This window comes from uncultured Psychromonas sp. (genome assembly GCF_947489755.1).
Lineage (GTDB): Bacteria > Pseudomonadota > Gammaproteobacteria > Enterobacterales > Psychromonadaceae > Psychromonas.
Genome location: NZ_CANLFB010000006.1, coordinates 1 through 57671, shown reverse-complemented (window position 1 = coordinate 57671; position 57671 = coordinate 1). Strand labels below are relative to the sequence as shown.

The 57671-nt window shown below is 36.7% G+C and carries 50 protein-coding genes, 1 tRNA gene and 2 pseudogenes (1 of these 53 running past the window's edge); 23 read left to right on the top strand and 30 right to left on the bottom strand.

The features are described from left to right. A protein-coding gene (locus tag Q0794_RS04945; RefSeq protein WP_298940608.1) for a DUF3943 domain-containing protein crosses the window boundary here: on the bottom strand, positions 1-1190 show its 5' portion. Its footprint begins 382 nt before the window's first position; 1190 of the gene's 1572 nt are visible here — the first part of the coding sequence; it begins with the start codon at positions 1188-1190; its stop codon lies beyond the left edge, outside the window. Positions 1191-1701: 511 nt separating this feature from the next. Between Q0794_RS04945 and Q0794_RS04940 the strand changes: the two genes are divergently transcribed. The 4 genes from Q0794_RS04940 (at position 1702) to Q0794_RS04925 (ending at position 7139) form a co-directional block, all read left to right on the top strand. Continuing rightward, complete coding sequence (locus Q0794_RS04940) at positions 1702-2742, top strand: acyltransferase family protein (RefSeq protein WP_298940606.1); 1041 nt, start codon at positions 1702-1704, stop codon at positions 2740-2742. 453 nt (positions 2743-3195) lie between these two features. Beyond that, the gene (locus Q0794_RS04935) at positions 3196-4224 is read left to right on the top strand and encodes a hypothetical protein (protein ID WP_298940605.1); all 1029 of its coding nucleotides are present in this window, start codon (positions 3196-3198) and stop codon (positions 4222-4224) included. A gap of 23 nt (positions 4225-4247) precedes the next feature. Continuing rightward, on the top strand, positions 4248-4865 hold the full coding sequence (locus tag Q0794_RS04930; protein WP_298940604.1) for a hypothetical protein: 618 nt from the start codon (positions 4248-4250) through the stop codon (positions 4863-4865). Positions 4866-5114: 249 nt separating this feature from the next. After that, positions 5115-7139 carry an EAL domain-containing protein gene (locus tag Q0794_RS04925; protein ID WP_298940603.1) on the top strand — a complete coding sequence of 675 codons (2025 nt, stop codon included), beginning with the start codon at positions 5115-5117 and terminating at the stop codon, positions 7137-7139. A 745-nt stretch (positions 7140-7884) separates the two neighbouring features. Here Q0794_RS04925 and Q0794_RS04920 read toward each other — a convergent pair. The 4 genes and pseudogenes from Q0794_RS04920 to cmoA all read right to left on the bottom strand — a co-directional run. Beyond that, positions 7885-9798, bottom strand: a pseudogene (locus tag Q0794_RS04920) (sodium:proton antiporter); the annotation flags it as partial. Between the two features lie 397 nt (positions 9799-10195). Next, positions 10196-10789 carry a CoA pyrophosphatase gene (locus tag Q0794_RS04915; RefSeq protein WP_298940602.1) on the bottom strand — a complete coding sequence of 198 codons (594 nt, stop codon included), beginning with the start codon at positions 10787-10789 and terminating at the stop codon, positions 10196-10198. A gap of 289 nt (positions 10790-11078) precedes the next feature. Continuing rightward, on the bottom strand, positions 11079-12065 hold the full coding sequence (cmoB, locus tag Q0794_RS04910; protein ID WP_298940601.1) for a tRNA 5-methoxyuridine(34)/uridine 5-oxyacetic acid(34) synthase CmoB: 987 nt from the start codon (positions 12063-12065) through the stop codon (positions 11079-11081). Positions 12066-12115: 50 nt separating this feature from the next. After that, positions 12116-12847, bottom strand: coding sequence for a carboxy-S-adenosyl-L-methionine synthase CmoA (cmoA, locus tag Q0794_RS04905; RefSeq protein WP_298940600.1), 732 nt, complete (start codon positions 12845-12847; stop codon positions 12116-12118). Between the two features lie 170 nt (positions 12848-13017). On the opposite strand from cmoA, the gene aspS reads away from it, so the two are divergent. Then, positions 13018-14808 (top strand): aspartate--tRNA ligase, encoded by a 1791-nt coding sequence (gene aspS / locus Q0794_RS04900; RefSeq protein WP_298940599.1) that lies wholly within the window; start codon positions 13018-13020, stop codon positions 14806-14808. Positions 14809-14973: 165 nt separating this feature from the next. Here the strand turns inward: aspS and Q0794_RS04895 are convergent, their stop codons facing one another. Both Q0794_RS04895 and Q0794_RS04890 read right to left on the bottom strand, forming a co-directional pair. Continuing rightward, positions 14974-15105 carry a hypothetical protein gene (locus Q0794_RS04895; RefSeq protein WP_298940598.1) on the bottom strand — a complete coding sequence of 44 codons (132 nt, stop codon included), beginning with the start codon at positions 15103-15105 and terminating at the stop codon, positions 14974-14976. Positions 15106-15689: 584 nt separating this feature from the next. Continuing rightward, on the bottom strand, positions 15690-16175 hold the full coding sequence (locus Q0794_RS04890; protein ID WP_298940597.1) for an Hsp20 family protein: 486 nt from the start codon (positions 16173-16175) through the stop codon (positions 15690-15692). 678 nt (positions 16176-16853) lie between these two features. On the opposite strand from Q0794_RS04890, the gene Q0794_RS04885 reads away from it, so the two are divergent. From Q0794_RS04885 to Q0794_RS04875, 3 genes are all read left to right on the top strand, one after another. Next, positions 16854-17204, top strand: coding sequence for a hypothetical protein (locus tag Q0794_RS04885; protein WP_298940596.1), 351 nt, complete (start codon positions 16854-16856; stop codon positions 17202-17204). 85 nt (positions 17205-17289) lie between these two features. After that, positions 17290-17412, top strand: a complete 123-nt coding sequence (locus Q0794_RS04880) for a hypothetical protein (protein ID WP_298940595.1) — start codon at positions 17290-17292, stop codon at positions 17410-17412. After that, entirely contained in the window at positions 17408-18346 is a 939-nt protein-coding gene (locus Q0794_RS04875; RefSeq protein WP_366522512.1) for an IS110 family transposase, read from the top strand. The genes Q0794_RS04880 and Q0794_RS04875 overlap by 5 nt, the downstream gene beginning before the upstream one ends. Before the next feature lie 528 nt (positions 18347-18874). Here Q0794_RS04875 and Q0794_RS04870 read toward each other — a convergent pair. Together Q0794_RS04870 and Q0794_RS04865 are read right to left on the bottom strand one after the other, a co-directional pair. Next, positions 18875-19924: a transposase gene (locus Q0794_RS04870; RefSeq protein WP_298940594.1), complete on the bottom strand. Its 1050-nt coding sequence runs from the start codon at positions 19922-19924 to the stop codon at positions 18875-18877. After that, complete coding sequence (locus Q0794_RS04865; protein WP_298940593.1) at positions 19921-20808, bottom strand: site-specific integrase; 888 nt, start codon at positions 20806-20808, stop codon at positions 19921-19923. The genes Q0794_RS04870 and Q0794_RS04865 overlap by 4 nt, the downstream gene beginning before the upstream one ends. 304 nt (positions 20809-21112) lie before the next feature. Between Q0794_RS04865 and Q0794_RS04860 the strand changes: the two genes are divergently transcribed. The 4 genes from Q0794_RS04860 to Q0794_RS04845 all read left to right on the top strand — a co-directional run bounded on the left by Q0794_RS04860 (position 21113) and on the right by Q0794_RS04845 (position 25505). Further along, complete coding sequence (locus tag Q0794_RS04860; RefSeq protein ID WP_298940592.1) at positions 21113-22648, top strand: transposase; 1536 nt, start codon at positions 21113-21115, stop codon at positions 22646-22648. 213 nt (positions 22649-22861) lie between these two features. Then, positions 22862-23029 carry a hypothetical protein gene (locus tag Q0794_RS04855; protein ID WP_298940591.1) on the top strand — a complete coding sequence of 56 codons (168 nt, stop codon included), beginning with the start codon at positions 22862-22864 and terminating at the stop codon, positions 23027-23029. Beyond that, positions 23001-23327 carry an ASCH domain-containing protein gene (locus Q0794_RS04850; protein ID WP_298940590.1) on the top strand — a complete coding sequence of 109 codons (327 nt, stop codon included), beginning with the start codon at positions 23001-23003 and terminating at the stop codon, positions 23325-23327. Before Q0794_RS04855 ends, Q0794_RS04850 begins: the two co-directional genes overlap by 29 nt. Positions 23328-23855: 528 nt before the next feature. Continuing rightward, positions 23856-25505, top strand: coding sequence for a lipoprotein (locus Q0794_RS04845; RefSeq protein ID WP_298940589.1), 1650 nt, complete (start codon positions 23856-23858; stop codon positions 25503-25505). A 495-nt stretch (positions 25506-26000) separates the two neighbouring features. Here the strand turns inward: Q0794_RS04845 and Q0794_RS04840 are convergent, their stop codons facing one another. Continuing rightward, positions 26001-27026 carry an IS110 family transposase gene (locus Q0794_RS04840; RefSeq protein WP_298940588.1) on the bottom strand — a complete coding sequence of 342 codons (1026 nt, stop codon included), beginning with the start codon at positions 27024-27026 and terminating at the stop codon, positions 26001-26003. 494 nt (positions 27027-27520) lie between these two features. Here Q0794_RS04840 and Q0794_RS04835 point away from each other — a divergent pair, with 494 nt between their 5' ends. The 3 genes from Q0794_RS04835 to Q0794_RS04825 all read left to right on the top strand — a co-directional run bounded on the left by Q0794_RS04835 (position 27521) and on the right by Q0794_RS04825 (position 29195). Continuing rightward, the gene (locus Q0794_RS04835) at positions 27521-28126 is read left to right on the top strand and encodes a hypothetical protein (protein ID WP_298940587.1); all 606 of its coding nucleotides are present in this window, start codon (positions 27521-27523) and stop codon (positions 28124-28126) included. 125 nt (positions 28127-28251) lie between these two features. Beyond that, complete coding sequence (locus tag Q0794_RS04830) at positions 28252-28431, top strand: hypothetical protein (protein ID WP_298940586.1); 180 nt, start codon at positions 28252-28254, stop codon at positions 28429-28431. Next, positions 28428-29195: a hypothetical protein gene (locus Q0794_RS04825; protein ID WP_298940585.1), complete on the top strand. Its 768-nt coding sequence runs from the start codon at positions 28428-28430 to the stop codon at positions 29193-29195. The genes Q0794_RS04830 and Q0794_RS04825 overlap by 4 nt, the downstream gene beginning before the upstream one ends. Positions 29196-29373: 178 nt before the next feature. On the opposite strand, the gene Q0794_RS04820 is transcribed toward Q0794_RS04825, so the two are convergent. The 3 genes from Q0794_RS04820 to Q0794_RS04810 all read right to left on the bottom strand — a co-directional run bounded on the left by Q0794_RS04820 (position 29374) and on the right by Q0794_RS04810 (position 33443). After that, a complete protein-coding gene (locus Q0794_RS04820; protein WP_298940584.1) occupies positions 29374-29985 on the bottom strand; it encodes a DUF1043 family protein in 612 nt (203 codons plus the stop codon). A gap of 732 nt (positions 29986-30717) precedes the next feature. Next, positions 30718-31956: a hypothetical protein gene (locus tag Q0794_RS04815; RefSeq protein WP_298940583.1), complete on the bottom strand. Its 1239-nt coding sequence runs from the start codon at positions 31954-31956 to the stop codon at positions 30718-30720. 587 nt (positions 31957-32543) lie between these two features. Beyond that, positions 32544-33443 (bottom strand): LysR family transcriptional regulator, encoded by a 900-nt coding sequence (locus Q0794_RS04810; RefSeq protein ID WP_298940582.1) that lies wholly within the window; start codon positions 33441-33443, stop codon positions 32544-32546. A 126-nt stretch (positions 33444-33569) separates the two neighbouring features. Here Q0794_RS04810 and Q0794_RS04805 point away from each other — a divergent pair, with 126 nt between their 5' ends. After that, positions 33570-34724, top strand: a complete 1155-nt coding sequence (locus Q0794_RS04805) for an alpha-hydroxy acid oxidase (RefSeq protein ID WP_298940581.1) — start codon at positions 33570-33572, stop codon at positions 34722-34724. Between the two features lie 390 nt (positions 34725-35114). On the opposite strand, the gene Q0794_RS04800 is transcribed toward Q0794_RS04805, so the two are convergent. Next, complete coding sequence (locus Q0794_RS04800; protein WP_298940580.1) at positions 35115-35819, bottom strand: heavy metal response regulator transcription factor; 705 nt, start codon at positions 35817-35819, stop codon at positions 35115-35117. A gap of 235 nt (positions 35820-36054) precedes the next feature. Here Q0794_RS04800 and Q0794_RS04795 point away from each other — a divergent pair, with 235 nt between their 5' ends. Further along, positions 36055-37518 carry a heavy metal sensor histidine kinase gene (locus Q0794_RS04795; RefSeq protein ID WP_298940579.1) on the top strand — a complete coding sequence of 488 codons (1464 nt, stop codon included), beginning with the start codon at positions 36055-36057 and terminating at the stop codon, positions 37516-37518. A 223-nt stretch (positions 37519-37741) separates the two neighbouring features. Here Q0794_RS04795 and Q0794_RS04790 read toward each other — a convergent pair whose 3' ends face one another. The 8 genes from Q0794_RS04790 to queC all read right to left on the bottom strand — a co-directional run bounded on the left by Q0794_RS04790 (position 37742) and on the right by queC (position 44005). Further along, positions 37742-38095, bottom strand: coding sequence for a DUF3316 domain-containing protein (locus tag Q0794_RS04790; protein WP_298940578.1), 354 nt, complete (start codon positions 38093-38095; stop codon positions 37742-37744). 592 nt (positions 38096-38687) lie between these two features. Next, positions 38688-39041 carry a DUF3316 domain-containing protein gene (locus Q0794_RS04785; protein ID WP_298940577.1) on the bottom strand — a complete coding sequence of 118 codons (354 nt, stop codon included), beginning with the start codon at positions 39039-39041 and terminating at the stop codon, positions 38688-38690. Between the two features lie 473 nt (positions 39042-39514). Continuing rightward, complete coding sequence (locus Q0794_RS04780; RefSeq protein WP_298940575.1) at positions 39515-39868, bottom strand: DUF3316 domain-containing protein; 354 nt, start codon at positions 39866-39868, stop codon at positions 39515-39517. A gap of 406 nt (positions 39869-40274) precedes the next feature. Then, complete coding sequence (locus Q0794_RS04775; RefSeq protein ID WP_298940576.1) at positions 40275-40628, bottom strand: DUF3316 domain-containing protein; 354 nt, start codon at positions 40626-40628, stop codon at positions 40275-40277. Between the two features lie 431 nt (positions 40629-41059). After that, positions 41060-41413, bottom strand: a complete 354-nt coding sequence (locus Q0794_RS04770) for a DUF3316 domain-containing protein (protein WP_298940575.1) — start codon at positions 41411-41413, stop codon at positions 41060-41062. Between the two features lie 315 nt (positions 41414-41728). Beyond that, positions 41729-42433, bottom strand: coding sequence for a DUF3581 domain-containing protein (locus Q0794_RS04765; protein ID WP_298940574.1), 705 nt, complete (start codon positions 42431-42433; stop codon positions 41729-41731). Between the two features lie 161 nt (positions 42434-42594). Next, the gene (locus Q0794_RS04760) at positions 42595-43251 is read right to left on the bottom strand and encodes a cupin domain-containing protein (protein ID WP_298940573.1); all 657 of its coding nucleotides are present in this window, start codon (positions 43249-43251) and stop codon (positions 42595-42597) included. A 61-nt stretch (positions 43252-43312) separates the two neighbouring features. Further along, on the bottom strand, positions 43313-44005 hold the full coding sequence (gene queC / locus Q0794_RS04755; protein ID WP_298940708.1) for a 7-cyano-7-deazaguanine synthase QueC: 693 nt from the start codon (positions 44003-44005) through the stop codon (positions 43313-43315). Positions 44006-44155: 150 nt separating this feature from the next. Here queC and queE point away from each other — a divergent pair, with 150 nt between their 5' ends. Next, positions 44156-44833, top strand: a complete 678-nt coding sequence (gene queE / locus Q0794_RS04750) for a 7-carboxy-7-deazaguanine synthase QueE (protein WP_298940572.1) — start codon at positions 44156-44158, stop codon at positions 44831-44833. 198 nt (positions 44834-45031) lie between these two features. Here queE and Q0794_RS04745 read toward each other — a convergent pair whose 3' ends face one another. Together Q0794_RS04745 and Q0794_RS04740 are read right to left on the bottom strand one after the other, a co-directional pair. Next, positions 45032-45892: a polysaccharide lyase family 7 protein gene (locus Q0794_RS04745; RefSeq protein ID WP_298940571.1), complete on the bottom strand. Its 861-nt coding sequence runs from the start codon at positions 45890-45892 to the stop codon at positions 45032-45034. A gap of 200 nt (positions 45893-46092) precedes the next feature. Next, positions 46093-46464, bottom strand: coding sequence for a GFA family protein (locus Q0794_RS04740; RefSeq protein WP_298940570.1), 372 nt, complete (start codon positions 46462-46464; stop codon positions 46093-46095). Positions 46465-46816: 352 nt separating this feature from the next. Here Q0794_RS04740 and Q0794_RS04735 point away from each other — a divergent pair, with 352 nt between their 5' ends. After that, a complete protein-coding gene (locus Q0794_RS04735; RefSeq protein WP_298940568.1) occupies positions 46817-47944 on the top strand; it encodes a M14-type cytosolic carboxypeptidase in 1128 nt (375 codons plus the stop codon). Between the two features lie 136 nt (positions 47945-48080). On the opposite strand, the gene Q0794_RS04730 is transcribed toward Q0794_RS04735, so the two are convergent. The 3 genes from Q0794_RS04730 to Q0794_RS04720 all read right to left on the bottom strand — a co-directional run bounded on the left by Q0794_RS04730 (position 48081) and on the right by Q0794_RS04720 (position 50958). Then, complete coding sequence (locus Q0794_RS04730) at positions 48081-49331, bottom strand: leucine-rich repeat-containing protein kinase family protein (RefSeq protein WP_298940567.1); 1251 nt, start codon at positions 49329-49331, stop codon at positions 48081-48083. A gap of 194 nt (positions 49332-49525) precedes the next feature. Further along, positions 49526-50236: a heparan-alpha-glucosaminide N-acetyltransferase gene (locus tag Q0794_RS04725; RefSeq protein WP_298940566.1), complete on the bottom strand. Its 711-nt coding sequence runs from the start codon at positions 50234-50236 to the stop codon at positions 49526-49528. A gap of 107 nt (positions 50237-50343) precedes the next feature. Further along, the gene (locus Q0794_RS04720) at positions 50344-50958 is read right to left on the bottom strand and encodes a LysE/ArgO family amino acid transporter (RefSeq protein ID WP_298940565.1); all 615 of its coding nucleotides are present in this window, start codon (positions 50956-50958) and stop codon (positions 50344-50346) included. Positions 50959-51181: 223 nt separating this feature from the next. On the opposite strand from Q0794_RS04720, the gene Q0794_RS04715 reads away from it, so the two are divergent. Further along, positions 51182-52078 (top strand): LysR family transcriptional regulator ArgP, encoded by an 897-nt coding sequence (locus Q0794_RS04715; protein ID WP_298940564.1) that lies wholly within the window; start codon positions 51182-51184, stop codon positions 52076-52078. Between the two features lie 51 nt (positions 52079-52129). Here Q0794_RS04715 and Q0794_RS04710 read toward each other — a convergent pair whose 3' ends face one another. After that, positions 52130-52576: an Rrf2 family transcriptional regulator gene (locus tag Q0794_RS04710; RefSeq protein WP_298940563.1), complete on the bottom strand. Its 447-nt coding sequence runs from the start codon at positions 52574-52576 to the stop codon at positions 52130-52132. A 241-nt stretch (positions 52577-52817) separates the two neighbouring features. Here Q0794_RS04710 and hmpA point away from each other — a divergent pair, with 241 nt between their 5' ends. Further along, a complete protein-coding gene (gene hmpA, locus Q0794_RS04705) occupies positions 52818-54011 on the top strand; it encodes an NO-inducible flavohemoprotein (RefSeq protein ID WP_366522507.1) in 1194 nt (397 codons plus the stop codon). A gap of 130 nt (positions 54012-54141) precedes the next feature. Here the strand turns inward: hmpA and Q0794_RS04700 are convergent, their stop codons facing one another. Next, positions 54142-55776 (bottom strand): response regulator, encoded by a 1635-nt coding sequence (locus tag Q0794_RS04700; RefSeq protein WP_298940561.1) that lies wholly within the window; start codon positions 55774-55776, stop codon positions 54142-54144. Between the two features lie 543 nt (positions 55777-56319). Then, positions 56320-56403: transfer RNA gene (locus Q0794_RS04695), tRNA-Tyr, on the bottom strand. Between the two features lie 136 nt (positions 56404-56539). Here Q0794_RS04695 and Q0794_RS04690 point away from each other — a divergent pair. Both Q0794_RS04690 and Q0794_RS04685 read left to right on the top strand, forming a co-directional pair. Next, positions 56540-57088: a VC2046/SO_2500 family protein gene (locus Q0794_RS04690; RefSeq protein WP_298940560.1), complete on the top strand. Its 549-nt coding sequence runs from the start codon at positions 56540-56542 to the stop codon at positions 57086-57088. Positions 57089-57351: 263 nt separating this feature from the next. Continuing rightward, positions 57352-57671: pseudogene (locus Q0794_RS04685) on the top strand (IS4 family transposase); the annotation flags it as partial.

Sequence of the window (57671 nt, the reverse complement as noted above, 5' to 3'; positions counted from 1 at the left end):
TGTGCATATTGTTCATTGATGAGGTTACGTTTATTATCGTAGTTAAGGTAACCCGACCCTAAACTTAACCCAACAATACCGAAGTTAACCGGATCACTTGAATTGGCAAATGAGTAGCCAGAGCCTAGTTTACGTTTACCACTAATACCTGATTGAGCTGCGCTATTATCTTCGCCAAACAAATAATTAATTTTAAACATGACCTGTTTGTCATTAGGTCTTCTTGCATCATCGCCTTGATCTGAGAGTGTAATATAACCTGTACCGGCTTTTATTAAATCTCTACCAAATAAACGGTTAAAGTTACGCCCAATCGAATCGATAGGGTCTAATAAAAATAGGGCGGTATTACCTAAATATTCATTTCCCCATACCGTGCCGCCGCCAGCCCAAATTTCGCGTTCAGTGTTAAAAGCCCATTCACCATAAACCCAACCTAATACAGGCGTAACCACTAAATCTTGTATCGATGGTTTTTCTGCAAAGGCTTCAACGCCATATTCCCAAAATGCGCTAGACATAAGCGCTGAGTATAAAAATGAATCCCATTGACGATAGCCTGATTTACGTGCTGCTTGGTAGTAAACACCACCAAAGTAAGGGTGCATAATATAGTTTAATACGGCATCATCTCGGTCCCATACTGGGCCTTCTGATACATGATCAACCCACTTCTGAGCTAAGCTTACATCGTCGTCGTCATTCCAATTGGTGATAGATTCAGGCATAACGGCAAGTACTGAAATAACCCCTAAACCATAATAAAAAATAGACGTTGTTTGTGATAATAATCGTTCGCTATCTTCTCCATTCTTAGGGCTGAATAAAGACACTTTATAAGGATTGTCATAAAAGCTTTCTGGCACATCAAACTGTTCCCAAGCTGAGTTTGTGAATGCCGTTTTGTACTCTGCTTCTTCTGTTTCGATATCCTTTGTTTCTGCCTTAACCTCTATCGTAAGTGTTTCTGGTAGTGGCTCGAGGAGTTGTTGATTTGTCCCTTGATATTCAGGTGTTTTTTGTAACTCATTATTTTCAGCAATAGGTAATTTAGTTGACGTATTACTAATATCATCTGATGCTGATTGAGGGAGATCACTTATCATCTCTTCTGCTGCAAATAATACCGTGTGTGTTGATATCGATAATAAGAAAAAAAGAGAACGTGTAATGTACTTTGTGATAATCACAGATAAATCCTTGAGGCAGGTTAAAGCCTATTAATTAATAGCCTCATATATACACTTAATTGAATAACATAAGCTTAATAGCAGTGACTTGTTAGGGGGTAGTTGCGCCCATTATCGTGTTTTTTCATCTTTCTGCAATACTTCATTTTTTGATGTGTTGCAGATATATGAATGCGATAAATTATTTTACTGCGGTAAGATTATTTTAAGGAATGAACTGCAAGTAGGTTATATTGTCTTAACTAACCTCAATTCTGGTTAACGTAAGCGAAAGGTTTTTTTAAATCATATAGTTATAAAAATTAATTATACAGTACTGCTAGTTGTGCGTAGTTCAAGGCAAATTGTTGAAGTAATAACTGGTTATTGGGAAATAATTTAACGACGAAATTCGCTCAAATAGTTGTGTTGTATCGCTTTTCTTATCCGGAACTGAGGTTAACCACTTATCATTGCAAGCCTAGGAGCAAGTAGGTACTCTATTTTTAATTAAGTTAATTGGATTATTAGTATGTCAACAAAGCGCACATCGATATTTTATATAGATTTTTTACGCTTTATCGCCGCGATAGCAGTGATTACTATTCATGTATTGGGACCATTTCGTTTTTTATATGGGGAAATACCAGAAGGGGAGTGGCTTGCCGCCGCTGGTTTGAACAGTTTAACGCGCTGGGCGGTGCCTGTTTTTATGTTAATTAGTGGGGCATTATTGCTTTCTACAGAAAGAGCTTTTCAGTGCGAGCATTACCTCACTAAACGTTTAAGTAAAGTGGTGATCCCTTTTATCGGCTGGACTATTATTTACGGGCTAGTGGCCGGTTTTATGGTTGATGATGTGTTTACTGGGCAATGGGTGAGCGGTACTGCTATTGATGTCTTAAAAAATGCGCCTGTGGATCCTGTTTGGTACCATTTATGGTTTTTCTATGACTTTATTCCCTTATATTTTGTTATTCCATTTCTAATTCCATTATTAAAAAAAGCATCACCTGATCATATTAAATTAGCCTTATTTAGTTGGGCCATCTTATTTATTATGCATTGGTTAAAAGTGGGCAGCTTTTTACAGCAAAATTTAGTGTTATACAGCGGTTATCTCGTTTTGGGGTGGTACTTATTTAACCGAGACAATCGACCACAATTAAATCTATGGCTGATGGCTGGTGTTGGTATGTTGCTACTTAATTTCTTTGGGACTTGGTCTTTGGCACATAAAACAGAGGAATATAGTTCATTCTTTATGGGATATAAAACCTTAAATACTGCCGTTATTGGCGGAATGTTATTTGTATTAGCGCAAGCTTATGCAGAAAAAATAAAAGGCAAATTGCGTACGCTGATCACACTTATTTCCACATATAGTTTGGGCATTTATTTAATTCATCCACTTTTATTAATTCCTGTACGCGAATTAAATAATGGGTTTTATACATTGTTTGGAAGTAATTGGATTGCTATTCCTATGATCACCTCGATCACATTGATCGTGTCATTAATATTAACTATCGCTTTAGTTAAAGTGCCTTTTGTTAGGCGTCTAGTGCCATAATTAATGACTTTAAATACGTTAGGTTTACCATATTAAATGTAAACCTAACGAGGAAAGGAAGAGTCAACACCTTATTCAATCATCTCTTTTTTGTATAAGCAAAACGATGTAACAGCACTATTTCGGGAGACTTCTGCATTAAATTATCTTTCATCGTTCGTTATTGCTTCCATCATTTTCCATGGATTACATAACATTAACTATGCGGCCTATTAAGTATTTATAACGGTTTGATGTTAAGTGTCATTACGCTTCCCATAATCAAAATAAAGATTTAAAAATAGTAATGCTCTATGAGATTTATCTCTCCATTTTTAATGAATATCTCTTTATGGGTAATTTTTTTGTACTATAATAAAGATTCGCAAGGCATTGTCGCCAGTGAAGCTTTAGAAATAACCTTGTTTATCCTTCTGAATCTTTAAATGTTAGTTTGAGTAAGGGTTATCTGTTATGAAGAAAAGTGACTTAAAGTGCTTAACTATTAGTCTAGTCTGTAGCTTTCTTTTTTCTCCTTTCGCATTCTCAAGTTCAGTTGATTGGGCGTTTTTAGGTGAAAATAGCCGCGGAACCATTGATCTTTCCTCAAGGACTAGCAGTAACCTTGATACTGGTGAGTTTTCTTTTTTACATGTCTTAGGGCTAGATATACATAAAGTATTTAGCAGTAGTTCCGCTGATATTGGCACCTTAATGTTCCAACCTTACCTCCTTAAATTAAATAACGTTAATAACCCTTCCTTTATATTTGATGATGGTAACGATACAAAGCTAACGTGGCGTATTGCAAACTTCAATTATACGGCGTTAAATCAAGGTAAATTCAATATTAGAGTAGGGCATTTTGAAGTCCCCTTTGGATTAGAGTATCAAATAGACACCAATGGGACACTGCGTCAACTAACGGCAGCACAACGAGGTATAAAAACCGATTGGGGACTTTCTGTTAACGGCATTCTACCTCGTTTTGAATATGAGGTTGCCCTCACTCGTGGGTCTGGTGTCGAACTAAGGAAAAAAGGCAATCCACATTTGTTTTCTGGTCGAGTCGGAACGCTTAGCAACAAAAATACAGTGTTAGGCATATCATGGTTAACCGGTGATGTTTTAGCGGCTAATGGCGTGATTGAACGGAAAAATATTGGTCTAGATGCTTCCTATTATTATTATCAATGGCAGTTTATGGCTGAATCATCTATCGGAAAAGTGGCAGGTAATAATACATTAAATGGTTTTGTAGAGTTACTTTGGCGTAACGCGAAAGAAGATTTATCAGTCTATACTCAGCTTGAATACCAACGTGCTGAAATTGATTATGCAGTGAGTAGTAAAAGTGATTCAACAAGTTATTGGGCCACAGGTGTACAGTGGGTCAACGATGATGGGTTTGATATTAGTGCACAGTATAAACAAAAATTAAAAGAAGCAGAGGGGGTCAATATTGATCCTACTTTGAGTGTGCAATTGAGATATAGAATGTAATGGTAGACGTTATGGTAGGTGCTATGAAACGAAATAAACTGTATGGATTAATTATATTACTAACAGTAGAGATCTTTACACTTTCTTCTGCTCATGCTGCATTTTGTTCGTTAAGAGACCCTGTTTCTGCTATTCAAATATTGTATCAAGGTGATTACCAATTTCGTTCATTAATCGCCACTGTGACGGAGCAAGATAGATTAGCGGTTAAAGAGAAACTGCCTTTTACTCTGCATAAAAGTGAAGTGAGTAAACATACTTTATACTTACTGTATAAAAACGGAGAGCATGCTGGTTTTTTGCAAGCTCGTTCAGAGTGGGCTAAATGGGGATTAATAGAAATTGCATGGGCTATCAATTTAGATAGAAGTTTAAAAGGGTTTTATTTTCAACGCTGCCGAAGTCCTGAGTGCAACGATACTGTTATGAATAATATTAATAAACACCTCCATAATAAAAGTATTGAACAACTGATGTTATTTCTTTCTGCTGACGGAGAAGCTTTGTCTGAATCAGGGGAAAGTGCATTTTCAACCTCACCAATAATTGCATTATTAGTACTACGTTCAGCATTAAAAACATTAGCAATTACAGATATTAGTTGGGCTAAAGATATCGAGAAAATTGAAGCGGGTTATTGATTAATTTATATAACCTCCATGTTGGTTAATAGAAGCATCATTTTTCCTAACTTAAATATATTTTTATCGTCAGTACCGTTCGTTCTGTGTGATTAAAGGTAAATTATTGAAGCAAGAACGGATTATTAGGAAATAGTTTAAGACAGAAGTTGGCTCAAATAACGGTGCGATAACGCTTTGCTTATTGGAACTAAGATTACATATAAAAACGATAGATAATTGAATGCACATATACATTAAAGGTATTGAATGAGAATAAGAAGCTATTTAGCCATACTTGTTTTAGCCTGTTTACTTGGTGCTTATTTATTAGAGCAAGTAATAGGGCATCACTTCAATCATGTTCAAATATTAGCGAGTAAACACAATGAAAGTCTTTTACGAGCAAAAGATTTCGAACGTATTGAAAGTAGCACCTCGCAATTTTTAGTCTCTACCGATCTAGTGATCGCGTCAGGTAATACCTATTTGATTTTGGGTACAAAAAATATGGGGGATTACATTAATGCTGAGTTATCAAAAATAAAAAGTGTAAACCTTTCTTCTGAACTTAATGCTGAAATTAACAAAGCGATTATTAATGTAAACAAAATTAATGCTTACCTTGATATTATCGCAGATGTACCTGAACAAGAACTCATTGCCTATTTAAGTCAGTTATTACCTGATTATGATGCAGTCAGTTTACCTTTAGTAAATTGTATTCAATTTATGATGCTTGAAACAAAGAATACTATTAACCAAGACGCACTTGTTTTAGAAGATGAACTCAATTTTATTGTCGTTTTTGCTTGGGTTTCTCGTGGCTTTTTCTTTATATTAATTATTGCGGTTTGGTGGTGGGCAAATAGAAAAATTTGCAATCCATTAAATGGTTTGATTGATTCGTCACATAAAGCATTGGCTGGGTATGATTTTCAATCTACGGAAAAGGCACCCACCGAGATTATCGCATTAAGTAATGACTTTAAATTATTAACACAAACATTATCCCATCAAGCCTCCCACGATCCGTTAACAGAGCTTTATAATCGTCGTGCTTTCGAGCGTAATTTAAATGAAGTGATGAAACATAATGAAGTCAATTTCATGCCTGAACAACAAAATTGGTTTTTATGTTTTATCGATCTAGATTATTTTAAAACGATTAATGATACCTGTGGGCACGCAATAGGTGATCAGGTATTAGTGAATGTAGCCCGTATCCTTAAACAAAAAGTACGCAGCTACGATACAGTCGCCAGGTTAGGCGGGGATGAGTTTGCTATTTTAATTCACCGCTGTACAGAACAAAAAGCGCTAGAAATCGCGAATCAAATAAAACAAAGTATTAACCAATTAACTTATCACTGGAATGGAGAAGATTTTCAATTAAGTGCCAGTATCGGCATTGCATCGAGAGTCTGTGAAAGTAGCGTTACAGAGTTACTAAATTCAGCTGATATCGCTTGTGGAATGGCAAAAAGTTCAGGTAGAAATACAGTGTGCCTTTTTGAAAATACTCAACAAGATTGCACGAATAACAAACAAACTTTATTGTCAGTACACCATTTAAATAATGCATTGAACAATGATTTATTTGTTCTCTACAAACAAGATATAGTGCCTCTTCAGCGACAAAAAGTAGGTAAAAGCTTTGAAATATTATTAAGAATATTAGGCAACGATGGACAATTGATTGGCCCTGCTGACTTTTTACCTGTCGCCGAACGCTATTTATTAACGAGTAAAATAGATCGTTGGGTGATTAATGCTGTTTGTGAACATTTTAAGTCTCATTGTGATCAGCTTGAGTCCATTGAAACAATTGCCATTAATTTATCTGGTCATTCATTGACAGACAATGATCTAGAAGCGTTTATTATCGATAAGCTTACTCACTGTGTAGTACCTGCGAATAAAATATGTTTTGAAATCACAGAAACAGCGGCCATTAAAAATATAAACCGTGCACGGTTGTTTATGAAAAATATAAAAGCATTAGGTTGTCAGTTTGCGCTTGATGATTTCGGTAGTGGGCATTCTTCATATGCTTATATTAAGCAATTACCAACGGATAAAATTAAAATAGACGGGGCGATTGTCGCTAATATGATGACTAATCAAATAGACTTTACCGCAGTTAAGTCTATTTGTGATATAGGTAAAGCAGCGAAACAAGAAATCATTGCAGAGTTTGTGGAAGACAGTCGCTTAGTTGAGGTGTTGACCGCACTGGGTGTCGACTATGCACAAGGTTATTACTTTGCTAAGCCCGTGCCTCTTGCACCGTAATCGCGCCTGTTGTGATGTCGTGATGCTTTGATATAGTGTTGCACTGATGAAGTCGAGATTGTAATAAAAGCGATGTAAGAGACTGTAATAAAAACTATCTAATCGTTTATTTCTATTTCTATTTCTATTTGTGTTCTGGTGCCTGTATCTATCTCTTAATTAATAATGCGACGAAGCGCTCTATTAACCTTTTTAGGTCTGTCTCTTTCTTGTGAGTTAACAAAAAGGCCTATATAAAAATCAATTTATATAGGCCTTTATTCTACGATATTTTAACGTATTTTAGTGGTTACTCATCTTTCTTTTTATCGTCACTAATGTTTTTATTTTTACTTCTAACATCATGCTCAACATTTACCATTGTATCGCTAGTTTCAGTTTGTTCAGTGGTTTTTACTTTCTCAGTCAACGCTTCTGCTTCAATACGTACTTTTTCAATCGCCTGTTTCTCAGTTAATGCTTCAGCTTCAATACGTGCTTTTTCAATGGCCTGTTTCTCAGCTAGTGCTTCAGCTTCAATACGTGCTTTTTCAATCGCTTTTTGCTCTGCTATTACTTCAGCTTCTAGACGCGCTTTTTCAATGACTTGTTTCTCAGCTAGTGCTTCAGCTTCAATACGTGCTTTTTCAATCGCTTTTTGTTCGGCTAATGCTTCTGCTTCGAGGCGCGCTTTTTCAAGGGCTTGTTGTTTGGCTAGTGCTTCTTCTTCACGACGCACTTTTTCGATTGCACGTTGCGCAGCTTCTTCAGCCTCTTTAACGGCTCGAGCTTCAGCAGCTGCTTGTGCCGCCGCTTTAGCTTCTGCCTTGGCTATTGCTTTCGCTTTACGCTCTGCTTCTTCGTCTATTGCGCGTTGAATAACCGCTTCGTCTTGCGCTTCTTGCGGCAATAAACTAATCAATTCAATGCCTACAGGGAAATTCATTTTCCCTTCCCCTGAAACAACCGTCACTTTGTCTTCTTTTGTTATATACAGCAATGGCATAGCCGTTTCACCATAACGTCTTTTAAAGCGTTCAAAGGTAAAGTTTTCGGTAATATTAGTGACTTTTAATATGGCGCCTTTAGCCATCAAATTCACTATTTTGGCATAAGAAATATTTTCACCAAATAAGCTTAAACGTTTCAAATAAGATTCAGATAACTGATGACGTGCGCTTGCAATATCTGCGTTATTTAAACCATAGACACTATCGATGCCTAATACATCTTGAAAATGGAATGTCACCAATGGGTTTAATTGGCGGTAAGGCGACATCACTAACACACGTCCAATACCACTTAAATCCATGTAGTTTGTTGCATGTTCTGAAGCAGGGTTACCAAAGTAAACAGGGATATTTTGCATACGTGCTTTACGAATACTGTCCCAGTTATTGTCCGTTAGGATCACTTTAATATCTCTTGATATTAATAGTGTTGCTAATTCTCGAGAGAACTTAGAAGCGCCAAACATCAATAACCCTTCGTTAGAGCCTTCTTTAACACCTAAAAACTTAGCCCAAGGCCCTGCAGTTAAACTTTGCACGACCACTGTACCGATAATAATTAAAAACACTAAAGGTACAATTGAGCTTGCGCCTTCTAAGCCAACTGATTCCAGTTTGATAGCGAATAATGATGAAATAGCGGCTGCGACAATACCGCGAGGTGCAACCCAACTCAAAAACCATTTCTCTTTCGAGGTGACGTTAGTACCAATCCCTGAAATCCAGATGCTTAATGGACGCGCGATAAACATGACAACAAGCAGAACACCTAAGCCTCCCCAGCCTAGATCTAACATCGCACTCGAATCCAGACGTGCCGCAAGCAAAATGAATAATGCTGAAATAAGCAATACGGTTAAGGTTTCTTTGAACTCCAAAATATCAGCAATATCGACGCCGCGCATATTCGCCAACCAAATTCCCATGACTGTTACTGTTAGTAAGCCTGACTCTTCTTGTAAAATATTCGATGCAACAAAAATACCGAGCATAATTGTTAATACTGCGGTATTGCGTAAATAATGCGGAAATAAATTCTTTCTGATTGATAAGCCAGTTAAATAACCTGTAATAATACCTAAGCCAAACCCAATTAATAACGTTAAACCCAATGCATATAAAACATGTGATGTGGGATCTGCTGTCACGGCAATATATTCGAAAACCAATACGGCCAGTAAAGCACCGATCGGGTCAATAACAATTCCTTCCCAGCGTAAAATGCTCGCTAAATTAGATTTTGGCTGCACGGTACGCAGCATAGGTACAATTACGGTGGGGCCGGTTACAACGACTAATGCACCAAATAACATCGCTATTAGCCAATCAAACCCTAAAATATAATGTGCGGCAGGGGCAATACAAGCCCACGTAATAAAAGCACCAATCGTCACAAGATGCGACACCATACGACCATGCTCTTTAATCTCTTTAAAGTTCAGGGTCAATGCACCTTCAAATAGAATAACGGCTACACCTAGGGAGATAATTGGGAATAATAAGTCGCCAAAAATAGCATCGGGATCTAATACGCCAAAGCCCGGGCCCAGTATTAAACCGCATAATAAAAGAGGTAATATCGCTGGTAAACGTAGCTTCCAACCTACCCATTGACACAAAAGCGACAGCACACCGATTAATGCCAGCATACCTGTGATGTGTTCAACCATGTTTCTTTCCTTTTCCAATCATTGCTAAAACAATGTTTATTATTATTTAATGCAGCTAGGGTAATACGTAATATGTGCCTGACTGTACTTTTGAATTATATTTTGTCATGTTACTGACTACGTAAATCACCCTAAAGTAGGGGGATTAATTTTGAAACTATTATTTTAGATGTCTGATTACGCTATCATTTCTTTATTAAGTTTTTATTTTATAGCGTTGGGTTAATATTATTCACGAGCATCACAGAGAGTATAGTGATGCTTTCAATTATTTATTAAATTAACTTTGATGGTTAATGACAAAAATGACTACCCCTATATACGTATAATAATATAGAAAGATCTTATATGGGTGTTTTAAAAAAATAACTTACATCAAGTGATGAAAGTCATGGGTTTAACGATGTAAGTGTCGTTGTAAGTTAATCAACATTTGCGCAGTCGCCCCCCAAATTAAATGATCCTGATAAGCGCAACAATAAGTAAAATGACGCCTTTTATTTGCAACCAAATGCTGCTTGGTAAAATTTTTCCTGTTTAATAAAAATGAAAAGGGCACTTCAAAACACTCTTTGACTTCATGACGATCGATAATTACTTGCTCACTATTCCCTACAAAGCCAATAAAAGGGGTGACGTGATATCCCGTTGTGGTTGTTAACGGCGATAAATGACCAATGAGTTGTATGCTGTTTTGCGCAATACCTATCTCTTCATGCGTTTCACGTAATGCTGTATCTGCTAAAGAACCATCACTTAACTCATGTCGCCCACCGGGGAAGCTAACTTGTCCTGCATGGTGCCTTAAATGCAATGCACGTTGCGTTAATATCATGTGTAAACCATTATCTCTTTGTATTAGCGGCATTAATATCGCCGCTTTTTTTAATGGTTTTTGTTGTGTTAACTGTAATTGTGCAAGGTGAGTAGAAGGGGCGGTTGAGTTTGCTTGTTGTAACATGAATCGGTTAAGAAAGTGTTGTTTGTTCATACGTTGTATCACCTCCTTTATAAATTGCTTAACTATTGTTTATTTATAGCCGTTATTTCATTACGTTATGTTCATGTCTGTTTATTAAAGTAAGCCATATTTTGCTTTAATACAATTTTATTAACAGCTATTTTATAAAGTAGCTTTATGAAATGATCTTATGAAAGTAACCTGCCCATTATGATGAGATGCAATAACGCGAGGTTAACTAGTAGAGGTTTAAAGCATAAATAGGATTGAAATAAAGCCTGAAAGGTTAGTTACAAGCTAATTTATTATAGATAATTATCTAATTTAGCGGTTTAACTGCCTTTTTAGCAATTAACAAAGCACGTTTTGGCGCAGGGTGGCCTTCAACGGTTTTTGTTGGATCGTTTGGATCTAAATAATCTTCTAAAGATTCATTGGTCATCCAAGCCGTACTGCGTTGTTCGCCCGTTAACGTGTCGTTAATATCGACGATACGCACATCTTCAAAACCACATTTTTCTACCCAGAGTTTCAATGCCTCTGCACTTGGTAAAAACCAAATGTTGCGCATTTTTGCATAGCGATCTTGCGGCACTAATACATCGTCTTTATCACCTGCAATAACCAAAGTTTCAAGCACTAATTCACCACCTTCAACCAATTGATCTTGAAGTTGTGTAATATGGTCCATCGGCGATTTTCGGTGATATAACACACCCATTGAAAATACCGTATCAAAGGCTTCCAATTTAGGCAGCTCTTGAATACCTAATGGTAATAGGTGGACGTTTTGATCTTTATTCGCAAAGTGACGCACTGCTTCAAACTGACATAAAAATAATTCGCTCGGGTCGATACCGACTACAAACTCAGCACCTTCACCACGCATACGCCACATGTGGTAACCACTGCCGCAACCTACATCTAATACATAACGATATTTAAGCGGGCTGATATGCGGTAAAACACGATCCCATTTCCAATCACTGCGCCATTCAGTATCGATATGTAGGCCATGAATATGAAAAGGGCCTTTGCGCCACGGATGAAATTTTTGTAATAGATTTTCTAATTTCTTCGTTTCGCCTGTTGATAGTTCAGACCCGTTACCGATGCGCACTTCATCTTTGAGTTCGATATGGTCGGTTTTAATGTTTGGAAATTTATTTAACACACGTATCCAACTTTCTAAGGTGCCGTGAACATGAATATTTTCCCATTCATGTAACTGCGCTGGTAACGTACGTAACCAATGACTTAAGCGGTTTTTAGCAATGATGCTGTAGAAGTTATTAAAATCAATCATGTTAATGCCTTGCTGCTAATAATGTAGTTAACATTTAATAGTTTATTTGGTTATTTAATACTAAGAATCGAGCCAAAATTAAAACATTGATACCAAAGATCGTTATGTTTAAATCCAGCTTGTTGTAAGCGTTGGTAATGTTGCTCAACGGTATCGGAAATTAATACATTATCGAGAGAAGAACGTTTTTGGCTTATCTCTAATTCGCTATATCCTTGGCTACGTTTAAAGTCTAAATGTAAATCAATTAATAGCTGGTGGCTTTTCGGATCATCAAATATAAATTTTTCAGACACGACCAATACACCGCCAGGTAATAAACCATTATAAATGGTTGTTAATAAAGAAAGGCGTTTTTCCGGCGTTAAAAACTGCAAAGTAAAGTTCAATACCACGACAGATGCATTTTCAATCTTAATATTACAAATGTCATCCTGCAAAACCGTCACGGGAATATCTGATTTATAAGCTTGAATATGTTGCTTACAGGATTCAACCATTGCCGATGAATTATCGACAGAGATAATTTGGCAACCGTTCTTTTCGACCAACCCTCGACGCATCGACAAAGTAGCTGCACCCAATGAACAACCCAAGTCATACAGGTTAGAGTTATCAACCGCGCAACGTTGTGTGATCATGCCAATACTATTAATAATGTTTTCATAACCAGGGACAGAGCGTTTGATCATGTCTGGAAACACTTGCACAACTTGCTGATCAAAACTAAAGCTGTCTATTTTATCTAATGGTTGGCTGAAAATATTGTCGGTTTGGCTCATAAGGCTGCCTAATTATTAAGGTTAAACGATATTATTGATGACGTATTGCCGCGCATTTTACTCAAATTGTGTTGCTTGGTCATTTTTTTATTTAAGCGTATGACTCGCAGTGGTTTTCTTCTATAATACGTGCAATTATTTTGTAACGTATTTAAAAACAGGAATCGATGATGCGCACTATGTATTGTGGTGAAGTGACCGAAGCGAATATTGGTCAAGAAGTTGAATTAGTAGGTTGGATAAACAAACAGCGCGATTTAGGCGGTGTAACGTTTTTAGATATACGTGATCGCGAAGGAATCGTTCAAGTATTTTTTGACGGTGATACGCCAGAAGCAACAGCGGTTGCTGCCACTGTTCGTAATGAATTTTGTATCAAAATGAAAGGGCTTGTTCGTGCTCGTCCAGAAGGTCAAGTGAACAAGAATATGACAACAGGTGGTATTGAAATCTGTGGTCTTGAACTTGAAATTTTAAACCGTGCTAAACCATCGCCATTAGATAGCAACCAAACAAACTCAGAAGAGCAGCGTTTGCGTTACCGTTACTTAGACTTACGTCGTCCAGAAATGGCTGAGCGTATGGTATTCCGTTCTAAAGTCAGTAGCTTTGTACGTCGTTTCTTAGACGACAACGGCTTCTTAGACGTTGAAACACCTATCTTAACTAAAGCAACACCAGAAGGTGCGCGTGATTACTTAGTACCAAGTCGTACGCATAAAGGTCAGTTTTTTGCTTTACCACAATCTCCACAGTTATTTAAACAACTGTTAATGATGTCTGGTTTAGACAAATACTACCAAATTGTAAAATGTTTCCGTGATGAAGATTTACGTGCTGACCGTCAGCCTGAATTTACACAAATAGATATCGAAACATCATTCATGACCGGTGATCAGGTCATGGAAAAAACAGAAGAGATGGTCGTTAAACTTTTCAAAGAGATGCTAGATGTAGACCTAGGTTCATTCCCTAAAATGACTTACGCAGATGCAATGCGTCGTTTTGGTAGTGACAAACCAGACTTACGTATTGATTTTGAATTAGTTGACGTCGCTGACTTATTAAAAGAAGTTGAGTTCAACGTATTCTCAGGCCCTGCTAATGATGCAGATAGCCGTGTTGCGGTTATCTGTGTACCAGGTGGCGCAAAACTGTCTCGTAAAAACATCGATGAATACGGTAAATTCGTCACTATCTACGGTGCTAAAGGCTTAGCATGGATGAAAGTGAATGAAGTTGCTAAAGGACTTGAAGGTGTTCAATCACCTATCGCTAAATTCTTAAATGAAGAGATTGTTGCAGAGCTACTTAAACGTACTAACGCACAAGATGGCGATATCATTATGTTCGGCGCAGACAAAGCGAATGTAGTGGCTGAAGCAATTGGTGCATTACGTCTGAAAGTATCTGAAGATCTTGGTTTAATTAAAGACGAATGGAAACCACTTTGGGTAATCGAATTCCCAATGTTTGAACCATTAGAAGATGGCGCATTAACGCCGATTCATCATCCATTTACAGCACCATTAAACATGACACCAGCAGAACTAGAAGCAAGCCCAGTAGGCGCACTTTCTGATGCTTACGACATGGTATTAAACGGCTGTGAGTTAGGCGGTGGTTCTGTACGTATTCATAAACAAGATATGCAAGCAGCGATTTTCCGCATCTTAAACATCTCTGATGAAGAAGCGTTAGATAAATTTGGTTTCTTATTAGAAGCATTACAATACGGCGCTCCACCACATGCAGGTTTGGCATTTGGTTTAGACCGTATCGTGATGTTGATGACAGGTTCAAGTTCAATTCGTGAAGTGATTGCGTTCCCGAAAACAGCATCAGCGGCATGTCCGTTAACCAATGCACCAGGTTTTGCTAATCCTGCAGCGCTTGCAGAGTTGAATATTGCTGTTGTTAAAGAAGCTAAAGCTGAGAAAGAAGAATCTAAAGAAGATTAATCTTCTTTGATTTAGTTTTCTCTTTATAGAAAGGGAGGTGATGTTACTAGTGATAGTGATGTTATCTCCCTTTTTTGTTTGTGTCGTTTGTGGGTTGTGGATTGTGTGTTGGTTCGTCTACGCTCATCGGGGCTGTTTGGTGTTCATTGATTCTGTGGTGAGTGTTTATTCGTCTTCGCTCATTGGGGCTATTTGGTATTTATTGGCAGTGGTTTCACCTTGACGGCGACCAAACTTTCTTTTATCAGAAAAGAAAGTTGGCAAAGAAACTGACCACCGAATCGCTTTCTTATCCAAATAATAAATTGCTTTTATAACGCATCGGCTCTTGCTGGCCATCCATGGCCAGAACGAGCCTAAGCCAAACATCCTGTTTGGATTTGCTAAAAGCAATTAATGATTTGGGAAAGCTCAACGGTGGCCGGAGTTGTAGCCATGTTGAGTACGGTTTCATTATTAACTTAAAAGCAAAGTGTGAGTGCTGATCTGTTTTAACGCATCTGCGCTCATTTGGTCAGTATAGTGTTTACTGGCAGTGGTTTCGCTCTGTCGGCGACTTTACTTTTTCTTGGTCAGAAGAGACCTATACCTTCAAAGAACTCAAAGAAACTGACTATCAAATCGCTTTCATATCCAAATAATAAATTGCTTTTATAACGCTCCGTCTCTTGCTGGCCATCTTGAGTATGGTTTTATTGGAACTGTTTGATATTGCCTATTTCACTGATTGGGTGTCGAGCACTTTTGTAAGGTTTGATTTATGTGTGGTGTTAGCGTGGAATTCCGATTAGATTAATATTAAAGAGGCAGTCTTTACTGCCTCTTTTTCAGCATAATAACGTATATTTTATTCGTTTGTTCTTGATAAAAGCCAGTTATGTTTACGCAGCTTCATCTTTATTATTAATCACTTTTTCTTCTTTACGATGTCCTAACGCTTTATCTACCTGATTAATTGAAATCTTTTTAGGTTTCATCCTTTCAGGCACTTCTTTTACAAGGTAAATATTTAATAACCCATTAGAAAGATCTGCTCCAGTAACTTCAACATAATCTGCTAGGTTAAATTTACGTTCAAAGGTTTGATTTGGAATGCCTTGGTGAAGATATTTACGTTCCTTTTTAACCTTCTCTTTGTGACCAGATACACTCAATACGCCTTTTTCTACTTGAATATCAAGCTCATCTTGTGAAAAACCGACCACAGCCAAGGAAATCGTATAGCTATTTTCACCGAGCACTTCGATATTATATGGCGGATATGTGTTCGTTTTTGTGTCGCTGGTTAACGCATTATCAATCAATGAAGCTAAGCGATCAAAACCAACGCTGTTACGATAAAGAGGAGTTAAGTCAATTGTGTTCATAATAAGTCTCCTTAGAGTAAATAAAATAAAACAGTAGTTGCTCAGCAATATTTAATTGGCCATCGCACTACGTAAATATACTTATGGTTTTTAATATTATTTTTCAATGCTCAAATCGAAATTTTTTTATTTTTTTAAAAGGCATATTAAATTGAGCAATAAAGTTAACGTTAAAGCTTATCAATTTGGCCGTTACAGACTGGAGGAAACAGAAGATTACTTTGAATGACACTATTCACTGATGAGTCGAATACTTGCACGTTCCCACGTTCTACCGCATAGTGACTTATTGTCTACAGCCATAAGTTTTATTTGTCACTTATTAGCTGTATTTTCGTTATGTTGTCGAGAGACTTTGTTTTTCTGCATAATTTTTCATCCGCATATTTTCAGCAACAGCCATTAAAAATGGTGATTTCATAAAATACCTCTATAAATAAAATGCATGTTTATTTATGCAGTTCAGAGTGTTTGCCATCTTTCCGCCGTAAATATTGCATTTTGTCGCCTTTCTACATGACTTATATTTCATATCTTGTTTTAAATTATTGATTAAATTAACAATTGCAGTAGTCTAAGTCTATTATTAATCATTAGATATTTGTCATCTTTCCGCTGGAAAGGTGACATTTTGTTATCTAATAAGATGTTAGCATTACTTATAATAAGGAGATAAAAATGAGTGATTTGGTATGTGATGCATGTGGAGTAAAAGTTGGTTCATGGTCTGCTAGGTTTGGTGATAAAGATACTACATTTTGTAAAAAATGTTATGAGACCGATGAAGCCGATAGCGTAATCGCTAATAAGGTTGTAGAACCAAAAGGTGACGTACCTAAAAATATTGAATTAGCAACCATGAATAATACTCCATCTAATAATGAAGTTATTGTTACAGATATTAAAATGCCATTCGGCTCTATGATCGTCTTTATGGTTAAATGGGCGGTTGCATCAATTCCAGCAATGATAATCCTGTTCATTGCTTTTGGTTTTGTATCCTCAATTTTTGCAGGCTTGCTTACGTAATGCTAACAAACAAGATGTATGGACTCCCTAACCTTATCTACTAAGATTTAAGTGATCTGATTTGTAGCAATTAAAGGAGTCTTATATGAATAACTATGGTGTTCTCGCGATCGATTTAGCTAAAACAGTTTTTCAAGTTTGTAAAACAGATCATTTTGGAAATGTTATTTACAATAAAGCTGTTAATCGTAAAAGATTAAAAGATTAAAAGATTAAAAGAGATTTTAATTCTAGAAAAAAAATCTCTTGTTGCAATGGAGTCATGTGGTGGTACACATTACTGGGCACGTTTTGCGAAAGCTCAGGGGCATGAAGTAAAGGCAATACCAGCAAGGCTTGTAAAATCTTTTTTACAAGGTCAGAAAACAGATGCTAATGATGCGATTGCAATATCAGTTGCTGCTTTACAGCCAAATATAAAATCCTCTCGTTTAATTACAGCTGAAGATCAAAGCTTAAATTGTATGGATGGTGCCAGGGCTTCATTAGTTTCAGCGAAAAGAGCACAAGCAAACCAAATAAGAGCATATTTGTTAGAGTTTGGCATCCCAATTGCTAAATCAGATAAGGTTCTGAAAGTAGAAATCCCAACAATACTTGGTGATGCTGAAAATGATCTAACACTGAATTTTAGATTTACCTTAAACCTTTTGTGGCAACACTTTTTATGCATAGACACTGCGTTAACTGAGTTGGAAAAAGAATATAACAAAATAATAAGCAATGATGAAGAGTGTAAAAGGTTACAAAAATTAGAAGGGGTTGGTCCAGTTGGTGCTTTAGGGTTGAAAGTGTTTTTAGGTCAAACAGGTCATTTTAATAATGGACGTCAAGCTTCAGCATGCCTTGGGGCAACACCTGTACAACATAGCTCTGGGGGTAAGGTGTTTATTGGCGGAATATCTAAAACATCGAGCAATAAAAGGTTGCGATCCATTTTATTCCAGGGGGCATTTGCAGCTGTTTGCGCAGCAGAAAAACGAGAGGCAAGAACTCAAAAAGATTTTTGGATAAAAGATTTACTCAGTAGGAGGTGCCGAAAAGTAGTTGTCATAGCACTTGTAAATAAAACAATCAGAACAGCCTATGCGATTTTAAAAAACAAAACTGATTATCAATTTTTCTCAATTACTAATAATTAACCGTAAGTAGCGTAACCATTTGTAAAAAATATTTATAACCCATTTGTCATAAAGATCGAAGTAATAAACAGGTAAGACCAACCTTTAGAAATGCTGTAACTATCCATGGTGATTAATATTATTAATATACCGTAAACAAGAGTAGCTCTAAAGGTGCGAAAACATCTGAGGCCGAGAGGTAGCTCCTCATTATGAGCCCGTATATAAGAACGCATCTAACTTTTTATTATTAAGCTTTATTGACATTAACAGGGAGTCCATATAAGGATAGGTGTCGCGAAGCCGACACCTTATCTGGGTGTTGGACAAGCCCGACGAGACTCTTTGCTTTATATAGTAAATAGTGGAATGGGTTTTGGGCTGGCTCAATAATTCAACTTTCTTTAAGGCGAGTCTCGCTAATATACAATTGATACCTCAATTATATCAGTATGTTATATTTTAGTTGTTGAATGCCATCTCACCTCTCTGGCTTGTTAATCTTTCATTTGTGTCAATGATCTGTTTAAGACCGTACGTTTTCACGCATTAGTTTCTCAGTCGACTTAAGCCCATAAAATGCATTTCATGGTGACAGCATGGGCAAAGACAGATAGCACGCTTGCGTTTTACTGGTGTCGCTATTGTGCTTATATCGCTCCCCAGTATCAGCAATATTTGCAGTCGCAGTTGTTTAGCATTGCCTCTTAAAAACCCGTAATCCCTCACCCGCTGCAGACCTTTTGGTAACACGTGTTGTAATATTAACCATAAGAATTCGAGCACAGGTAAAGTACGTTCTTTAGTCATATTAGTGCTGCTTTCTTTATACTTAAATGTGACCATTTCCTCGGAGAGGTTAATAATGTCTTTATCGGGTAACACGCCACGATACAGATAACGTGATAAGTATTTAAAAGCAGAGGCACCAAATCCAACCTTACGGCAATCGACCACCCATTTTTTAGGTGTGTCAGCGGGCATGGTTAACTCAGTGCTGTGATTAATCGCATCAATGACTCTTGCTCGCCATACTTTAGCGAGTGCAAACTCATTAAACAGATATTTTGCATCACTTTTACACCACTGTTTTTTCGCTGCATTATATCGTCCGCAGGGCACAGTAATATGCACATGAGGATGACATTCACGTCGCCGATTGTGCGTGTGTAATACGCTAGTAAAGCCTAAACTGCCTTTATTATCTCGCTTGGCAAAGTCTTTTAATATGCCCGCCGTCACTTGTAACATCAATTGATACAGTGCTTTGGGATGTTGACGAGCCAGCACTCTCAATTGATAGGGTAGCGTAAAGGTGACCATAAAATAGTGTACGGGTAATAGTTTATCGGTCTGTTTAGCTAACCAATTTGAGGTGGTTTGATGCAAACATTGTGGGCAACTTCGATTCCCACAGGACGCAAGGAGTTGTTGGTCATGCTGACAATGGCCACAATGCCATTGGGTCGTTCGATTTACATCGTTTTTACAGTGCAGCATATCAGTGATAGCGCGACGAATATCTTGATTCAACAATCCACCATATTGTTTCTCCAGTTGTGCTTGATAGCGCTCAAGTAGTGCAATAAATTGGCTCATGATGCCTCCCATTGAATTGATAACCTGTCGGTTAACTGGTTCAAGGCGGTGACATTATATTTTTGTTTGAGTGGGGTAAGTTGGGTGTATTTCGCTGTCGTATTCAAGCTGTGATGTCCCAATAGTATTTGTAGAGAGCGTAGGTCAATACCTTGCTCTAAGAGGTGAGTTGCAAAGCAATGTCGTAATGAATGTGGACTAATAGATTTATTAATACCCAATTCAGTTATCACTTTTTTCAATGCTTTCTGCACACTGCCTTTATCCATTGGTACCTGTGTGTTTTTACCTATACTTGGAAATAACAACAGAGGATGACGATGCGTTGACCAATAGCCACGTAATGCAGAGAGTGTTCCTTTGGGTAAAGGGAGTAAACGGTCTTTGCCTCCTTTACCTTCGCGAATATGCACTTGCATGGTGTCACTATCAATGTCGTTCACGGTCAAATCAAGGGCTTCACTTAAGCGTAATCCCATGCTGTACAAAACCAGAAAAAACACCTGATAACGCAATGCACGAGTGTGACTAATCATCAGTCCAATTTGTTGTGATGTGAGGATGTCGGGAATGCGTTTTACTTGTGGTGGTTTGACAATATTGAGCCATTCCCACTGTCTATCGAGGGTATGCTTATAAAAAAATTGTAATCCATTTCGGTCTAATTTAATGGTGCTCCATGAGTGAGTTTGAATGAGTTGTGCAAAGTAACACTTTAAATCGGCTTTGGTTAATGTATCAGGTGTGCGGTCAAAAAAAATTGTTATTCTGCGTACTGCACGAGAGTAGGCATCAATCGTAGCAGGTCTCATGCCTTGCAGTGTTAGGTTGGTCAAATGCTGTTGATATAAAAGGTTAAAGTGTTGTTGCTCTGAAGTGTTCATGGCTTATACTCCTATTAGATATCACCGAAAAGTGATATAAATATAAGTATGGATGTTGTTTGTCTTTTTGTTTTTCTGCCGCATAGCGGCTTCGTTCAACAAGGGTTTATAGTTGGCTTTTTGTTCGTGCCTCACTTATTTTAGCCAACTGAAATTTGCCGCTTAAAACAACGTTGAGGCTGTAGAATTTCTCCAAAAAGAACGTTTTCACATTCTTTTTTTATAATATCTCATTGTACAAAAAACAACCTTGATTGAGCTGGTCGTCTGTGATCTAATAGTTATTATTCGCTCAGAGATAAACATGATGGCTAACTACAAACCTGACTTATCTTGCCAAAGTAAATTCATTCCGATTGATTTCGCACAGCAAATTATCCCCGGCACATTTGAATACGCACTTTCCCACATTGTCGATAAACATCTTGATTTAAGCGCTTTTGATAAATGGTATGACAACGATAAAGGTGGTGCCGCAGCTTATCCTCCATCGGTGATGTTAAAGATAGTTCTGTTTGGTTATTCACGTGGGTTAGTCAGTAGCCGACGTATTGCGAATGCGTGTGAAACCAATATTACCTTCATGAGTTTATCTGGTGATGAGCAACCTCATTACACTTCTATTGCTAGTTTTGTCGCTAAAATGAAAGACCAAATTGAACCGTTATTTACACAAGTATTAATGATATGCGACCGTGAAGGATTGATTGGTCGAAACATGTTTGCCATCGATGGATGTAAAATAAGATCAAACGCTAGTAAAGAATGGAGCGGCACATTCAATGAACTCGAACGTAAACAAGCGAAACTACATAGAGCAAGTCAACGCATATTAGCTCGTCATCAAGCACAAGATAATTCAAACGAAGATGATTTATCACATGACTTAAAACAGAAAGCGAAACTCGACAAAAGTGCTGATAAAATTAGTGCATTCCTTGCCGCGAATACCGAGAAACTAGGCAGTAGAAACAAACCAGTTAAAAGTAATATTACCGACCCTGACAGTGCCAAGATGACCACCAGTAAAGGCACTATCCAAGGCTATAACGGCATTGCCATCAACGATGATAAGCATCAAGTGATCATGCAAGCGCAAGTGTGGGGAAGTGTTGGGGAACAGCAAACCTTACAACCCGCGATCGAAGATCTACAAAAGCAACTGACTCAACTTGGTACGCCCGATACTTTCAGCGAAGCAAAGTTTACTGCCGACAGTGGTTTTCATAGCGAAGTTAATCTTGAATTTATGGCAACCACATGTCTGGATGCTTACATGGCAGACACTGCCTTTAGAAGTCGTAATCCATTATTTAAAGAAAGCGAAACGTATCATACAGAGCAAGAAAAACGACGATTGAAACGGAGTAAAGGTCGGGCGAGATTATTTAATAGTAACGACTTTTACTTTAATAAAAAGAAAAGTGAATGTCATTGTCCCGCAGGTAAAGAGATGTGGTTAAGCGTTAAAAACGTTGAAACAGCGGGGCGACAATACGTTCGGTTCTCTGGTTATTTGAAAGATTGCCGAATTTGTCCATTACAAAAGCAATGTATGCGAAAAGCCCCTACCAAACAAGGACGGCAAGTCCAGTTTGAAACAAACAGCAAAGGTCAAACTATTTCATATACCGATAAAATGCGGGTCAAAATAGACAGTAGTCCAGGCAGGCGAGAATATAGCAAACGACTCGGTGCTATTGAACCTGTTTTTGGCAATATCACCGTGAATAAAGGCATGAATAAATTTACGCTGCGCGGCCAAGAGAAAGTGAATACCCAGTGGCAAATGTATTGCCTTGTTCATAATATAGAGAAGTTAAGGAATAGTTTACATTAACCCAAGGGTTAAGCCCTTAAACCGCAATAATCCAACCTAATTAGCCTCATAAACACCTTTACAACCCAATTTAATCAATCATTTATTGAAAAGTGAATAATCTATTTGAATCTCAAGTAAATATAAAATACTGTGTTTTTATATTTAAAATTCGGGCTGAGAATGAGAAATTCTACAGCCTCGTTATATTGCAAGCATAATCAAGTGAGTACCATGGAAACTAAATCAAAAGAATATTTAGATAATTACCTTGATTCATTAATAGAATCTGAACGGAGCAAGTATCATTCATTTAGCGCAGATTACTTCTGCGCGGATGAAATAAATGCAAATTTATGTGCTGAATTAATTAGTGTTGGTCAAAAAAACAGCGACCTGTAGCTTAAAATGTTGGTATGAATCTGATGATGAACCAATGCCTGCTATTGGTCATTTGATGGTTGTCACAAATTGGGATGGTACACCTATTTGTATAGTTGAGATCATTTCAGTTGAAGAATGTAAGTATTCAGATGTGACTGCTGAATTCGCATTTCAAGAAGGCGAAGGAGATCGCTCATTAGAGTGGTGGAGAAAAGCCCACTGGAATTTCTTTGCAAAAGAATGTGAAGAACTGCATATCCAACCATGTGAAGAAATGATGCTTGTTTTAGAGAAATTTCACGTGGTTTATCAATAAGCAATATCACAAGAGTTTTCAAGTTGAAAAATTACAGCGGGCCATCGCTTCGCGATTATATCCCACCGTACTTTTCAACTTAAAATGGCGTTAGTTTGTATTCAGTAATTTTGTTATTTATAAAATTCCATCGCCATTTCCCTTGTTGTTTTTTGCGCTGCTCGACTCTTCTTTGAATTTACAAGTTTGTTCCCTGCTTCATTGTTTGAAACGGGGCAATATTTTGGAATCTATGGTGTTAAAATTGGTTAGTTAATTTACATTTAGTTGGTAATTTTCTGCTTTTAAATATATTGTTGGCAATTGGGCAGTTTCATTGAATTTTAATGTTAAGAATCTGATGGAATGGTTTCTAAGTAAAAACAAAAATTGAAGTTGGTTTGATGTCGTTTCGGTTTTGTAAACCAAAGCCGTTCATACCAAACTAACAAGAGTTTTCAAGTTGAAAAATTACAGTGGGCCATCGCTTCGCGATTATATCCCACCGTACTTTTCAACTTAAAACGGCGTTAGCTTTAGAACGTGCATATGCAGAAACAAAAAGGAGAAGAAATGAAGAGGATGTTTTTGGGATTCGGAATCCTAGCAATTTTGGCTGGTTGTGCTTCCAATCCACTTGAAAATCCAACTGCTCAATCTTGTGCAGAATATTACAAGGCTGGTGATAAACAAACCGCAGAGGCTGTATGCGGTAAAATTTCAGGCTGGGGTAATTCTGATGGCTATTATTATCTGTCAAAGATTGAGCACGATAAGGGTAATGAATTAAAACGCTTAGGGCTACTTTATAAAGCTCGCAGAGCCTATGGCTCGGAATACAAAGAGGCCGAAAAAGAGTATCTAGAAAGGGCGCTCTCTGAAAAGAAAAATAAAAACTATGGTCAGGCAAAAGAGATTTTTGAGATACTGGCCAGTCATAATAATGTCAGATCACAGAGAGAGCTGGGAAATATCTATTACTACGGGCTAGGTGTGGCCGCTAGCACAGATAAAGCCGTTTCTTGGTTTAAAAAAGCCTCAACAGCCGGTGATCAATATAGCAAAAATTCTTTAAACACAATCTTTGCTGATGATTACAAAAGAGGCCTTAAGCTTTATGAAAGTAAAAATTATTCTGAAGCACTTAAAGTTTGGTTGCCAATTGCCAAAGAAGGGCATTACGACGCCCAAGGTTATCTGGGTGATTTATATAGGCTAGGAAAACTTGGAGCGCCTGATTATTCTGAGGCTGCAAAATGGTACAGCCTAGCAGCAGATCAAGATGGCGCTTATGAGTCCTATCGGTTAGCTCTTTTATTGAATGATGGACAGGGGGTATCAAAGAATACTCGTGAAGCATATAAATACTTCAAGAAAGCAGCTGATAAAGGTTATGGCAGTGCATATTTTTATGTGGCTTATTTCTTATCGAAGGGGGAGGGGGTAACCAAAGATTTAATTGCGGCTAGGAAATGGTATGAAAAAGCATTGATTAAAGATCCTGAAGAAAGTGTTGTAAAGAACAATTTAGCTCTTATGTATCAGCGCGGTGAGGGTGGTGATCGGGACCTGAAAAGGGCCAAGGAGCTTTTTAAGTTGGCGGCTGATGCAGGTAATGAGCTAGCTGCTAACAATCTAAAAAGCCTAGAAAAAATGTTGGCTATTCAGAAAAAATACCCAAATTCTCCAAAGCTTTTTGGTATCCATACTTATGGAGCAACCAGAGATGAAATGCGGTCAGCGATCAAAAGTGCTGGAGCAACTGTAATTAGGGAAAAGTACAGTTACTTTGCTGATACATATAACTCTAGGCAAGTAATGCCAGGCTCATACGAAATGCTAGCTTTTTATTCTCAAGAGTCAGATGGGAACGATTACGGGTCATCAGGTGATTACTTAGCGCAAATCCAATACAAATTTCGTTCCTCTAGCAAATGGTACATAGATGAAATTAGGGATATTTTGTCTCAAAAGTACGGCTATCCCGATAGCTCATATGGCTCTGCCCACCTTGGTGAAGTGACTCACTATTGGTATAAAAATGGCGTCACCATTAAATTGGAAAGAGGCTGGCCTAATCTGGATTTGCTCTTATCGTATAATGTAAGTGATTTCAAATCCAAAATGGACTCTGAGATTGAAGCAGTTAAAAAGCGAGAGAAACTAAAGAAATATGAGGGTTCAAGTTCTGCATTTTGATCTAGCCAAAGCTAACAAACTGCTCAAACGGACTCCGTGTAACTATTGGATGTATCGGATGTAACTATTGGACATATATGGTCACTCTTTGTAAATCAAGATTAGATTGATTTTTATTTTCTGTTTAATAATTGATTACGTACAAAAGACTCGTCACCCTTATTAATAAAGGGGTGTTTTCCTGGTTAAACTTGTCTTTTGTACAGGATCGTTTTAGCCGATAAATCACCTTTGTCTAAACTGCTCTTTACATCATAGAGATAACGGTTTCTTGACATATATCCGGCGTCTTAATGGCTACTTTATGGGAAGCCGCGCCCTCCTGAATTCCAGAAGAAGTCTTACTCGCCTTTGCACCCATTATGCCTTAAAAGGCAGAAGTCCAGCTGAGGTTCCGAATAAGACAAACCGTTTTAAATCATCAATGCTTATTACCGTTTAGGGTGGTGGATTAATTAAATCATTTTTCATATTCTATCTGTTCATTGTGCTTTATCATGCACAAGCTTTAGTCACATCAAAGGGCTGTTTAGTCGTTAATACCGACCAAATTATTCTGGCTAACTTATTCGCCAAAGCAACCACTGCTTTACACCCATGCATTCGCTCTTTTAGCGTTTTCAGCCAACAACTCAATACATCGTCTTTTTTCTCACACCAGTTCAGTACCGTGCGCGCACCATGAATTAGATACTTTCTAAGCGAACTATTACCCCGCTTACTTATTTTGCCCATTCGATTCATTTCACCACTGGCATATTGTGTGGGTGTTAGGCCAATCCAAGCGGCTAACTGCCTACCATTTTTAAAGGCCCCCGCATCACCGACTGATGCCATTAAAGCAGCTGAAATAATAGGCCCGATACCGGGTATGCTTTGTAACAATGCATATTCATCTTTGTCTTTAATTAGGTCAATCAACTCTGTTTTTACTACTTCAATTTGAACACTTATTCGTTGTATATTACGATAAATACGTAGGATAAAACTGCGTGCTATCGACGTTAATTCATTCTTCGCATCTTCAACGATATCAGGTACTGCCTTCATCAAAGTCGTGATACCCGTTCCAACCACTACCCCGTATTCAGACAATAAACCCCTTAACTGATTCACGTCACCGGTTCTTGTTTTTACTAATCGTTCAGCAATCCGTTGTAGTGATTGAATGTCTTGTTGCTCAGTAGATTTAACCGCAACAAAACGAACTGTTGGTCTTAATGAGGCTTCAGCAATAGCGAGAGCGTCATTGGCATCATTTTTATTGCCAATCACAAAAGGTTTAACGACAAAAGGCGGAATTAATCTGACGGTATGCCCTAGCTTTTCAATTCTTCTTCCCCATGGATTTGAGCTATAACAAGCTTCCATCACGACTAACGTAGGTTCAAATTGCCTTAGTTCGTGTAACAGTTCAGAGCGTTTTACTTTTTTGTTAAACAGCACTTTTCTATTTTCATCTAATACACATATTTGAAAAATATTCTTTGCTAGGTCGATACTAATTACGCTACATTTCATTTTGGTCACTCCATGGTTAGATTGATTTGCTGAACACTTATCCAATCTTGGCACATTGTGATGCCTTCGTGGAGTGACCATCTCAGCATCCATAAAATTTATTTAAAAAATAAATATATTATTAGCAGTGGCTAAAATAAGCCATACCTAAAAAAGCCATTATTTACGTAAAACCTTTCTTAATTTATGACTTTCTACTATCAAAAAATTTTATGTTACTGTTTTGATAATAGAAATAAGATTATTTTTAATGGTTTAAATCGGTGGATGTCCGCACTTTTCCGTTAAGCCAAGGGCAAAGCCCTTTAGCCTCAATAATATAGTTTAATTACCCTCATAAACGTCTTTACAACTCAATTTAATCAATCATTTATTGAAAATCCAATAATCTATTTGAATCTCAAGTAAATATAAAATAGTGTGTTTTTATAATTAAAATTCGGGCTGAGAATGAGAAATTCTACAGCCTCGTTAGCTATTTACATGGTGCATGTATGAATACGTTTCCAGATACAGAAAAGAAATTGAAAGCTAGAATATCTAGCTATAAATCATCTCTTAATCAAGAAAAGAAAGAATATGGAGTTGTAAGCGATGGAAGTGGAAAAAGGTACTTATTATTTTGGCTTTATTTTTTATTAAACGACTTAGCTAAATCCAATTTATATTTTGAGTGGTATAAAAGTGAATGCTCAGATGATTCTGGAGAACCGATTCAGAAGCTTTGCTGGGCTTTAAGCTTATATCGAATGGGTAAAAGTGATGAAGCAAAGTTTATGCTTGCAGAATTAATGCTTGATAATATTTACATGATTCCAAAATTACTCAAATTGCATATAGAAAAACAAGATATATGGCATTCATCTAATTATGCCGGCATTTCTTATGCCGAAGATCTTCCTGACGAAATTAGAAATGCAGTTACAGAATTAGATTTAGCTTGGATTCAAGAATTATATTCATCTTTTGAGTTTCAAAGAATGAAAAAAAGACACATAGAAATATACAATCACCTTCAAAGCACTGATGATTTTGATAAACGAAGAAGCTTACTGCAGGAATCTTGCTCTTTGCTTGGTTATCTAACTAAAAATAGCTAATAAAAAAATTCAACAATAATTAAAAAATGAGCATTGCTTCTCAATTTTAGTCCGTGATTTTTGTCTGCTTAAGTGGACGTTCTAAGGCAATTTAGATTTCGATACACATGAAAGGACGCAATATAATGAAAGTTTGTCTGAATAAAGCACTTTTTCTTCCGCTTATATCGAGTCTGCTCGTTGCGATGCCTACTGCTGCGGATAGTTCTGGGCCTCGGCTTGCTGCCTATTATGATCGCTTTCTAGCGTTAGCGGTGATAGCGTATTTGAATGGGAAGGCGTTGATACTCCAATTAAACGCATGACTGGCATAAAGCAAGTGGGTGTTGGGAGAAGCAATAGTTATGCTTTAACGGAAAAAGGTGAGCTTTTAGCATGGAGTGACAATCCAGATAAGCCAACAGTTGTAACTGATCAAGTAAGCTCTTTCTATGCGGGTCGTTCAGGTTTGTTTGCAATACGACATGACAGTACGTTATGGCAGTTTGATACGAAAACCCTTTTCGGATTTGGTGAAAACATCACTGAAGACTCAAGAAAAGTTGCTAACAACATTCTCACTGCGTCAGTTGGTGATAGTGCCAACTATTATGTCACCCGTGACGGAAAACTTTTTGTCTATGGTCTTGCTCATCGCGGGCAATATGGTGACGGCAAACTCACTTCAACCGAGGGTTATGTACAAACTGCTACAGAGGTAACACAGGTTGTTGCGCATACTGGCCATGCGTTAATACTTAAACAGGATGGAACTGTGTGGGGAACGGGTGGCAATATATACGGTCCGTTAGGCAGCCATGGTATCGGTGACAAAGCAGTTGAGTGGGGACTAATAGTTGATGATATAAAGGCAATTGCGACTGGCAGTAGTCACACTTTTGCTATTAAGCGCAACGGAAGTTTGTGGGGCTGGGGAAGGCATGCGGGACTTGAACCAAAGCAGATAATGAACAGTGCTAGTGTTGTCGCAGCTGGAAGTCGTGACACCATTGCTCTGAGTAATGAAACCTTGTGGCAATGGCGTGCTGGATCTCAACCTAAGGCGGTCATGAAATGCACAACCCCATAGGAACGCTAAGAGTTTTATAACAAGGTGTTTCTTCGAGTAAAAAGACAAGACATCCAAACCTTTCGACTAGACTTAAATACGCTATAAACAGTTTTTATTGCAGTCTCAGAATAATTTACAAAGGCGATGTAGTCGTAATTTCAATTACGACTACATGTTTACAAGTTTTATATTAACTTTATTTTGTTTCTTCTTTTTTGCTGTTTTCTTCTGATTTGACTTCAGTTTCAGTTGCTTCAGCCATGTCAGTTTCTTCAGGTTTAACTCCAGTTACAATGATTTCATCTTCTTCTGGTTTTACTTCAGTTTCAGTTATTTTAGCTTCTTCTGGTTCAACTTCAGTTTCAGTTGTTTTAACTTCTTCTGGTTCAACTTCGGTTTCGGTTGTTTCAGCTTTTTCTGGTTCAACTTCGGTTTCGATTGTTTCAGCTTCTTCCGATTTAACTTCAGTTTCAGCTATTTCAATTTCTTCATCAGCGTTATCTGCTTCTTTTAATAATGGAAATTGAGTTGCTGCGGTTTCACCTAATAGAGATTGTGATTGGTCTGCCATGTGATTGTAAAGCGCTTGATAGCTACTTGCCACTTGTCCCATTAGTTCTGCGCTACTGTTAAAATGATCATTTACTTGTGCTTTGTATTTTTCTAATTCTACTTTGTTCTTATCAAGCTCTTCTTGTTGTTTAGATGATTTACTTTTGCCGAGTGTTAAATGATAAATAAGAAAGCCAATGAGGCCGCCGGCAATAAGCGCTAAGAGTAAAGGTATCAATTCATTTGATTCGTTCATATTTATTTCCCTATATTAATATTGTTGTGGATTGTAAGCATCAAGATTATTTAATATTCAAAATTATTCTGTAATGGGCTAATAGTTGTTTAATTATACTATAAATAATTTTCAAAACAGGTGTTCAAAAGAGAAAGTGTGCAGCACCTAATAACTTAAGTGTGATATTTTTAATTCTATCTTTTTATCATGTTGTTATTACATGCCAATAAATAGTTGGTACCCACACTTTAAAAGTATCATTCATCCATAAACATTGCTGTATTTAGCCATTATTAATCGTTCATTCGGCTTCGATTTGTTCACATAGTTTTTGTTGAAAGTAATGGAATAGGGAGGTTAAACCAAAGAAATTATTGCTATGTATTAACATGAGCAGATAAGGCAGGGTATCAAAATATTTGAGCAATATTTAAAGTAATCTACTTTTTAGTGATGACGTTTTTGTTGCTAGGAGGTAGGTTATTATTGTGCCATCTAGACGAACCCAATTATCGTTGTCAGAAACACCTTATTACCATTGTATTTTTCGTCGTATTTATTTGTTGTGCCTTTTTATGTGGTGAAGATAACGACTCAGGTTAATAATTTAAGCACCGCTTTACATTCGCTATTTTCTTGCTGTTATTTTTAGCTATATTGCATTTTTATTTATGGATACTTGCCAGTTATATATGTCTGGTAAGTATCCATTATTTTTTAGTATTACGAACGTATCTTACATAGTTATTTTTATTCTATTTCACCAACCAAATAGGTGCCTTCTGGTCTTTCATAAGCTTCGTAATCTGGTTTAGGGTCTTGTGTCATTCTGTTGTTAATTTCAACCATGATATCCATTTCATCTGCTGTCATATAGCCCTTTTTTTGAGTGGTTGACCATGTCATTGCTGCACCACCATCAGTAATAGTGCGAACAAATCGATAAGCTTGTTCAACTTCAAACATAAGCTCTGCACCTGAACCGCTCCAAGAGTCCCTGATAGGAAACCATCCGTGTTTAAGCGTATAGTTACTTCCGTCATAACTTTCCCAAGGTGTTTCTGCCATATTGGGAAGGGTATATTCATCATATCCCCAAGAATTAGGGGGAGCTCCTTGACCTAATGGTGTCACATGACCCGCTGTAAAGTCGCCATATTCATTTACTGGAACATGTTTTATAATTTTATAATCTGTTTCATCTTCATCATCTAAACCATCACTATCAACATATAGATAATTACCATCGTCATCGGTGAAATAGGCTTTTGATTTATTGACGCCAATAACTAAAGTTGGATCAACACTGCGTAGCATTGCGACAAAGTCAGAGACTTGTCCAGGTAGGTTAGATACATTATCTAGCCAGTAACCATCAACTAAACCATCAAATCGTTCTGCATATCCCAGTACTAAATTACGCCAAGCAGCTGCTTCATCCCCATCCCATTGATCGTTATAGTATGTTTCCCATGCTTCTTGAATTTCAGGATCGCCGCGCTCTTCTGCCATCGAAGGGCCTGCTGCATTTAAATAAAGAATGACTTTTTTTCCTGCTGCGCGATAAATATTAATAACATCAAGAATGATTTGTTCATTTTCTAGCGTTGGTACCATATCCGGGTGAATCGTGGATACATCGACATTATTATTGGTTCGTAATGTAAATAGATAAGCATGAGCAGGGTGAGTAAATGATGTGATGACATAATCAGCAGCGGGTATGTTAGCTACAATTTCTTCTGCGCCAGCTACCCAGTCATATTTTCCAGTTTCTATAGAAGCATCGAGTTTTTTACCGCCATCTACGCGCTGAGTTATGCCCCAAGAACCGGCCATCCAATTAGCGGTATATTCACTCTCTAGGATCACTGTTTCAGATGAGTCAATAGCGCTGGTAGACTCAGTTTCATCAGCACTGCTACTACCACAGCCCATCAACATGGTCATTCCAACCAACGTTAGTAATTTTAAATTTGTTTTTGTCATTATCAAACCCTAATTTGATTAAATAAGTAATCATTCATATGTGTATTTTTAGGTAAATAACCAAGTAATACAAAAAATAATTAATTTAAAAAGAACTCATTTAAAAAGAACTTTGTAGATTCATTATATGTCATAAATACATATTAAAATTAATCATAAATGTATATTTTTATTTCATGCCAAAACGAACTAAGGCAAGGAAAAGACAGGGTATCTACACCTATGGGCAAATATTTAAAAGCAATCTACTTTTTAGTGGTCCCGTTTTTTTATTGGCAGGAGGCTGGTTATTATAGCTCAATCTAAACGAACCAAAGTATCGCTGTCAGAGACACTTTATTACTATTGAATTTCTCGTTGCGTCTTTTTATGTGTTAATTGGTTTTGTCGTTATTGTAGTATCGTTAGTATTGGCTATTTCACCTTTGCTTAGCTAAACAATGTTAGGTGACGCTAAGCGTTAGGATACAATCAGTGAGTGATGTTCATTCGCTAATTGAATTTGAACAATCCTTTAAGAAAGTGTCCTGCTATGTTTAAACCAGAATAGCTGACCCAAAAACTCATTACTTAATGTTGTAAGTACTTTAAAAGTATTCTTTTTTATCGGTATAAGCTTGTTTAAGATGTTGAATTAAAAGCTTTAACTTTTCAGGTAAATGTTTAGTAAAAGGGTAGATGGCATAAACACCGAGTTGCCTTGGCGTATAATCAGTTAACATACTGATTAACTTTCCTTTTTGTAGATCCTCATAAACACAACAACGTGGCACATAAACAATACCAAAACCGGCTAAGGCTGCTTTACGTAATGCTTGTGCATTATTGGTGGCTAAACTACCACTGATACGAACCGTTTCTTCTATTCCATTTTTCGTGAACCGCCAATCAAATGATCCCTGCGCCTGATAAGTATAAGCAAGACAATTATGTGTTTTGAGCGCTTCAATGGTCGTCACTTCACCATATTTATCTCTATAACTTGGCGAACAACATACGACCCAGTTAGATTGAATTAATGGCTTTGCTATTAAACTAGAGTCTTCCAATATGCCTGTTCGTATTGCTAAATCGAGACCTTCTTCAACAAGATTAACGAAGTTGTTTTCAAGGCGCATGTCGACACTAATATTAGGATATTGTTGACAAAAATCAGCAATCGCCTCGGATAGTAATAGCTCGCCAGAGATAGTCGGCACGGATAATTTAATGTGCCCGCTTAAACCTTGGCTAAAGGCTGAGACAGAAGCAATCGCATCGCTGACTTGGCCTTCTATATTTTTAGCATGAACATAAAGGTTTTCGCCTGCTTCGGTCAAGCTGAGACGACGCGTCGTACGGTGAATAAGTTGTACGCCAAGAGAGCGCTCTAGTTTAGTAATTCTTTTGCTGAGCGCGGGCGTTGATAAATCAGCTTGTAGTGCGGCTTTACTGAAAGAGCCAGTATCCGCGACGTAAGCAAATAAAGTGAGATCTGCTGAGTTCAATTTTATTAGGCCGTTTTAGGAAATAGTTTATTATTTTATGTCGTATTTATTGTAAATCAATCAAAGACTATAGTAAGTCATAAGATCCCACTCACAGATAAGTAAAAGATAAGGAATATTACAGTGATGCTAATGAGATTAAAGGATTGTCATAATTTTCAAGATTTTCGTACCTTGGCTAAAAAGCGTTTACCTGGTCCTATTTTTAATTATATCGATGGTGGATCTGATGATGAAACTACTTACAGACGCAATACCACCGCTTTTGAAACCTGTGATTTAATACCAAGCGTATTAACGGGCGTGAAGGATGTGGATTTATCGGTCACTGTGATGGGACAAAAACTAGATATGCCCGTGTATTGTTCACCGACTGCATTACAGCGTTTATTTCATCACCAAGGTGAAAGGGCGGTCGCTGGAGCGGCTGAAAAATATGGCACAATGTTTGGCGTATCATCTTTGGGTACCGTGAGTATGGAAGACATTGCGAAACAAACCAATACACCTCAGGTTTATCAATTTTACTTTCATAAAGACCGTGAATTAAACAAAGCGATGATGGAACGGGCAAAAGCGGCTGGCGTGCAAGTGATGATGTTAACGGTTGATTCAATCACGGGCGGTAATCGTGAGCGTGACTTGCGTACGGGCTTCTCCATCCCATTTCGTTTAAACCTCAGCGGTATGTTGCAATTTGTACTTAAACCGATGTGGGGTATTAACTATATTACTCATGAGCCTTTTAGTTTACCGCAACTTGAACAGCATGTAGATATGGGAAAAGGCGCTACGTCGATCGGTGATTATTTTACTAATATGTTAGACCCTTCAATGAATTGGGATGATGTAGCGGAGATGGTTAAATTTTGGAATGGGCAATTTTGTTTAAAAGGAATTATGAGCCGAGAAGACGCTAGAAAAGCCGTTGAAATTGGTTGTACGGGTATCATTATCTCTAATCATGGTGGGCGTCAATTGGATGGTTCCCGCAGTTCTTTTGATCAATTAGCTGAAATAGTAGCTGAAGTCGGTGATGAAATAGATGTTATTTTTGATAGCGGCATACAGCGTGGTACACATGTATTAAAAGCATTATCGCTAGGCGCTAAAGCAGTTGGTATTGGCAGAATGTATTTGTATCCTCTTGCCGCAGCTGGGCAACCAGGCGTTGAAAGAGCCTTAGGATTAATGCGTGCTGAGCTAGAGCGAGATATGAAGTTAATGGGGAAGACGTCTATCGACCAGCTATCGAGTGATAATTTACGTTTTCGCACTTAAGTTGGCATTTCTCTTTTTTGAGTTCACTGCATAAGTGTATTGCTTAATTTATTTAGCCTTTCTATTTAATCTTAATCTGAGTTAATGGAAAGGTAATTTAACTTATGCTCATTGGTGAACATCGATAAAAATTCATGAGGTATGATGTTATTCGCGGTAGGCTAATCATTATTTCTTAATGAAGATGCGAGTATCCTGGTAAGCAACAGCTAAGAACCGAACCTTACCAGTGACTTGGGTTCAAGAATGATATGTTATCAAAAGCCGAAGCAAGGCATTATTACCTCGCTAATTAATTCGACATTCTAGCCAATCGATGCCTTATCGTCTGTGTATTGAGCACTATGAGAAATAGAGTCGATTATTTGTCAATAACACTGCTTATCAAGTTCACTCACTTTCGTTGTCATCAATAGTATCCATGACATCTAGTACATAACCCATACCACGAATAGTGTGAATCAATTTGGGTTCAAAAGGTTTGTCTATTTTATTACGTAACCGTCTAATGGCAACATCAATGACATTAGTATCACTATCAAAATTCATATCCCATACTTGAGAGGCAATTAACGAACGGCTTAATACTTCACCTCTTCGTTGCATCAGTAACTCTAATAGTGAAAATTCTTTTGCTGTTAAGTTAATGGATTCATTGTCTCGATAAACACGTCGGCCGAGCAGATCTAATTGTAAGTTTTCAACTTGCATGCTTGTGTCATTTTGTACTGAAGTATTGTTTCTTTTGAGAATATTACGAATACGAGCGAGTAGTTCAACAAAAGCAAAGGGTTTTACCAAGTAATCATCGGCTCCTAGTTCCAGTCCTTTTACGCGATCTTCTACTTGATCTCTCGCTGTTAGCATTAATACTGGGATATCAATATCGCTACTGCGTAATGTTTGTAAAATTTGCCAACCATTGAGTTTAGGTAGCATGACATCAAGAAGAATAAGGTCATATTCTTCACTCATTGCTTGATGCAAACCATCAAGGCCATTGTCAGCTAAATCTACGGTAAAGCTAGATTCAGTTAATCCTTTTTTAAGGTACTCACCGGTTTTTTTCTCATCTTCGACAATTAATAATCTCATTGCTTTCTCGTTATTATTGAAAAGTAGTGATAAATATTAGGCTGATTTATTCGTTGAAAAGTAAATCAGGAAAGGTGCCATACTGAGTTTAAGAAAGAAATTTCTTAGATACAACGTAAAATTTACCTCAAAATGGTATTTATGTCATCTAGGAAAGTAACACTGCCTTGTCTAATTTGATAAGGTTATACTAACCTAATCAATCCGTGACATTCTTTTATTTATGGAAAAAAACATGATATTGCAACATTCATTAACTTTACGACTAACTTGCTTTTTTTCGGTTGCTGCAATTACTGGGCTTGTTTGTTTTTCTCTATTTTTAAAGAATGAAATGTACAATTATTTTCTAGCAGAAGATACGCATGAATTGCAAAACAAAGCGTATATTATGAGAGACGTTATATCCCAAAATAATTTTAATAATCAGTTTTCTTCCATTGTTAAAACACTCGAAGAACTTGAAGGAGTGGTTATTAGAGTACGTGATCCGAGCGATAAAGTGATTTTTTATGCCTCTGATAACATTCGCTTTCCAGACAGTGTAATTAACGAGGAAAACAATAAATTTATTGGTTATGACGTAAATCAAGAAATACCGGAACAGAACCCGACTAAGCGTATAAAAAACATGCCGCTCGACGAAATAGAAGAAAAAATATTAGAGTGGGAAGATAAAGGAAGTACTTACCGAGGAATGCAATTTCGTTTTATCTTCGATGATAATGAACAATCGACTGTGATTGCGACGGTCGCAATCAACACTAGCCAGCGTAAAGGTTTTTTAAATGCATTTAAAAGTGCATTAATTAAATTTACTGTTATTGCTGCTTTAATTAGTGGCGCTTTACAGTGGTTTTTGACCTACCATGGTTTACGACCGTTAAAAATGTTATCTAAAAAAGCCAAATTAATTACCAGTACAAATATTAAACAGCGGATGCCTGTTGATAACCTACCGATTGAAATTTTGGGGCTATCTGAAACATTAAATAATATGTTAGATAGATTAGATGAATCTTTTCGACGATTAGAGAACTTCACTTCTGATATTGCTCATGAACTTCGTACACCCATTAATAATTTAATGATGCAAACTCAAGTGGTTTTATCTCAATCACGTAATAAAGATGAATATCTGATGGCGCTTGGCTCCAATGTTGAGGAATTTGAGCGTTTGGCAAGAATGATCACTGACATGTTATTTTTAGCCAAAGCAGACAATGATCAACTATTACTTTCTAATGAGACAATTACTTTAGAGCAAGAGATTGCAGATTTATTTGAGTTTTATGATGCGCTTGCAGAAGATCGTAATCTTCGTCTCGTGTTGAAAGGCAGTGCAGAAGTACAGGGAGATAGGCTGATGCTACGTCGCGCATTTAACAACCTAATCTCTAATGCAATACATCATAGTACCGAAGGAAGTGAAATTAATGTGAACATTAGAGCACATGAACAAGGCACGGCGATAGACGTTATTAATCATGGTGAAAGTTGTATTCCAGCTGAAGAAATGCCTCATTTGTTTGACCGTTTTTATCGAGCGGATAAAGCAAGAACTGGGTGTTCATTTGAGCGAGTAGGGCTAGGTTTAGCTATTACACAATCTATTGCTAAAGCGCATGGTGGCTTTATTTCTGTTGCTTCTAGTAATCAAGTAACGTCCTTTACATTTGTTATCAACAAAAACAAATAATGCCTGCTTTAAGAGTGGGGCGCATACAGAGGTTAGCTATTAATACCGGGTTAATCGGTATTAATATATTTTGAAGGGCTGGCTATAAAGCGCAGTCTGCCACAATTGAAAATCTTTAAACACAAAGAAGGCTACCGTTTTGGTAGCCTTCTTAGATTGCTTTTATAAATAAAACTGAGTACTAGGAACATTGATTATGGTTAGTCTCAGGTGATTTTTAAATTTAATCGGCCATGTCAAAAGTGACACTAACATTCACTAGCCCAGTGTAGACGGTGTTGCCATTTGCATTCATTTTTTCTGCCACGGTAATGTAAGCACCATCATTCAATTCCACACTGTTCGGATAATTAACGGCGACACGACCTAAATCATTATTTAGCTCAGTAGGTGACGCTGTTTTTAATATTGCTAGCTTATCAAAAGCTAGGTCATATGCTGCAGCTTTACTTGTCATATCAGCAGTAGGTACAACACGAGTCGCCTGGTGTGTAGTTGTGTTTGAAGCAAATGCTTGTGTGCTTAGGATAGCCATTGTAGACGCGATAAGTGCTGTTTTAATTGTAGTCATTCTCATGTTGTGCTCTCTCTTATAAGTCATTTTAATATATCAAGACCCTTTGTTTAAGATGAGTCCTGCGTTTCAATAAGTTCATAATACGCGATAGCAGATGACCTAAAACCAACGCTAAAATGACTATTTTGTCATGTTGATTTATTGCTTTAAATACCCTTTTTATTTTTATTAAAAACGTAAACAGAGCGCGAATAACTTACATAACTTACATAACCTAAATTCTGGTTAATGAAAGCGGAATTGTATTCAAAATCATAAAATTATATTTTTTGACTGTACGGTGTCGTTAGTTTTGGGTAGTTCAGAGGGAATTGTTGAAGTAATAATTGATTGTTGAGAGGTAATTTAACGTAGAAATTATAGTGTTGTATCGCTTTGCTTATTCAGATCTGAGATTATTTATCTCTTACCTATATGCGAATTTTTATCTGCATAGGAAATTATCATCCACTGAAGATTAAATATACTCATTTTACTCGGCGATTAAACACAAAGAAGGCTACCATTTTGGTAGCCTTCTTAGATTGCTTTTATAAGTCAAACTGAGTATTAGGCGCATTTATTTAGCCTATCATCAGATGATTTTTAAAATTTAATCAACCATGTCGAATGTAACACCGACGTTTACTAACCCAGTGTAGACAGTATTACCATTTGCATTTATTTTTTCTGCCACGGTAATGTAAGCACCATCATTTAGCTCTACACTGTTTGGATAATTAAATGCGACACGACCTAAATCATTATTTAGCTCAGTCGGTGACGCTGTTTTTAAGGTTGCTAATTTATCAAAGGCTAGGTCGTAAGCTGCCGCTTTGCTTGTCATTTCTGCTGTTGTTATTGTACGAGTCGCTTGATGTGATGTTGTATTGTAAGCAAATGCTTGTGTACTTAGGATAGCCATTGTAGACGCGATAAGTGCAGTTTTAATTGTAGTCATTTTCATGTTGTTCTCTCTCTTATAAGTCATTTTAATGTATCAAGACCCTTTGTTTAAGATGAGTCCTGCGTTTCAATGAGTTTATAATACGCGATGATAGGTGACCTAAAACCAACATGAAAATGACTATTTTGTCATGTTGATTAATTTCTTTTAAATTCTCTTGTTCTTGTTCTTGTTCTTGTTCTTGTTCTTTTTATTGCAAACGTAATCTGATCGGGAATAAGCTTGTTTACTTGTTTACTTGTTTACTTGTTTACTTGTTTACTTGTTTACTTGTTTACTTTTACTTCTTACCTATACGCTAATTTTTATCCGCATAGAAAATTATCATTCTATGAAGATCAAGTGTACTCATTTTACTCGGCGATTAAACACAAAAAAGGCTACCGTTTTGGTAGCCTTCTTAGATTGCTTTTATAAGTCAAACTCAATGATAGGCACATTGATTGTGGTTAGCATCAGATGATTTTTAAAATTTAATCAACCATGTCGAATGTAACACCGACGTTTACTAACCCAGTGTAGACAGTATTACCATTGGCATTTATTTTTTCTGCCACGGTAATGTATGCACCATCATTTAGCTCTACACTGTTTGGATAATTAAATGCGACACGACCTAAGTCATTATTTAGCTCTGTCGGTGATGCTGTTTTTAAGGTTGCTAGTTTATCAAAAGCTAGGTCGTATGCTGCCGCTTTGCTTGTCATGTCTGCTGTTGTTATTGTACGAGTCGCTTGGTGTGATGTCGTATTGTAAGCAAATGCTTGTGTGCTTAAGATAGCCATTGTAGATGCGATAAGTGCTGTTTTAATTGTAGTCATTTTCATGTTGTGCTCTCTCTTATAAGTCATTTTAATGTATCAAGACCCTTTATTTAAGATGAGTCCTGCGTTTCAATGAGTTCATAATACGCGATGATAGGTGACCTAAAACCAACATGAAAATGACTATTTTGTCATGTTCATTAATTTCTTTTAAATTTCTTTGTTCTTTTATTGCAAACGTAATCTGAACGTAAATAAGCTATTTATCTGCTTACCTATTACTTTTTACCTATATACAAATTTTTATCTGCATAGAAAATCATCAACCACTGAGGATAAGTTTTACTCATTTACACTGCGATTAAATACAAAAAAGGCTACCGTTTTGGTAGCCTAGTGAGGTTATTCTTAGCGCTTAGACTGAGTGGTCACAAAAATTATTGCATGTGTCACCAAGTGTTTTTTAAGTTTAATCAGCCATGTCATAAGTAACGCCAACGTTTACTAACCCTGTGTAGACGGTGTTACCATTGGCATTCATTTTTTCTGCCACGGTAATGTAAGCACCGTCATTTAGCTCTACACTGTTTGGATAATTAAATGCGACACGACCTAAGTCATTATTTAGCTCTGTCGGTGACGCTGTTTTTAATGTCGCTAGTTTATCAAAGGCTAAGTCGTATGCTGCCGCTTTGCTTGTCATTTCTGCTGTTGTTATTGTACGCGTTGCTTGGTGTGATGTCGTATTGTAAGCAAATGCTTGTGTGCTTAGGATAGCCATTGTAGACGCGATAAGTGCTGTTTTAATTGTAGTCATTTTCATGTTGTTCTCTCTCTTATAAGTCATTTTAATGTATCAAGACTCTTATATAAGGTGAGTCCTGCGTTTCAATGAGTTCATAATACGCGATGATAGGTGACCTAAAACCAACATGAAAATGACTATTTTGTCATGTTCATTAATTTCTTTTAAATTCTCTTGTTCTTTTTATTGCAAAGGTAACCTGAACGGAAATAAGCTGTTTACTTGTTTACTTGTTTACTTGTTTACTTGTTTACTTTTACTTCTTACCTATACGCTAATTTTTATCCGCATAGAAAATTATCATTCTCTGAAGATCAAGTGTGCTCATTTTACTCGGCGATTAAACACAAAAAAGGCTACCGTTTTGGTAGCCTTCTTAGATTGCTTTTATAAGTCAAACTGAGTGCCAGGCACATTGATTGTGGCTAGCATCAGGTGATTTTTTAAATTTAATCAACCATGTCGAATGTAACGCCGACGTTTACTAACCCGGTGTAGACAGTATTACCATTTGCATTTATTTTTTCTGCCACGGTAATGTAAGCACCATCATTTAGCTCTACACTATTTGGATAATTAAATGCAACACGGCCTAAATCATTATTTAGCTCAGTCGGTGACGCTGTTTTTAAGGTTGCTAACTTATCAAAGGCTAGGTCGTAAGCTGCCGCTTTGCTTGTCATGTCTGCTGTTGTTATTGTACGAGTCGCTTGGTGTGATGTCGTATTGTAAGCAAATGCTTGTGTACTTAGGATAGCCATTGTAGACGCGATAAGTGCAGTTTTAATTGTAGTCATTTTCATGTTGTTCTCTCTCTTATAAGTCATTTTAATGTATCAAGACTCTTATATAAGGTGAGTCCTGCGTTTCAATGAATTCATAATACGTGATAGCAGATGACCTAAAACCAACACTAAGATGACTATTTTGTCATGTTCAGCGGTTGCTTAATAAATTAAATACGATCGTACAACTGAAGCTTAATCAAAGTGGGATTGATCTTCAGTCTTGAAAACTAAGGGGTTAATGGGGAAACTAAACTAAAGCGAAGGGAATAAAAAAGGGAAAAACATCTGTTTTCCCCTTTTCTATCAATAACTATATTGCATTAATAATGCTTAAAAAGCGTTTCGTCTTGCTAAATAACCATCTGAGAAAGCGGTAATAGATTCATGTTCATAAGGTTTTAAACCAGCTATCACCATGGTTTTAATTCCGCGGCCAATGATCTTATCGCCTTCATAAATATCAAAATTTAAAAAGTTATTAGCGCGTTTTGTTTCTACTTCTAATACGCTTTCTGCTAATTCAACACGTAATGGATTGCTTAAACTTAAATTATCAAATTCAAAGTTCATGCTGTTGTACATGACTAATGGACGAGCAGGGTTAAACATCACTTGATGTTTCTTCATTAATGGCATTAATAAAGTTGGGAAATTTTGACCAGAAAATTCGACGTAATTTTTTATTAATGTTTCAATTAATACAGGGTCGTGGCTTGTATTACCTGTTTGCTTTATCTCTAAAACACTTTTACCTTGCGCATTAGTGACAATAATATTCTCATCTGTCGCGGCAGGGAAGTTGAGTGGTACATTACCCCCAACCATATTGGTAAAAGTAAAACTCATTGACTCACTAACACCGTATTCTTTCAATGCTAATGCAAATAATAGATCGCCAGGAACACAAAATCGTTTTGAATCAGGATCGTGAATCGGATTAAAATCTTGGCATTCTTTTTTCGCAAAAGTACTTGCTTGCTCTGCACTAATTGTGATGCTGCTATCTTGCTGGATATAATATGGATCTAATAACATTTCAGCTCTCTAATATAAAACGTATTGGGGTGGAATAAATTGTGCAAAATATAGGGTTAACCTCACATTTTATAAAAAAAAATGACGTTAGGGAATAGCCAAAGCGCAAATAATGTGCAAATCACAAGTAACGCTTAACTTTCAGTACATTGTGTATCGTATTAATTGAGTGGCAAATGACCGGTTTTAACTAATATGACTGTTTCTTCCTCTACAAAAGGATCATGTTGACTCATGTGAGGGCTACGTATCCAAGTATGTTTGGGATAGCTTCCAAATTCGTCTTTAAAAGTACCTGAAATCACTAATATTTCTTCACCTGCAAAATGTCTGTGAGGCTGGAAATGCTCTCCTGCAGGCCATTTCACTAAGGCGGTATGTTGTGTTTCAACACTATGTAAAGGCATTACTTGCAAATTACCAATACCCGGCAACCATTCTGTTGTCATTGTATTTATTCGAATACTTTCTAAATCAGTAGGAATAAACTGATTTAGTTTAACGAAGATGAGACAACCAAATTCGCTGAAAGGTTCATGTTGACTGCTAGGCGGGTTTCGTAGATAGCTGCCGGCAGGGTAATCTCCTTCTTGATCTGAAAATATACCCTCCAATACAAATATCTCCTCACCTTGTGGATGAGTGTGCTCACTAAAATACGAGTTCGCTGCATATTCAACAATGCTGGTAACATGTACTTGATCTTCTGATCTCGCTAATGGTTTACGTCGAACCCCAACCATTGGACTCTTGACCCAAGGTTGCTGTTGCGTATCAATGACCACTTTTTTACTAAAGTCGAGGTTAATATCTTTCATTAGCGTTTACCTTTTATCATGACAACTGACCTTTAAAAGTGCATGCACAAGTACATTTTATTTAAGCTTCGTAAGTAATAGGATCTGTTATGCCATTTTTTTCGAAGGCTTGTAAACGTTCTACACAACTCCCACATTGACCACAGGCTTGTTCACGACCGTTATAACAGGTCCATGTTTTGCTATAATCTAAACCCATTCTAATCCCATCTTTTAAAATACCTATTTTATCTGTTTGTAAATAAGGGGCATGTATTTCAGTTTTTTCATAATTAGCAACGGCAGCAACATCGTTCATTTTTTCAAGAAAAACCGGACGGCAATCTGGGTAAATATCATGGTCACCAGAATGCGCTCCGTAATAGACTTGCTCCGCTTTTAACGAAACGGCATAACCAATCGCTAATGATAATAAAATCATATTACGATTTGGCACGACAGTATTAAGCATATTACTTTCTTCGTAATCACCTTGTGCCACTTCTATTGAACTATCCGTTAAAGAAGAGCCACCAATAATTTGATTGATTGAGGTAATATCAATCACCTTATGATGAACACCTAGTTCTTTACATACCTGTTCTGCAACTTGTACCTCTTTAACATGGCGTTGTCCATAATCAAAGGTTAACGCATAAGGTGTTAAACCTTCTTCAATGGCTTTGTGTAAAACAGTGTATGAGTCCATCCCACCAGAATATATAACCACTACTTTTTTGCTCATGACACTGTATTTCCTATTGTATTGCTTGATAGCGAAGTGATCTGTCGATTTTTATAAAGCCCAGTCCAATAGCTATTTAATTGCACTATTTACGTTGCTGACTTTACATCTTTCGATATCACGGGTATAAAAACAGCCCACTAAAAGAGTGAGCAAGATCAAATAAGGCATTTTACGTCAATGACACAAAACTATAAAGTAAATGAACTGTTTCAAACCATCCAAGGGGAAGGTTTTTATACAGGTGTACCTGCAATTTTTGTTCGTTTACAGGGATGTGATGTTGGCTGTGCATGGTGTGATACTAAGCATACTTGGGAAATTGATCCGGCTAAAAAATCTGACTTAATATTAGTGACCGATAAGAGTAATGAGTCTGACCGTTGGGCAGATAGCTCAGCTAAAGACATTGTCGATGAAATAAAGCGCTTAGGTTACACCGCGAATTTAATTGTGATCACTGGCGGTGAGCCTTGTATGTATGACTTACGAGAGTTAACTCAAGTACTACATGAGTTTGGTTTTACGATACAAATAGAAACCAGTGGAACTTATCCTGTTTTAGTCGATGCACAAACCTGGGTTACTTTGTCACCTAAAGTGAATATGCGCGGTAAAAAAGAAGTATTAAAAGAGGCGTTAGAGCGCGCTAATGAAATCAAGCATCCAGTGGGTACTGAAAAAGACATTGAACAACTCGATGTTTTATTATCGAAAGTAACAGCTATCAAAGATAAAACGATCAGCTTACAGCCTATTTCTCAAAAGGCTAAAGCCACTGCGTTATGTATGAAAGTATGTATTGAGCGTAATTGGCGCTTGTCAGTACAAATGCATAAATATTTGCAGATTGATTAGTTTTTTACTGACTATTTCTTATTTTGATATTGAAGTGAAGTGAAGTGAAGTGAATGGCTGGTACGAGATCTATCATCGTAATCTTTATAAAATAAACGTTCTTAATAGGCTCTCCATTATTTAATGGCGAGCCTATTTTGTGAGTTAAGCCTTTAAGCTATTTATTGTGATTAGTTTTATTGTGATTGGTCATTAAGTTTATTTAGTGTCTGACGCTTTATATTCAAGCTTATAAAAGTGCGCTTCACTCATACCATTGGTAAATTGATTGTATACGCCTGCTTTAAAGTAGCTTAACAGGTGGCGCCAGTAATCAATATCATGTTCAACAATACGTTTACCATCTACATTAATTAGTAGTTGTTTATTGCCGACAGTGATGTCAAAAGCGGTTGCTTTATTTAATGGGGCTTTACCTAAATCATACTTTTTGTAAGCAACATCTGCTTTACACATCTCTTTATCTTTATTCTTTTTACCAAACGACCCTTTACAAATCACTGCATTATTTTTAATTAATGCCCAGAAGTGGCCTTTTACTGAATTAGCATCTTCTTTCCAAACAACACGAAGTAGGGGATGTGGCACATTATGCGTGCCTTGGTTATCCAACCCTTTGTTGTGTACTTGTAGGAATGTAATTTCATTTTGTTTAGAGTCTGATTTTTTCATTGAACCAACCGGATCAATCATTTCAACTTCAGCGCTTAATGTATAAAGCTTATTGGGTAAATCAGTGCGGAAATTTTTATGAACGCGGACTTCGTTGCGAAGGTGGTCATTTTTCATTTTGAAAACAAGTGCTTCACTTTTTTTATCAACGTAGAAATATTGATTAACAATCCCACTAAAGTCACCATCTAATGCAAAATATTCTTTGTTCCCTTTTTTGCCTTCAGCATCTGAAATTTGTAGCTCAGATTCAGTTAAAACATGTTGAAATTGCGTGTAGTTAGCTGGCTCACCTAATGCGCCATCTTGATCTGAAAACTGAACATTTGCATTGGTAAAAGAAGAGATTGCCATGAGTGTTGAGATAGCAAGTAGTTGTTTTTTCATTAAAATAACCTTATGTGGTATTGTAGTATTTATTAAAAAATAACATGAATGTTAAGTTAATAGCGTGGATTTAGTCTGGTTTTATGGATCAATCATTCGTTTTTTATTGCATTGTGAGCTAGGGCACAGCCAAATTGCATAAGCCTATAGCTGGATCCAGAATATGACGTTTGCTCATTGTAACAAGCTTTATTAAGGCTTCACTTCATTCCTGCGCCAACGGTAGAACGAATAGGAATATCTTCTAAATCAATGCCTTTTAAATCCAATTCTTTTAAACAAAATACATTAACGCCAAAATAATCAGGCGTTACTCGCTTACGGTGAAAAGGGTATATACCACACACCTTACAAAAGTAATGTTCTGCAGTGTTCGTATGGAACTGATAGGTGGTTAGATACTCCTTCCCTGTCATAATATGCATGGCACTTTCATGCACTTTTACCATCAATGCATTTTTCCTGATGCAAATAGAGCAATCGCATGTTGTCAGTTCGATAAAATCTGTTTTAATTTCAAACTGAACGGCTTCACAATGACATGAGCCTTGGATAGTGTTGACCTTATTCATTTGCTTTCCTTGTCTTAAATTACACAACGCTATTGCATTAATATCAGTCCGTTTAATAAGGGTCTACATTTTTTACGTTACCGTTCCTTTATATTGGTATTTCTAGTACCACTGTCTTGAAAAACACCGATAGAGTTTATTAATAAATTCTTTTATTGGAAAGATAAAGTATTGTGAATGGCTGTGCTTAGGTTATGACTCACTAGATCATGGATGCTAATTCGGTTCTGAATCACTCACTCAACTGCCGTTATTCGCTTAAATTGTCAGTCATCGATTAACTCTGCTTTGTTGTTTGTTTAGGATCGTTTATGCTCAGAGGAACTCGTAAAATATTAATTAAGGAAAAGCTATGCGTATCACTGCTAATTTCGATGCAGGCAATATTGAGGTTATTAATTTAGACGATAAAAAAGATATTCAATTGGCTATTCGTCCCGATGTTGGCGAAGAGTTTTTTCAATGGTTTAACTTTCGTATCGACGGTGAAGTAGGCGAACAATATATTCTTAATATTCTTAATGCCGGCGAAGCTTCTTATCTTGAAGGTTGGGACAATTATCAAGCGGTGGCTTCTTATGATCGCCAGCATTGGTTCCGTTTACCAACATTCTATAAAGAGGGGAAGTTAACGATTGTAGCTGATATGGATTGTGAAACTATTCAAATTGCTTACTTTGCACCTTACAGTTATGAACGTCATCAAGACCTGCTTGCTGCCGTACAAATGCACCCACTTGTGAGCCTTGAGCATCTAGGTGAAACATTAGATAAACGCGATTTAACGTTAGTTAAAATTGGCGACGGCGATACTAATAAACGCAATATCTGGATCACTGCACGTCAACATCCTGGTGAGACAATGGCTGAATGGTTAGTTGATGGTTTGATGCATAGTTTGTTAGACAGTGATAATGCGACAGGTAAATTGCTGTTGGATAAAGCAAACTTCTATATCGTGCCTAACATGAACCCTGATGGAAGTGTACGTGGTCATTTACGTACTAACGCTGCAGGTATTAACTTAAATCGTGAATGGTTAAATCCAAGCTTAGATAAAAGCCCTGAAGTATTTCATGTGATTAATAAAATGAAAGAAACTGGCGTTGACCTCTTTTATGATGTGCATGGTGATGAGGCATTACCTTTTGTCTTTTTAGCGGGATCTGAAGGGACACCAAGTTATAACGATCGTTTGGCTACATTACGTGAACGATTCTCTGAAGTATTCAAACTCGCTAGTGCAGATTTCCAGTCTGATTTCGGTTATGACGTTGATGCACCGGGTAAAGCGAATATGACGGTCGCAACAAACTGGGTTGCTGAGCATTTCGATTGCCTTGCAAATACATTAGAAATGCCATTTAAAGATAATGATAATGTACCCGACCCAACCATGGGGTGGTCACCAGAGCGTTCTGTTAAATTAGGCGAAGCTTCATTAGTCGCAATGCTAGCGGTGGTTGACGATCTACGTTAGTCGACACTATCACTGCTAATAGCTTATCAATGAAAAAGCCTAACCAGTTAAACTGGTTAGGCTTTTTTCGATTTATTTTTAGTTTAGGTTCAAGTCGTTAGCTTTATATCTAAATACTTTTTATATTCCAACCCACTTATACATCGACTAACGCTTTTAGCGTTTTATAGTCTGATGACTTTTTATCTTCAACGTCACAAACCTTTAATAAGTCATCAATAAAATGCATCAGTGCACGCTGTTCTATTTCTTTAATACTCTCTTTAACGACGGGTAGCAGCATGTGGTACATACTGGCTGCGCCAAAGTCACCAAAAATAATATTTGATTGCTGATCAAACAAGGTATTGTGCGCATAAAGGTCGCCATGACACACTTGGTTATTATGTAAATGCTCAAACACTTGTTGCATCTGTTCTACTATTTTTTTAATACTATTAATCGATAAACTAAAACCGGATTCAAAAGTATCACGCGTACAGGTTTGAAAATCTGGTGGTAACCCCAAGTTTTTAAAGTGAGTTGGAATCAACTCCATTACCAATGCTAAATAATGACTTTCATTTACTTGTGCGACTGATTTCACTAGGTTTTTATGATTACCTAATTTTAAACAAGCTTGTAACTCATCTTGAGGATACCCATCGCTAGTGACTTCCCCTTTAAATACTTTAACTGCAATATCTTCTGGAAAAGTATTTTCTTGATTCGCGGTATCAGTCCAATTAGCTTGATAAATGATGCCTGATGCGCCTTGCCCTAATACTTCTAATAAACGGTAATCTGTCGAAGCAACTTTAGGAACTGATTTTATCTCTACATCCGTTTCACAGAATGGATTACCAGAAAAAGCCAACCAAGCTAACTTAGGCAGAATTAATAGTTGTATCGGAAAAGCTAACATCTGGTTTGCAGAAATACGCAATAACTCTAGGTTAACTAGCTGATCGGTACTTTTTGGTAATCGACTCAGTTGGTTTCCTGCAAGGGCGAGTTTCTGTAAACGCGTTCGCTCGCCTAATGCTTCTGGCAAACTGGTTATTTGATTATCAGTCAAAATTAACCAACGTAGTTGGTGTGGTAATGATTCAGCGGGTACTTCTTGGATCTGGTTTGATTTAAAACCAACCATTTCTAATAATGGACAGCCACCTAAGGCCGTTGGGAGTACTTTAAAGCAATTATTAGAAACAAAAATAATCTTGAGATTAATGAGTTGTTTTATTTCATCAGGCAAGGTACTTAATTGATTATTTGATAAATCTAATATTTCTAAGCTATCTGCTAAGGTGAGAATCTCCATTGGAAATTCCGTTAAATTTTCGGATAGTTGTAAGCGCTTAATGCCTGTTAATTTTCCTGCTTTAAGTTGTGCAATACTATGCAAAATAGAGTTCCTAATGAGTAAATAAATAGTTATTTTGATTTTTAGATTGTAACGTGTCGTTATATTTTTACTATAACTAGCCGTTTTTTTATTTTAAACGGTGGCAAAGCTTACCACTATTTTGACTACTATGTTTGTAACTATATTTACTACTATATATGCAGATATATTAATGACGGCGATATAAATAGCTTTTATAGTTTACTAATGGCTAGCATTGCACCGTACATGATAGGTTGATGAATGAGATAAATTGCTAATGAGTGTCGTCCAAGAAAGGCGAGTTTATTACTGATAACATTATCTTTTATTTTGATATTAAATAACGACTTGTGCATCAAATAGATACCAATTAATACAGGAGAAATCCAAGGGATAAAACTGACTAAATCAGTGGTTTTTCGTGGTATAGATAAGTGCTCTACTGACCACAACCAGATAGGTCGCATACTTATCCAATCTAATTGGTAAGCGGCTAAACATGCAACGCCAATAATTAATGCAACAGTGGGGAATCGCGAAAATATCACTGAGATGGGCAAAGCCACTGCAATAAAATGAATGATGCCAAAATATACCCACGCATTCGGGTACATAAATAAACTACCGACCGTTAACAGTAAAGCGACGGTAATTAATTTCGCCACTGCTTTACTTAGTTTGATTAAGTTGACGTGTTTTGAATAGACTAAATAACTGCTCATGCCTACCGCTAATAAAAAACCAGATACAATAACGGCTCTAAATACACGCCATTCAATATCTTTATTGGTGCTTATATCTAACCAGTCGAAAGCCGCAAGGTTATAGCAAAAGTGAAATATCACCATTAATACAATCGCCATACCTCGTAATATATCGACTTCATTGACTCTGACATTACGTGTGTTTGATAGATTGCTCACGGGTGACTTCCTTTTATTTTTTAACTTTTATCTTTTAGCTATTACTACACTAATAGTATTAGTGCAGTAATAGCATTGTGATTACGTTGATTTTTTAAAGTAATCATTTAATTTGTGACAACATAATATAGTAAATAAGCTGCAATCACCCACATCATAATAGCAATAACAAAGTCGATAATTTGTTGGCTTTTAGGCTTAGATAAAATAGGTGCCAATTTTTGACCCAATAAAGACAACCCAAAGAACCAAATAAATGAAGCACTTACACCCCCGAATACAAACCAAGGACGCTGTTCAGTAGTTAAGTTAGCAGCAAATCCACCTAATATAACAATGGTATCAATGTACACATGTGGATTTAAAATTGTAAATGCACAACAAGCTAATACGATCGCTTTGAAGTTTCTATTCTTGTCGTCAGTTTGTAAATTATTACCACCTGCAAACGCACTCTTAAAACATAAAGAACCATAATAGAACATAAAAATTGCACCGAGTACGCCAATACTGGTTAACAGCCATGGGAAAGTAGTAAATACCTTCGCGCCTCCCCATACTCCGACGGACATAAAAATAGCATCGGCAAGAGAGCAAAATGTCGCCACAAACAAATGATGTTGCCGACGGATCCCTTGATTTAATACAAACGCATTCTGCATGCCAATTGGCATAATTAAGGTCGCCATTAAGGTTAAACCGGTAAAGTAAGTGCTGAACATAGATACTCATAATAGATAGGTGGTCAAAAAGAGAGGGCTACTATAATTTCATTTGAACTGTTAGTGTAGCTAATAAATTTAATGTTTAATTAAAATTTCTAATGTGGCGTGTAAATATTGTTAATGTCAGCGGATCTACGTTACTAACGCAGCTGGCGATGTTGACTAATGTACTCGCTTTAAATTCCTAATAATATGATTTTTAAATTAAGGCTGTGATGGTATGGATTTAAGTAATGTTGATTATAAACTGTTAAAAGCCTTAGATGCCGTGGTGATGGAACAAAGTTTCGATCGCGCTGCACAACGTCTTTTTATTACGCAATCGGCAGTATCTCAACGTATAAAATTACTTGAGAAGCATTTTGGTGAGCCGTTATTGATCCGTTCAACACCACCACAAGCTTCGCATTTAGGGCGTTTATTATTAGGGCACTATCAACGTGTTCTACAATTAGAGATGGAGCTCAATCAACAGTTAGATTTACAAAGCAATCAAGCACAAACGCTGCCGTTAGCGGTTAATGCAGATAGTTTGGCAAGTTGGTTAATTACTGCATTAAGTCCGTTATTACAAAGTAAAAATATTCAATTAAACTTATTTGTTCAAGATGAGACGACGACTTGGGAAAGAATGCGTAGTGGAGAAGCACTGGCTTGTTTAAGCAGTAAAGCAAAAGCGATTAGTGGTAGCGATAGCCATTTCTTAGGTTATATGGAATATATCTGTGTTGCCAGTCCTGACTTTATAGCGCGCTTCTTTAAACAAGGCGTTAATAGGCAAACTCTGCAACATGCGCCAGCAATGTCTTTTGATCAATATGACGATATGCATTTAGCTTTTTTACGAGAACATTTTGATTTGGAAATGGGGCAATACCCTTGTCATACGATACGTTCATCAGAAGCGTTTGTTGATTTAACGTTAGCCAGCGGCGCCTATAGTTTTAATAGTCATTTTAGTGTTGAAGCACATTTAAAAAGCGGGCTGCTGGTGGATATTTTGCCTGATCATAAAGTACGTGTTCCTTTGTACTGGCATTGTTGGCAATTAGGTGGGGAATTAATGCAGGAGCTGAGTGAGCAAGTTATTAGCTATGCTCGACAAGTATTGAAATAGTATTTTGATGCTCTTTGCTTCGGTTCAGACGATACTAAAACGATAGTGACATTAAAGTTTAATAGGGGCATGGAGATCCAATGTCCACACATCGTTACTTTTTGCAAGGCAGATATCAGCTAAGGTGTGTTTATTTAATTCATCTAGAAATGCCTGCATGGCTTTATTTAAAATTGGCTTAACAAGGCAAACACTTTGTAATCGACAAGGGGGTTCTGCACAATTGATGGGGTCAAGCGTGTTCTCCATGATTGCAACAACGTCACCTAAGTTAATTAAATCAGCGGGTTTAGCTAATTTAATACCACCACTTTTTCCTCTCACCGTTTGAATAAATCCTGCTTTCCCTAAATGGTGCACAACTTTGGTTAAATGATTAAATGAGATACCAAAAAGTGTAGCAATATCTGTCGCTTTAGATAATGACTCTCGTTCAAGCTGCGTATTGAGGTAAATTAAAACACGAATTGCATAATCCGTATGCTTAGTTAATTGCAATGTTTCGACCTTTTCATTGTATATCCTTTTATTTTCATCGTTAAGCTACGTTTTATGGATAGCGAACCGTCTTCTTTTTTATTGGTTTATTTTCGTTTTAATATCGATATTTTCTATTGTAGCGTAGAAGCTATTTTTAGTTTTTTAATTATGCATTTTATTTGCATCTTTTGAAATAAGTATTTAATATGCGAGTTATAAATTTAAATAAGTATTTTAAATGCAACTTAAAGGGCGAGTTATGTTAACTGACAATGAAATTAGAATTATAAAATCAAGTGCACCTGCGTTAGCTGAATACGGAGAGCAAATTACTGGGCGTTTTTACCAAATATTATTAGAGAAAAATCCTGAACTAAAAAATATTTTTAATATGACCAATCAAAAAAGCGGTAATCAAAAACAAGCGTTAGCCATGGCCGTTTATGCATTTGCAAAATATGTTGATAATTTATCAGTTATTTTAGGGGATGTTGAACGAATCGCCCAAAAGCATGCAAGTTTAGGTATTAAGCCTGAACATTATCCATTAGTTGGCGCTGCTTTATTAGAGTCAATTAAAGAAATATTAAATCCAGGTGAAGAAGTTATTTCAGCTTGGGCTAGTGGTTACGGTATCTTGGCTAATGTGTTTATTGAAAGAGAGAAAGAACTATACCAAGAGAGTGCAGAAAAAGAGGGCGGATGGTCAGCAACACGTGAATTTACCGTGGTAAAAAAACAGCAGGAAACACCCTTAATTACCTCTTTTTACTTGCAACCTAGCGACCAAGGTAAAGTCTCTTCATATAAAGCAGGTCAATATATCGCGTTACATTTACATCCTGAAGGTGCTCCAAATCATCAAATTCGTCAATACAGTTTATCTGGCGCGTTTGATCACGCGGGCTATCGTATTTCCGTTAAAAAAGAGCAGAATGAACAGGGCGATGGTTTAATTTCTAACTACTTACATGAGAAACTTGAACAAGGCGGTACGATACAAGTTTCTAATCCTTATGGTGAGTTTGTATTACAGGAAACACAACGTCCAGTCGTCCTAATCAGCGGTGGAGTAGGTATTACACCAATGCAAGCCATGTTAGAAACATTAACGGCTCAAACTCCATCACGTGAAACACATTTTGTACATGGCGCATTGGATGAATTACACCATGCATTTAAGGGTAAATTAGATGTATTAGCGGCTTCTGGGAAAGTACAAGCTCATACTTTTTATGAAAATATTGAAGTGTCATCTAAAGCACAGAATACCCATCAAGGTCTTATTAATATTGATGCGATTCAAGCAGACTTACCATTAACAGGCGCTGAGTTTTATATCTGTGGGCCATTAGCGATGATGAAAGCAGTATATAAACAATTGAAAGCATTAGATGTTAATGATGATCAAATATTTTATGAAGTATTTGGTCCTTCTAAAACATTAGCTTAAGTCTCTTTGAGGGATTTTTTAATATCAAAGTCACTTATTAATTGATTATGTCAGCATGCTTCTGCGTCTAATATTGATTCTTTAATAAAGTGACTTAATTTAATTAGATATAAAAGGTGGTGCGAAAATTTTACGCTACCCCTTTAATCTTTTTGAGTTCATGACGTAACGCATTTAATCGCTCCGCATGCATTTCTGGCAAATGAGTGTTGTTTAATAAGGCAATACTACTTTGAAATTGTGCTATTAACTCATCTTTATTAACAGGTTTTTCTTGTAGCATATGAATAAGCACTTGAGAACGATTTAATATGGCACCTGAATTAAGTGGCTCTAATATTAACGCTCTTTCAAAACTATCTAATGCAGCTTGATATTCGTTGGCTGTAAAAAATTCAATGCCTGCTTTATTGTAGCCTTTAAAGTTTTCAATGCGTTGCTTTAATAAATCACCAGTATGTTTCTTAATATTAATGGCTGTCGTTGGGTCAATAATATGTCGTTGTTTGAGCTCTTCTAAGAGCGGTTCTGCCTCATCAAACTCACCGATATTTAATAACGAGAATGCGCTTTCTATTAAAAAGGTCGTATCAAAATCGATAACTGCTTGATTGGTATTCTTTAAGGTACTTAATATACGTCGTTTCGCTTTAAGTGGCTCATTCAGTGCGAAATGAACATTAGCCTGATATATTTCATCGAAGCCATTAAAATTAAAGTCTTTATTTTTTCCTTCTTCAAAACGGCTTTGATATAGAGCTGAAGACACTTTTTTCAATATGAGTCTTCGTTCTCCTATGTCTTTTTCTTGTTTCGCTAAATCAATAATACTGCGTAAGTAGTTAGCAAGATGGCAAGGATCAGGGTAAAAAGAGCTACGGCTTAAATGTAAAATAGAGTAGTAACTATTGAGCATGACAACATACTCCTCCATTTCATTCGCTAATAAGGCCACTTCTTGATGACGTTCAATACTATGGTGAGTGGTATTCGCCGCTTTAGTTAATATATTCAACGCATTACTTAATTGACCGTCTCTTTTATATGAGCGGGCCAGCCATCCGTAAGCTTCCATTTGTAATGGAGAGTCTTCTATCAAGCGCGTTAATATCTGAATTGATTTTTTATATTCTTTTTGCAGAAAATAGGATCTTCCTAAGCTTATACAAGGACGCACTAACGGTCTCAGTTCAATTAAAGGTTTTAAAATACGATCCGCATTCTCAAAGTCTTCAGTTTGAATATATATTTCTGCGAGTAAGTTTTTACATAGGTTTCTATACTCGGGGGCTTGGTCAATTTTTTGCTTACACAGTGAGATAGCTAATTCGTATTTCTTATCTGCAATCGCTCTATAAATGGCTTGTAGCATTACTTTACGATGTGTTGCTGCGGTTAAGCGAGTGCTTAATTGAACAGGAGAAAAAGGCTTCATTAGGTAATCGTCGGGTGACTTTTCAATCGCTGTTAAGACCATTCTTTTGTTACTATCACCTGTGATAATAAAGCACAGAGCATGGTCTGGTATGAGATCGTTTTTCTTTAAATAATCCAATAGCTGTACGCCATTTTTCCCAGAGCCTAAGTTGTAATCTAAAAGGTAAATATCGAATTTAACCACATTTGCTATTTTAACGGCTTGTTCGATGGTATCGACAAACGTAATATTTTTGGCACCTTGGTTGGTTAACATGGCTTTAAGCATCACATGAAATGCTTTTTGATCATCTACTATTAAGATTTTTTTATCATGATAATGAAACATAATGGGTACCGGCCAAGTTAAACAAAAGGCTAAAAATTCAAAAAAGACTAAGAAAAACTCATGTTAATAACTGAATACGCTGTAAAGGTTAACGAGAAAAAGAGCATATTAGCGATTACCTTAAATAGTATATTTTCACTTAACAGAAAAGTGCCATTAAAAATGCCTGTAGAAAGCAGTGTTGTAATAGCAAAAAAGCTAGTGCTGTAAAATTATGAGACTCATTATATTAAGTGTATCTTCTCAATTTAATACCGAAGCAACAATTAAATTCAGGACATAAATTAATGTAAGCTATTGTTATATATTGTAAATTTATAATCAAAATTCGGTTTTGTTAACAGTTAAAATAGAAATGCTATTTAATATGATTGGTATGACTAGGATTGTAGAGTATTTTTGTTCATAAATAACTTTTTAAAAGTCATAAAAATAGCAAAAAAGTCAATTTATCATGAGGTGGTTTGTAGTTTAAACAACAATATTTGGAATATCTAAGAAGAGTATTGAAACTTGATGGCCTCAAGTTATTTGAAGATGAAATGGTGGAGGGAGGTGGATTCGAACCACCGAAGCTTTCGCGACAGATTTACAATCTGTTCCCTTTGGCCACTCGGGAACCCCTCCGTTATTTCGAGATGCATAATATCAGAAAATGATCGCTTGTGAAGATTAAAATTGAAAAAACATTAAATAAAATCAGGTTGTTGCCGATAAATAGAATACTTTATTAAATAACAAGCGTGAGAAAGTATTTTTTCGTATGAATATTGAGCATCTTAATCAACAGATCGTTATCAACGAATGGCAGCTAGGGCAACAGTTAAATACTGCTGTCCATAGTGGTGCGCGTGATAAATTTAATCTGCTATTAAGCTTTTTGTCAGATGACGCTCGAGACTTCGCTCAGTTTGAAATAAAATCAGAAGAAAACTTACTGAAAAAAACAACTGATTTACGCGCGTACTTTGAATTACCTAATCCACAGCCCTTAGTTAATGAAGGTCCATCAGAAAAATTATTAGCTGAATTAAATAATGATTTACAACAAAAGAAGTTAATTGATATTCGCTTTAAACAGTTAATCACCAATGAAGCAATATTATCAAAGCAACAAGGTGTTGAGTTCCCTGAAGAACTGCTAGATAATTTACCATTACTCAAGAAGCAGCGTATGAATGCTGCTTATCAATCAAATTCACAGGCAGAAGATCGTGATAGTCAAAAGCCGATAGGAGTGGATGTCGGTTTATTAGATGAATATAAAAACATGGATTTAGTGAATCGACCTCTACAAGTTCATTATAAGTGACGCCCATTTCATTACTTTTATTTCTTACTTTCGCTTATCATTTTTTTGTGGGTTATTTTGCTCATACTTTCATTTCATATAGCTTATTTTCTGAGACCGCTAAAGTGGGTGTTGAACTTCATTTGTAACAAGCTGTCTGAACTTCAGATTTTAAAGTTAGTTTTTATTCATAGGTTGGATCTTAAGAAAAAAATACATTGAAAACATGCTCTGAATTTGATCTGATAGTAATCGCCAAACCAATATCAAGAGCAAATCAGAGCATGTGTATAGATAATACTGAGTTACAACAAATAACAAAAGTCCTTGGTGAATTAAAAATTAATGAAATAGGTAAAAACGTTAATTTTTGCAATCGGAAAAGAGTTATCAAACCCTTTGAGTTATTAATGTCACTGATCACCGCTTTGGGTGATAAATCAGTTGATACCGTCGCTGATTTACACCGTTATTTTGTAAAGTTAACAGAAACTGATGTGCAATATAAACCCTTTCATAATCAACTCAGTAAGCCTGAATTTGTTGATTTCATAAAAGAGGTGATTCGCGTTGCAATGAATGCTTGGCAACAGCAAGTATTAGC

Bases quoted from the DNA above. Each gene is read 5' to 3' on its own strand.
- Q0794_RS04930 (WP_298940604.1), top strand. From the start codon at position 4,248: ATGAAACGAAATAAACTGTATGGATTAATTATATTACTAACAGTAGAG.
- Q0794_RS04825 (WP_298940585.1), top strand. From the start codon at position 28,428: ATGACTGGCATAAAGCAAGTGGGTGTTGGGAGAAGCAATAGTTATGCT.
- Q0794_RS04780 (WP_298940575.1), bottom strand. From the start codon at position 39,868: ATGAAAATGACTACAATTAAAACAGCACTTATCGCATCTACAATGGCT.
- hmpA (WP_366522507.1), top strand. From the start codon at position 52,818: ATGTTAACTGACAATGAAATTAGAATTATAAAATCAAGTGCACCTGCG.
- Q0794_RS04740 (WP_298940570.1), bottom strand. From the start codon at position 46,464: ATGAATAAGGTCAACACTATCCAAGGCTCATGTCATTGTGAAGCCGTT.
- Q0794_RS04770 (WP_298940575.1), bottom strand. From the start codon at position 41,413: ATGAAAATGACTACAATTAAAACTGCACTTATCGCGTCTACAATGGCT.
- Q0794_RS04700 (WP_298940561.1), bottom strand. From the start codon at position 55,776: ATGTTTCATTATCATGATAAAAAAATCTTAATAGTAGATGATCAAAAA.
- aspS (WP_298940599.1), top strand. From the start codon at position 13,018: ATGCGCACTATGTATTGTGGTGAAGTGACCGAAGCGAATATTGGTCAA.
- cmoA (WP_298940600.1), bottom strand. From the start codon at position 12,847: ATGAGCCAAACCGACAATATTTTCAGCCAACCATTAGATAAAATAGAC.
- Q0794_RS04690 (WP_298940560.1), top strand. From the start codon at position 56,540: ATGAATATTGAGCATCTTAATCAACAGATCGTTATCAACGAATGGCAG.
- Q0794_RS04790 (WP_298940578.1), bottom strand. From the start codon at position 38,095: ATGAGAATGACTACAATTAAAACAGCACTTATCGCGTCTACAATGGCT.
- Q0794_RS04840 (WP_298940588.1), bottom strand. From the start codon at position 27,026: ATGAAATGTAGCGTAATTAGTATCGACCTAGCAAAGAATATTTTTCAA.
- queE (WP_298940572.1), top strand. From the start codon at position 44,156: ATGACACAAAACTATAAAGTAAATGAACTGTTTCAAACCATCCAAGGG.
- Q0794_RS04745 (WP_298940571.1), bottom strand. From the start codon at position 45,892: ATGAAAAAACAACTACTTGCTATCTCAACACTCATGGCAATCTCTTCT.
- Q0794_RS04890 (WP_298940597.1), bottom strand. From the start codon at position 16,175: ATGAACACAATTGACTTAACTCCTCTTTATCGTAACAGCGTTGGTTTT.
- Q0794_RS04760 (WP_298940573.1), bottom strand. From the start codon at position 43,251: ATGAAAGATATTAACCTCGACTTTAGTAAAAAAGTGGTCATTGATACG.
- Q0794_RS04815 (WP_298940583.1), bottom strand. From the start codon at position 31,956: ATGACAAAAACAAATTTAAAATTACTAACGTTGGTTGGAATGACCATG.
- Q0794_RS04720 (WP_298940565.1), bottom strand. From the start codon at position 50,958: ATGTTCAGCACTTACTTTACCGGTTTAACCTTAATGGCGACCTTAATT.
- Q0794_RS04885 (WP_298940596.1), top strand. From the start codon at position 16,854: ATGAGTGATTTGGTATGTGATGCATGTGGAGTAAAAGTTGGTTCATGG.
- Q0794_RS04800 (WP_298940580.1), bottom strand. From the start codon at position 35,819: ATGAGATTATTAATTGTCGAAGATGAGAAAAAAACCGGTGAGTACCTT.
- Q0794_RS04870 (WP_298940594.1), bottom strand. From the start codon at position 19,924: ATGAGCCAATTTATTGCACTACTTGAGCGCTATCAAGCACAACTGGAG.
- Q0794_RS04735 (WP_298940568.1), top strand. From the start codon at position 46,817: ATGCGTATCACTGCTAATTTCGATGCAGGCAATATTGAGGTTATTAAT.
- Q0794_RS04935 (WP_298940605.1), top strand. From the start codon at position 3,196: ATGAAGAAAAGTGACTTAAAGTGCTTAACTATTAGTCTAGTCTGTAGC.
- Q0794_RS04915 (WP_298940602.1), bottom strand. From the start codon at position 10,789: ATGAACAAACAACACTTTCTTAACCGATTCATGTTACAACAAGCAAAC.
- Q0794_RS04860 (WP_298940592.1), top strand. From the start codon at position 21,113: ATGATGGCTAACTACAAACCTGACTTATCTTGCCAAAGTAAATTCATT.
- Q0794_RS04785 (WP_298940577.1), bottom strand. From the start codon at position 39,041: ATGAAAATGACTACAATTAAAACTGCACTTATCGCGTCTACAATGGCT.
- Q0794_RS04805 (WP_298940581.1), top strand. From the start codon at position 33,570: ATGCTAATGAGATTAAAGGATTGTCATAATTTTCAAGATTTTCGTACC.
- Q0794_RS04940 (WP_298940606.1), top strand. From the start codon at position 1,702: ATGTCAACAAAGCGCACATCGATATTTTATATAGATTTTTTACGCTTT.
- Q0794_RS04845 (WP_298940589.1), top strand. From the start codon at position 23,856: ATGCAGAAACAAAAAGGAGAAGAAATGAAGAGGATGTTTTTGGGATTC.
- Q0794_RS04765 (WP_298940574.1), bottom strand. From the start codon at position 42,433: ATGTTATTAGATCCATATTATATCCAGCAAGATAGCAGCATCACAATT.
- Q0794_RS04835 (WP_298940587.1), top strand. From the start codon at position 27,521: ATGAATACGTTTCCAGATACAGAAAAGAAATTGAAAGCTAGAATATCT.
- Q0794_RS04775 (WP_298940576.1), bottom strand. From the start codon at position 40,628: ATGAAAATGACTACAATTAAAACAGCACTTATCGCGTCTACAATGGCT.
- Q0794_RS04925 (WP_298940603.1), top strand. From the start codon at position 5,115: ATGAGAATAAGAAGCTATTTAGCCATACTTGTTTTAGCCTGTTTACTT.
- Q0794_RS04865 (WP_298940593.1), bottom strand. From the start codon at position 20,808: ATGAACACTTCAGAGCAACAACACTTTAACCTTTTATATCAACAGCAT.
- cmoB (WP_298940601.1), bottom strand. From the start codon at position 12,065: ATGATTGATTTTAATAACTTCTACAGCATCATTGCTAAAAACCGCTTA.
- Q0794_RS04820 (WP_298940584.1), bottom strand. From the start codon at position 29,985: ATGAACGAATCAAATGAATTGATACCTTTACTCTTAGCGCTTATTGCC.
- Q0794_RS04855 (WP_298940591.1), top strand. From the start codon at position 22,862: ATGGAAACTAAATCAAAAGAATATTTAGATAATTACCTTGATTCATTA.
- Q0794_RS04830 (WP_298940586.1), top strand. From the start codon at position 28,252: ATGAAAGTTTGTCTGAATAAAGCACTTTTTCTTCCGCTTATATCGAGT.
- Q0794_RS04715 (WP_298940564.1), top strand. From the start codon at position 51,182: ATGGATTTAAGTAATGTTGATTATAAACTGTTAAAAGCCTTAGATGCC.
- Q0794_RS04795 (WP_298940579.1), top strand. From the start codon at position 36,055: ATGATATTGCAACATTCATTAACTTTACGACTAACTTGCTTTTTTTCG.
- Q0794_RS04880 (WP_298940595.1), top strand. From the start codon at position 17,290: ATGAATAACTATGGTGTTCTCGCGATCGATTTAGCTAAAACAGTTTTT.